The organism is Curtobacterium sp. 1544 (assembly GCF_040544915.1).
Lineage (GTDB): Bacteria > Actinomycetota > Actinomycetes > Actinomycetales > Microbacteriaceae > Curtobacterium > Curtobacterium pusillum_C.
In genome coordinates, this window is sequence record NZ_JBEPKX010000027.1 from 1 (window position 1) to 54,248 (window position 54,248).

The window sequence follows — 54,248 nt, forward strand, 5'->3', positions numbered from 1 at the left end:
GTCGCCGGTGTCGGGGTCGTTGACCTTCACCTGGTAGGTGATGGTTTCGGTGGCACCGATCGCGAGCGGCCCGGACCAGGTCAGCGTGTCCCCGTCGACGGTCGCACCGTTCGTGGCGCTCCCGGAAACATACGTAGCGTCATCGGTGACGTCCGAGAGGTCATCCCGGAAGGATGCCGGACGGTCGGTCGTGTACGCCCGCTGGCCGGTGTTCGTGACGGTCACCGTGTACGTGATCGTGTCACCCGGGTTCACCGCCTGGCTCGAAGCGGACTTCTGCACCGTGTACGACGCTGAAGGGATCTGCACCGAGCATGCCGGGTCCGTGTTCCCGGCGACACAGTTGTTGCCCGGCGTGACAGAGGTGACCGCGTTGTCGATCTGCGAGTCACCCGTGTCGGGATCCTTGACCGTCACCGAGTACTTCACCGTGACCGTGGCACCAGCGGCGACCGGGCCCGACCACGACAACGTCGGGGCGTCGTACGACACGGTGCCGGCGGAAGCGGTGGCGTCGTCGTTCCAGTTCGCGTCGTCGAGGACCTTCGACAGGTCGTCACTGAAGGAAGCTGCGTTGCTGCCGGTGGTGTAGTCCACCTTGCCGGTGTTCTTCACTGTCACCGTGTAGCTGATCGTGGAACCGGGAATGACGTCCGTCTGGTCCGCGGTCTTCGTGATCAGCAGCGACTGCACCGGCGTCGACGTGGTGCATTGTCCCGTTACACAGGTGCCGCCCGGCCCGGTCGGGGTGACCTGGTTGTTCAGCTCGAGGTTGCCGGTATCCGATGCGGAGGAAGGGTTCTTCGGTGTCACCGAATAGGTGATCGTCCTTGTCTGCCCGGCCGCGAGTGCCCCGGACCAGGACAGTGTGGTCCCGTTGACGGTGGCGCCGTCGGAAGCGTCGCCGTTATAGGTTGCGTCATCGAGGACGTCGGAGAGGTCGTCCGTGAACGATGCCGGGTTCGCTGCGGTGTAGGCGCGCTGCCCGGTGTTCTCCACCGTGACGGTGTACGTCAAGGGTGCACCCGGCGTTGCCGACGTGGCCGATGCTGACTTCCGAACGCTGTAAGACTGAGTCAACGCGGTGTTCGAGAACGTGCACACGATCGACCTGCCCACGCCCGGCGGATACGTCAACGCGAACGACGCAGCGGCTCCCGACGCAACGACCTCGTCATTGTTTGCCTCATCAACGCACTGATAAGTCGTGCCGTACGCAGCAAGATTCGCACCACCAGCACCGGCCTCGCTGAGCGTGTAGGTGGTGCCGGTGATACCGATCGTCGGACCAGCCTTCGCCGCCTGCACACCCGTCGCCGTGCCAGACGTCGTCGCACTGATGCCCGACGAGCCCGCCGAACCGATGTTGAGAGTGAACTGGTCAGCCGCGTTCACACGACTCTGAACGTTCTTCTGCAGCGTCAGCGTCGAAGGCGCCGCACAACTGGCGAGGTCGACCCCCGCCAGCGAGCTCGTCGTATTGACGCCCACAACGGCACCGGTCACCGGGTTCACCTTCTGCAGGACCGTCCCACCACCCGAACTGCCGTTCTCCACATAGAGCGAGCCCGCCGAGTCAAACGCAACGCCGTTGCTGACATTGAAAGCCCCGGAACTGATCAGCGTTCCCGGCAGCTGCGTCGTAGTGTTGCGCTGCGGAACCGACGCAGCAGCGACCGACACGAGGCTGGCGTTACTCACGATGAACAGGTCACCGGCAGAGCTGAAGGCGTAGTCACCGTTGGCGCTCGTCGGGCTACCAGGCACTGCCGCAGACGGCACAGTTCCAGCTTGGAAAACAGCGGACGTGTCGGGGTCATACGCCAAGATCGCCGACCCAGCAGCGGTGCCCCCGAAGTAAAACAGACCGTTGACCGGGTTCACCGCTCCAGCCACACGGCTCTGCAGCGCAGCAGGCGCCGCGGTGCGGATGATCGTTCCATCGACAGTGTTGTAGTCAAAGATCTGTACTGCACCGCCAACCAAGCCCGTGAAGTAGGCATGCGTACCGTCCGAGTTGATCCCCAACGAGTTCGGCGTCGAAACATCCGAGGGAAGCGCGAACCCCTGCGCCGCGGTAACGGTCGCCGTCGTCCCTACAGCGCTGAACGGGACGGAGCCGACACGCAGCTCCGTGCTACTGAGCTGGTACAGACTCGTCGTGCAGTTCAAGGCGGCAGCCACAGCCGCCGTCCCACCGCCAAGCACGGCAGCAACCGCGGCCGCGCAGATCAGGACCAGCGCAGTCAGGAAGCCGACAGGCCGCATCAGAATCGATCGTTGTATGAGTGAAGCGCGCATCGGCTCTCTTCCGGTGTGTGCGTGGTTGGCCGCAGTGCGGACCGACCTCCAGGGATGCTGTGATTATTGGCACAACCTCGTAGGAAGTTCAACTAACGCGGAAACGGGGTCACTCTCAAGACGTCGCCTAGAGCCGGTCGTAACGCAGGTTTGAGCAGTTCCCTGACGATCGGCTACCGCACGCCTCGGTGCCGGACCCGGCGCCCGCGGAAATCCGGGGATCTGGGGTGCGCTGATTCGATCTTCAGACCGGTGCCAGCCGATAGCCGAAAGACGTACGCTTGCCCAAGTCCGATTGAGCGCTCACGCGTTCTCGGGCGAAGCCCTGTCGGCAGTGATGTCGGGGGTTGGGCGGCGGCGCCTGAGTTCCAGGGATGTTAGGAGGGCGCCGCCGCTTCCCCGCACCAGCCCCTGACCGGCCGGCGCGTCTGGCTTCGACGATGGCATCATCGACCGAAGGACCCCTCTGGGGCGCTGTAGACAGACAATCACTATGCATTCGTCGCCACTGACCGTTCGGATGTCACTGTTTGGTAACGAGTCGTGACCGCTTCGCACCGAACGATGCAACAACGGAGGACCGCGGCGATGCTCGGTGCGAGGCCGGGTGAGGTGGCGATGAAGTCAGTCGGGGACGCTGTTCAGGCTTGAGTTGCGCTCGCGTCGAGCATCTCGTGAGTGACCACAGTGTCGTCGTGGAGGTGTCGAGCAACTTCGGCACGGTTGCTCAGTTCAGGCCGCTTCTTCACGACGCCTCACCCGACTTCCGGCGCCGCTTCACGAGGGGTTCGCTCTCTCGACGAAGCGCTCGATACACCGTGGTCCGACTGACGCCGAGGACGTCCCCGATCTGCGCCACGGTCATGTCTTGCTGCTCATACAGGCGACGCGCGGTGCGGACCTGATCCGGCGAGAGACGCGGAGGGCGACCACCAGTGCGCCCTCGAGCACAGGCCGCGGCGAGGCCGGCATGCGTGCGCTCGCGGATCAGGTCCCTTTCGAACTCGGCCAGTGCGGCCAATATGTGGAACACGAGCCGACCGCCAGGCGAAGTGGTGTCGATGGTCTCCTGCAGTGACCGGAAACCGACTCCCCGCTCCCCCAGCGCCTGGAGCTGGTCGATGAGGTGCCGAATCGAGCGCCCTAAGCGATCGAGACGCCAGACGACCAAAGTCGGCGACCCCGACAAGCTTGCCCAGGCCACCCTCGACCTCGTGGCCGCCGACGCACCGCCTCTGCGGTTCGCTGCCGGCGAGGACGCCGTGGGCGTCGTCGAGACGATCCTCGACCAGCGCCGCAGCGACCTCGACACCTGGCGCGCCACGTCGACGTCCCTCGGGCTCTAACCCAAGACGGCAGCACAACGGGCACGTGGGCACACGCCCGCGTGCCCGTTGTGCTGGATCGGGCGATGTTGGTGGGGTCGACTGGCGCGTCAGCCGGGTCAGACGCGCCGTCAAAGGCAACGCTGGCGTCTCGATAGACGATCGGCTAGCGAGACCGCCGGAGCTTCGGCGAACGGCGACAAGATGTTCGACCAACTCAAGTGACGCGCACCCTCGGGGAGCATTGCGAGCCCACGTCGGCGACAGGCCTCTGCACGGACCGCTAGCGCACAGCCCTAGCCGCTTACCCCGTCGTAGACCCCGATCAGCCGGTCGAGGAAGGTCTGGACCGTCGCACGCTCCGCGGGGTCCAGGTCGTCGACGATGCACTCGATGCCCTCGATTAGCGGCAGCACGAGGTCGTACGCACGGTCCGAAGAGCGCTCCGCCGCCGTGACGACGAGCTTGCGTCCGTCGCTCGGGTGCCGCTCTCGCCGGACGTGCCCGGCGCCCTCGAGCCGATTCAAGACGAGCGTCATCGCGGCGGTCGAGATCTCGAGCCGACGCGCGAGCTCGGTCGGGGTGGCCGGCCCGGTCGCGATGAGGTGGTCCATCGCCTCGAGCCCCGCAGCGTCGACCGACAGTGCCGCGGCGAGGTGCCGCTCGAAGCGCTGCTGCCGGACACTGACCTGCTGCACGCGGGACCGGATGTCGTCGTCGGGGAGTGATCGCCCGTCGCGTCGCGCCGTCGCCCGGTCGTGGCGGTCCTGCCGGTCGTCGGAGCGATCGGTCGCTGGGTGCTGGTCGTCGTTCGGCACGTCACCATGGTAGTCGTGTACATTGCCAATCTCATTGGTAATCAACGATGTGAGGGACAATGACCGATCACACCCGCGGCCGCGTGCTCATCTCCGGCGCGAGCATCGCCGGCCCGGCGCTCGCCCACTGGCTCCACCGCTTCTCGTTCGAGACGGTCGTCGTCGAGCGGGCGCCGTCCCTCCGCACCGGCGGGCAAAACGTCGACGTGCGCGGAGCCGGGCGTGAGGTCGCGCGCCGGATGGGCATCGAGGACGACATCCGCGCCGCCACGACGGGCGAGGTCGGCACCCGGTTCATCGGTCCGAGCGGCCGGACGATCGCGGCGTTCCCGGCGGGGACCTCGGACTCCGGCGGGGCCACCGCCGAGCTCGAGGTCCTCCGCGGTGACCTCGCGCGGCTCCTCGTCGACGGGACGTCCGACGCCACCGAGTACCGCTACGGTGACCGGATCACCCGCATCGACCAGGACGACAACGGCGTGACCGTGGGGTTCGAGCACGGCCCGGACGACCGGTTCGATCTGGTGGTCGCGGCGGACGGCATCGGCTCGAGCACCCGTCGGCTGGTGTTCGGCGACGAGCCGGAGATCCGTTCGCTCGGGCTCGAGACGACGTACGGCACGATCCCCCGGACCGCGGCGGACGACGACTGGTGGCGCTGGTACAACGCACCGGGTGGCCGGTCGATCACCCTCCGCCCCGACCAGCACGGGACCATCCGCGCGGCGATGTCGGTCGTGACGGACCGGCAGCGGGAGCGAGCCGGTTCCGAGCGCGGCGACCTCGATGCGGTGCGCAGCCGCCTGCACGCGGTGTTCGGCGACGCCGGGTGGGAGGCGGAGCGGGTCCTCGCGGGGTTCGACCACTCCGAGGACCTCTACTCCGAGGCGATCGGACAGGTCCACGCCCCGCGCTGGTCGGACGGCCGGGTGGTGCTCGTCGGGGACGCCGCGTACTGCGCGTCGCCGGTGAGCGGGATGGGCACGAGCCTCTCGCTCACCGGCGCCTACGTCCTCGCCGGGGAACTCGCCGCCCACGTCCACCACCGCGACGCCCTGCGCGCATACGAGCGCATCATGCGCCCGTACGTCGCGAAGGCGCAGCAGCTGCCGCCGGGCACACCGCGGATCGCGAACCCGAGGTCCCGGCTCGGGATCGCGGCCTTCGGCACCGCCGTCCGCGTGGCGTCGCTGCCCCTCGTCGGGCGCCTCGGCGCCCGCTTCGCCACCCCGCCGGCCGAGGCAATCGACCTGCCGGACTACGCGCACCTGGAGTGAACAGCCGTCCAGCACGACCAACGATGCTCAACGAAGAGTTCGTGGCCTATCCGGCGACGAGTGCGTTGAACGCGTTCGGAAGCGCTTCAGGGTGCTGCGCGATGCGCCTCGCGGAACCAGATCGTGCTCGCTAAATGCTCGCACGGCAGGTGACGTATTGGCCCGCGCCGTCGCAGTGCTGGGCCTACCGCAATGCATTCGGAGGGGCGTCGGGCGTCGCGGTATGCCCTGGTGGTGTCTTCTCTAGAACGTGCAGGTTGAGGTGAGTTCTAGGCCCCAAGCGCCGGTAATGCTCGCAGTCGGAGTCTCAATAGGCGATCCGCTACCGAACACCGTTGGGGGCCAGAGCTGGCCGGCTGTGGCGCGACGGAGTGACGGATTGACGGATTGTGGCGACAGCGACGGCCAGGGGAACGATGCCCCCGCCTCAGCGGCGTCCTCGAACACCGCTTGCGACCCGCAAGTGGCCTTCAACGCGTACCGCAAAGTCGGGACAACCGGCGTCAATGAGTGCTTGCTTCAGACTCTTCCGCTGCGGTTGTGAGTTCCAGTACTTGAGCTGCTTGAGCGCCACACTACGCACACGATCAGGGACTGCATCGTCGACGAGACAAAAGAAATCGTCGCAGGTGTACACCTCGTAAGGAGCGCGGTCGTCTTCCGTGAATCCTTGATCTTCCGTGAGTAGAACGTCCGCCTGACAGCCGACCGCGGCAGCGTGCACATGCCGATCGTCTGTGTCAGAGCCGGAGTAAGCAACGGAACCGTCGAAGTCTTGAAGCACCTCGTCGATGGACGCCAAGATCGCCTCACGAATGTGAACCGTGACCGCTCCGTCGGCGTCCTTCTTGTGCCGCCGCAGCGTGTACAGCGCTTCGGCAAGAACGTCCTCGGTCGTGTGCAGCTGGAACATCGCCGGGATCTCCGCGCGGAGCAGGCAAATCCAGTCGCGCAGCGTCCTGCTCACGAACACGTTCGCGTCGACGAAGACTCGTTGCACCACTCTCTAACCGTAGTGGCGAACGCCCAATAACTTCAGTCGAACGCCTCACCCGCGCGAAGGAGCTCATCAGCGGCGTCTCGGCGGCGGTCCTCGCGACGCTGCCGGAGGGCCAAGACGTCGTCTCGACGTAGACGGGTGTGCGTCTTCACCTTCGTCGCTGGGATCTCTCCAGCGGCGATCATCTTCATTAGAGTGGGGCGGGATACGCCGAGCTGCTCAGCCGCGGTCGTCGTCGTCAGCTCTTCAGGAAGCGACGAAGTGAAAATTACGGAGCCGCTCGCCGCGCTCCGGATCGCGCTCTCGAGGAAACGTGAGAGCTGCGCCGGGAGCTGAACCATCGCGCCATCTTCGAGAAGCAGGGCCATCCCACCAACGCGACGGTCGTGTGCTTCATCAACAGCTGTAGACGCTTCGGCTCTTACCGCATCGTCGATCGCCAGCTGCTCTGTGAGCACGGATCGTACGGGTGCCATGACGGCCTCCAAGTATGTCGAGTGTGGGGCTTGGCCCACACTAGGCAACTTACACTCTTAACTGCAAGTGGGGGTTCGGCTGCACGCCGGCCCTGACCCCACGTGATTGGGGTACCTCGAGGCAGCGCATCCGGCGAGTGTGCGCCTGCCCACTACCCGACAGCCGAGACCCGGGCTCATCTTGCATCGGGCTGCTGCAGTCGACGTCCACAACTTGATTCCGAGGCGTCTCGATAGCCGATCGTCTACCGGTCGCTGGAACGACGCTCGGCTCGAGCTCGACGTCGCTCGTCACGCCTCGCCCGCCACTCGGCGTCCTGCTGATCCTGCAGCGGGCTTCGACTCATGCTCCCGCGGGCCGCGAGGAAGATGAGCACGGCGACGACAACCAGGACTACCGGCACGAGCAACTGCAGAATCAACATTGCTACCCCTATCGATCGGTCGTGCCATTCCAGATGTGGGTGGAGCTTAGCGAGCCGTTGGCGACAGAGGTGCCGTCCGGTTGCCGGTCGCTCGCCGGACGGTCTGCAGGGGCCCGCTGGGCTGTGTGGACGGGCCGGAGGAGCTTCGTCTCAACTCCGGCCCGCGCAGGAGCTGGTGAGACCCCTGCGCGTGACCGTAACCCGGGGGCGCGACAGCATCAGCGAGAGTCCGCGATGCGTTGCGCCCGATGCCGAGCGCCGGCGGTCAGATCTTCGCGAGGGCGCCAGCCGTTGCAGCTGCCGCTTCCCAGTCGATGTTCGCGTCAGCAGCAGGGGCGTGGAACTTGACCCGTCCACGCACTGCGGCCTCGGTCGCCGTGTAGAGCGGGTTGTCGAACCCAGCGATGAGCGCCGCGACAGCGTCCTGGAGCCCTCGGTACGCGTCGACGTCGTGCGCGTCAACGCCAGCAGTTACCTTGCTCGCAGCAGCAGCCGCGGTCTTCCGCGCATCAGCGATCGCTTCGCCAGCGTGATCGATCGCCCACGCGTGCAGCGCAGCCACGAGCATGGCCGCCTGATCGTGCGCAGGACCCGAGAGGCTAGCGACCCGGGTGTACCGGTTCGCGGCCATCTCCACGAGCCCTTCGGACTCGAGCCGGGCGATCGCTTCCCGCACCGGAGTACGAGAGACACCGAGCCAGCTCGTGAGCTCCTCATCGTTCAGGCGCTCCCCCGCCTCGAGGGTGCCGTTCTCGATCGCCTCGAGCATCTGCTCGTAGACGACGTCACGGAGAAGACGGCGGGGACCCTGGCTGGTCGGAGACTTCGGAACAGGCATACCGGGACCGTATCCCGGATATCAGTTTCCGGGCGCAGTGCCACGCTAAATCAGGCGATGATGCCCCGTTTTGCCAGTCAGTTGTAGTCGTCGACGACGACGAGCGCCGCGCTGTCGCTGTCTTCGGGGAACTCGCCCGCATCGCATGCAAAGTCCCAGGAGTCGGTGGTGTCGACCAGAGACGGAACCCTTCGGAGGTCATCGGCCTCGCACGTCAGCTCAGTGCCGTCGTCAAATGTGATGGTCGAGATCGGGCTGAACTTGATGCCGTTGCTGTTGAGGATCGTGAAGCCGAGGGTCAACTCGGTACCGAGCGAGGTTGTGTTTAGCACCGCAGAGTCCACCGTATAGAAGCCGGTGTCGGTGTTGTCCGTGATGTCGGTGATCGTCGCGCTGTTGGTGACCTCGAGTGGGTCAACCTTCTCTTGCGCACAACCGGACAGGGAGACCCCGAGAACGATTACCACGGCGAGTGCGACGCCCCCACGCAGGCGGGTCGCACGAGGAATATTCATACCAAGAGCATCGCAGACAAGGACGGCACCGCGCGCAGGACGTGCCCCTCCCTCGAAGCGCCGTCTACACCCAGAGTCGAAGCGGATACCCGACGAGGAGTCAGTCAGCGATGTCCGGTAGCCGATCGGCTATCGAGACGCCGGCGACGTTCTCCTGTTCATCGCGTTTAACACGCGGCACCCCGGGCACCGCGGTCACCGCGACAGTGAGATGGAAGGCGATCGCGAGTGCGATCCCTCCGACGACCAACGGGGCACCTACGAGGAGCAGCAGCATGGGCACCACAGCCCTTTCGAGTACCCAGGTGGCGGCCGCGCTCACGATGAGCGCGGCGCCGAGGATGACGAGCGGGCGATGCAGCCCTGTCACCGTGCGGCACTGTCGGTTGAGGTGCTCAGGTACCAGGTGACGAGTTCCCGTGGATCCACGGGGCGTTCCAGCATCGATTCCGGATCCCAGAGACCTGCCGCCGCGGCGACGGGTTTCAGGGTGGGGACCAGATTCAGGAATGTGCTCGGGAGGATGGGGGTGAGAACGCTGCTGCGGTTCCGGACCGACCCTTCTGACACGCCCAGCATGGTTGCGAGATCGGCGAGAGTGAACCCGAGTACTCGAGCGGCGGCGATCAGCGACCGGGTCGTGCGGAACGCGTCGCGTCGACTCGATCCGAACGACGTGTGCTCGGTTTCGGTTGCCGCGAGCAGCAGGACTTGCAGCGCGGCGCGTTCCCGTGCACTGCGGATCAACGGCACCGTGTGTGCCGCGGTGCGCAGTACCGGGCGGGGTTCGCCTGGTGTGGTGGTGGTCATCGTGCGGGCGCGAGTCTGACGGTCAGGCCGCCGCTGATGTGAACGGCAAGGTTGTAGAGGACCGCGCACACGGCGCCGAGGACCGTTCCTACGAAGAAGGCCAGCGCCGCCACCGGGACGACGAACCGGAGCACAGTCGGCATCGCCAGTGCCGACGACTGCAGCGAGAAGGACTTGTCACCGGTGACGTCGTGCAGGAGCTCATCGATCGGCCGCAGCGCGCCCGTCATGAGGACGACGTTCCAGCCGAAGACCGTGAGCAGCAGGCCGGCGGCGGCGAGGACGAACGAGATCAGGGCGGCAAGCTTCACCCAGGACCAGGTGTCGGCGAACACCAGGCGGAGCTGGGCTTCGCGTCCGCGGTCCCGCGGATGCCGGGTTCCCCGTTGCAGCATGTGGTGGCTCTCCGTGTTGGTCGGTGGGTGGAATGAGGATCGGCGGGCCGCACAGGGGGCGGCCCGCCGATCGGGTGGAAACCAGTGCGAGCCGGTCCCGAACTCAGGACTGATCAGTCTTGAGCGGCACCGCTACCGGGGGTCAAGGCCCGGCAACGGTGATTCAAGGGGCCGGTCGGAGTAGATCGTTGTGTGGCGACAGCTCCGACCGGACCAGCGAATTCGTTAAGCGTTGTCCTGCACGTCGTTGCCGTCGTCGCGGCGGCGTCGACGGACGACCAGCAGGCCGCCACCAAGGGCGAGGAGCATCAGCGCCAGACCGATGCCGGGGCCGACGAGCTCAGTGCCGGTGAACGCCAGACCGCCCGGTGCCGGGGGAACGATCGCCTTCACGATCGCCGTCGACGAGTCCGACCGGGTCGGGTCACCGGACGGGCCGATCCCGGTCGCGGTGGCGGTGTTCGACAGGGTCCCGCTGGTGAGGTCTGCCGCGGTGACGTGGTAGGTCGCCGTGCAGGTCACCGAGGCTCCTGGTGCGAGGACTGCAGACGCTGCGGGGCAGGTCGGGTCGGAGAGCTTCCCGGAGCCGGTGAACTTTCCTTCCTTCGCGGTGACGTCCTTCTGCGTCACGTTGCCCGTGTTGGTGATCTTGAACGAGTACGTCACGACCTGACCAACCTTGGTGATCTTCGCCGTGTCGGAGGTCTTCACCAGCGCCAGCGCCGGGTGCGGCGTGTTCGGCACCGTCACGGTCGACGGCGGCGAGGGCGGCGTGTTGCGGCCGCTCGGCGTCTTGCCGCCGAGAAGGGGCTTCAGATGATCACGTAGGGCAACAACGTCCTCGAGCTCGTAGCGACACCCTACCCCGAGGTTGGTAACCAGGTCCGGATGCGCGTGAAGCAATTGACGGAATGAGAAAGTTTCCCATCCGTTTGGGCGTCTTCCCGGATAGGGAACCAGTGCTGTTTCGCCGCTTATCAAGGCTTGTGCGCGTCGAGGGAGTGTGGAGAGTTCTTCTTCGAGTCCTTCTTGCCTCGCAACATAAAGCGGGTACCAGACCGGGGCGAATTTTGCGGAGCGAAAGATCCAAGGAACGAGCGCGTGAAGCATATTTGCCGCGTTATGATCCAACCGCCCATTCAGCATGTCCAGGAAAAACTCTGTGCGAGTATAGACAGAGTAGCCTTTCAGGCCGAGGCGCTCCATGGTGCCCACTCCAACCACAACCTCGACCTCATCCTCTTGAGCATCGTCAAAAGGAAGCACGTACACGCGGCCGGTCGGCTCGCTAGAGAAAGCGAGCTGATACACGCTCTCCCGGAGTTGGCGCAGCATCCTTACCGGGAAGTGTTGCGGTAATCCGGCGAGCACCTCATACAGTTGCCCGAAGTCGTGAAGTGTCAACTCTCGCACTTGGAAGCTGTGCTCGTCGACTGTTATCGTCGAGTCGCGTAACCCGGGCCCAACAGCATCTGACGGGCGATTGACAAAAATCAATCTCTGATTGAGGGTGTCAAGTTGCTCGTCGGTGAGACACGTCACCAGATTGCCCAGCAGTCGCTGAATGTGCGCATCACCAAGGGAGTAACCGATGAGAATTACGGGATGTTCGACAAAAAGAGTGAGAATCTTTGCAATCAGATATGGGTTCTTATTCCAGTAGTCCTCGTAATCTTCATCAGTCAAAACCATAGACGTCGGGTCCCCCACGCTTCCATGGATCTTATAAATCTCTCCGACAGACTGGGTTGCCGCAAATAGAACGGATTGCTGCCCGATGTAAACCTCCATGTCAGGGAGGGCATCTTCGAGAATGGAATCATAGTTTGTTGTTATGACCGCATGGGTGTGTACCGCGGACAACTTCTCGAGTTCTTCAGCGGTAGCACCTTTATCGGTGAGGTTAAGCCCTTGAAGGTAGAGCGAAAGCTCGATTTTCAATGGGTCGCCTGTCGAGCGAACAAATTGTTCGAACCGCTGCCGATTCGCGGCATACTCCTCGGAGTCAAACCAAATTGGATAGAAGTCGGATGCGATGCGGGAGGCAATGCGCGGGAGGAGCCGATTCGGAGCACCATCCGCTGCGAGACCCTCGTAGTAGTTGAGCGACCGACCCGCGAGAGAAGCGGCGTGCTCGAGGAGGCCACGCCAGGTTGGTGATCCGAGGTAGCGCTGCGAGAGGCCCGAGCCGACGAAGAGCACGGGTAGCGTCCTCGAGGACGTAAGTAGTTCCAGGACTTGTTCGAGCGACTCTGCCACGTAGATCCTTCCCGAGACAAGATCATATTCGGTCTGGCGCACTCGGTCCGGCGCACTCGGTCTGGCGCAGTCGGTCTGGCGCAGTCGGTCTGGCGCAGTCGGCACCTTGGCGACCTCCGCCGCAAGACGCCCTGGCCAGTGATCGTCGTGCTGGATTGGGGTATACCCCAGTGCGACAGCCAGTCGGGGCCCGGTCCGCGTGGTTCTAGAGTCCGCTTGACCCCTTCTGCTACAGATCTGCGCGAAGGTCGAGACGTCACGCAACATAGGACGCAAACGGTCGCCTACGTGTGGGTCAGTTCGACCGATCAGAACCTCGGCCGCCGGCTCGAGGCGATCGGCTATCCGGCGCGCGTCTCGTCGGGGGTGCCGAGGATGCGCTGGACGGCGTCAAGGACGACGGCATCGTCTGCAGGCTCCGGGTCCAGGGCTCGGTGGATGGTGAGACCTTCGATGAGGGCGTCAAGGATTCGTGCGGTTACCGGGTCGACGTGTTCCTCGAGTGCTGCCCGGATGCGCGCCATCCACGTCTGAGTGACCACGCGGTACTCGGGTCGGCGGGCTGCGAGCGTGTAGAGCTCGTGCGTGAGAACGAGGTCTCGATGGACGCCGGGGATGCCGCGGAGGATGACGTCGACCACAGCCGCATGGGTGCCTCCATCTGTGCCGGCTTCGCGCAAGCGCCGTTCGGTCTGCTCGGCAACACCCTCGGCGAAGCGCGTGAATGCCTCCAAGAGCAGCGCATCCATGCCGGCAAAGTGATATGTCATCGAGCCAAGTGATACGTCGGCTACGGTGGCGACCCGTCGGTGGGTGGTCCCGTCGACGCCGGCATCGGCGATGACATCGAGACATGCGTCGATGATCCGACTCCGACGATCCGGGTCCGTCCGGCGGGGCTTCCGGGCCGGTGGGAGCACCGTCATGGCGTCGGTGCGATGTCTCGGATGACCTTGGCCGGGTTACCGACCGCGACGACCCCCGGCGGGATGTCATGGATGACGACGGAGCCTGCGCCGATGACGCTGTCGTCGCCGATGCTCACGCCGGGGCCGACGATGACACCGCCTCCAAGCCACACGTTGTTCCCGATGCTGATCGGGAGGGCTGCTTCGAGCTTGTCGCGGCGCGGCTGCGGATCAGTGGGGTGGGTCGGTGTCAGCAGCTGGACGTTCGGCCCGATCTGGCAGTCCTCCCCAATGGTGATCGCTGCGACATCGAGGGCCGTGAGGTGGTAGTTCACGAAGGTACGAGCGCCAATCCGAATGTTCTCGCCGTAGTCGACGTACAGAGGCGGCTTGACGAACGCGCCCGCTCCGAGCGACCCAAGCAGGTCCTCGAGCATGGGGCGAGCGGCTACCTCGTCGTCGACTGCGGCGCGATGGTATGCATCTGCGAGCTGAACTGCGCGCTGAGCCAGGCGTGCACTCTCAGGGTCATCGGCGATGTACAGATCACCCGCGAGCATCCGCTCGCGATTACTGCGATTGTCTCCAGCGAAGTAGTCAACGGCCATGTGTACGAGCGTACATTCGGTGGCATGAGCGATATGAACTGGAACGCGGGCACCTGGACGACCGCCCCCGCGCACGTGCAGGTGTCCGACGACGGGATGCGTGTCACGGCGGTCGAGGAGAGCGACGCCTGGCGGACTACCTCGTACGGCTTCGTGCACGACACCGAGCACGCCCTCCTCGCGCCGTTCGCCCAGGACACCGCGATGGAGGTGTCGTTCCACCTGGACTTCTCCACCCAGTTCGACCAGGCCGGCATCTTCGTCAAGGTCGACGACAGCACGTGGACCAAGGCCGGCGTCGAACGCAGCGACGACCAGGACAGCCTCGGCGCCGTCGTCACCCGCGGCGTCTCCGACTGGTCGCTCTCGCCCGTGGCGGAGTGGCACGGGCGCCTGGTCACGATCCGCGCCAGCCGCTCCGGCGATGCCCTGACCGTCCGAGCCCGGGTCGATGACGAGCCGTGGCGTCTGGTTCGCGTGGCGCCCCTGGACCCGGACGCCGAGGTCGGTGCCGGGCCAATGTGCTGCGCGCCCTCGCGGGACGACCTGACCGTGCACTTCACCGCCTGGCGGACCGGGCCGGCCGACGCCAGCCTGCACCCAGAAGACTGACCCGGTCAGACGCACTGATGGTTCCCGTTGTCAGGGTCACCGTCGCGCTCGACAGTCAGTCCCTGATCGCAGGGTATTCGCTTGTCTGGTCGGAAGGTCCCCTGCTTACCCGAAGCGGAGGTGGTCGTTCTTCAGTGCGCTGACCCCGTCACGGGCAAAGCTTGTCCAGGTGCTCTGGACTTCTTCTCGCAGACCGGAGGGGACGGCTTGGCCGTCCAGCATGGGAGCGTCGCTCCAGTCGCCGTCGAAGAGAAACGCCAGGTCGATGCAGTGTGTGGCGCCGAAGGGGCCACCACCTTCGGGGTGCCAGTCGAATCGATACGTGGCGACCGTTCCGCCCGCGTTTCGCCAGAGGTCCGCGATGGCGGTGACGTCGAAGATCATCTTGGTCTCGGCTTCGGTTGCCTCGCGGACGGCTGCAGGGCGCTCCGCCTCTGGTAGGCCCGTGATGGCGGGGTTGCCCAGGACGAAGGGAGCTGCCTCATCGTGGGTGCAGCCGATGAACAGTTCGACATCGGGCGCGACCTTCTTCCATTGCTCCTCAACGGAGTCCGGCAGCGGATCGGTGCCGACGTAGGGGGCGTAGGCGAGGTCAGCCGCCAGGCCGAACGGCTGCGCAGCAGCCTGGGCTGCTCGCTGGGCAGCGAGAACTTCGCTGACAGGTGCTGTGGCAGGGTCGGTGGAGAACGCTGCGGTGAACGCGGGCCGCATGGCTTCCACCATCGGAGCCCGCTGACCGACGAGGTCCGTGTTTCCGAAGCGAACACCGATGGGGGCACTCTGGGAGATGGCGCGGCGGAAAAGACCTCGAGCGGCCGGAGCGGCGAGAAGACACAGCACCGAATCGGCACCCGCGGACTGGCCGAAGATTGTGACCTGCTTCGCATCTCCGCCGAACCCAACGATGTTGGCTTGCACCCACCGGAGCGCTGTGAGCTGATCGAGCAGTCCGAGGTTTCCAACTCCGAGTCCTTCGGGGTGGAGGTAGCCCAGTGCCCCGAGCCGGTAGGAGACGTTCACGACGACCACTCCCCTGCGTGCAAGGCTGTCGGGGTCGTACTTCGGGGCTTCGCCGGTACCCGAAACGTAGGCGCCGCCGTGGAACCACACCATCACCGGCAGCCCGTCCGCATCCGTGGGCGCGACAACGGAGAGCACCAGGCAATCCTCCTGCTGAGCGATCCCGTCCAACAGTGGCCCGTTCACGTCGTCCAGGCGGGATGGGTCCTGCGGAGCGGCCGGCCCTCGGGCCGCTCCAGCACGTGCAACATCAGGAGTGTTGATCAGAGTTGGTTTCTGGAACCGCTCAGCGGTGGCATATGGGATTCCCCGCGAGTGTGTGAGTCCGTCCTGCTCGAACGTGTCTACGAGCCCGGAAGTGGTCTTGACCATCGGCAGATCCTTTCATGTCAAACGTTTTGACGTGGGTAGGATACGCCTGGAGGTTCACATTGCAAGACGTCATCGACACCGCCCTGACCGAGTGGCGAGCTCGGTTCCCGGGAGCAGACCTAGCGGTCCTTGAGCTGTCCGGTCGGCTCGCGCTCGCGCAGCGCATCATGTCCTCGAGGAGCGCCGAAGTACTCGCCGATCACGACCTGGAGCTGTGGGAATGGGATGTGTTGGCAGCGTTGTGGCGGTCGAGTGACCAGGAACTCACCATGGGTGAGATCGGCGCGCAAACGTTCATCACTGCTGGGTCAGTGACGCACCGAGTCGGCCGCCTCGAACGACGTGGGCTGGTTGAGCGTCGGCAGGACCCAGCTAGTCGGCGCCGTGTCCTCGTGCGTCTCACCCTGCGCGGTGAAGAGACGGCTGAAGTGATTGCGCCGAGCGTCGCGCAAGCCGCTTTGGGAGACGCGAAGCATCTCACCCGCCTGGATCTCACGCGCCTGAACCAGGACCTCACCATTCTGACGCAACTCATGGCAGGTAGGGCTTCAGGCGGAGACCGGTAGCCAGTCGCCCACCGGACTGGCTCCCGCTGCCTCGTCGCATGCGATGCGGGGCGCTCCGGTCAGTCGTCCCGTCCACGCCCCCTACGGTGACGCGGAGCGACTCCTATCCGGGTCGACCATGCTGCCGCGCGGTGCCGCACAATGCTGGCTCCTGCCTCGCGGACGACCAGCAGACCGCGGGATAGGACACGTTGCTGAACCCAGATACCGACTCCGCCCTCGCTGACGACACAGTCGGGGGCCCGAGTACACCTGCCCAGACGCGAGCCAAGGCACGTGCTGACATGAGGCGGGACACTCGCAGGACCGCCATGGTGTCCCCGGCTCGGCTCGGCTCGGCTCGGCTCAGAACGGATATGCGCTCGGTCGACGAGGTCCGCTGAGCCTCCTCCGACATCTTCTATCGGATCGACCGACCTGCTGCCCTCCTGCTCGGGCCTCTCCTCGTGCTCGGAGTGTTGATTACCTCACCGAACCTCGGTCTGCGGCCCTTTACGACGGATGGACGGCTGGCCTCTCTCAAGGAGCCCGGTCGATTCCCGTGGGACCACCATGGCAGTAGGTTCACGCAACGGGCTGAGCTCATCGGCGCGAAGAGCAGCCAAGGCAACCGAAGCCAAGTACTCACCGACGCGGGCATTGTCGACACGGACCGTGCTGAGCGAAGGGAGGGTCAGAGCCGCAAATGGATCATCATCATGGCCGACGATCGAGAGCTGCTCTGGAACGAGCATCCCCCGCATTCGAGCAGTCCGGACCACACCAGCTGCGACCTGGTCGTTGTAGGCCGCGATCGCCGTCACCCCGGACACACGCCAAACATCGAAGTCTTCCTCGGCACCAGGAATCACGAGGGGTGGGAGTTCGAGTTCATGTGCCGTTCGTTGCGCAAGCTCGATGCGTTCCTCGAGGAGCGAGCGCAGTCGCGGGTCAGCCGTCACCGCATACCCAAGGCGTCGATGCCCAAGCGATGCGAGGTAACGAACCTGCAGCGACGGCCCCTGACCGAACGAGGTGGACTCAGGCGCCGGAGCAGTCGATCCGGGTGACGGGACAATATGGCTAACTCCCGCACGTCGCATTGAAGCAATGTCCGCTGGAGCGAAGGGGCTTGTGGCGATGACGACGTCGGGTGAGAGCGTCTCCCAGAGGGGACGTGTTCGCCCGGAAGAGTGCGCGGTCCAAGTCACCAGCGTGTACCCGGCCGCGTCAAGTGCAGCCGAAGCAGCCTCAAGGTGCGCCCGCATGCTGTAATCCAACGGCCAGTCCGGGAGGACGTACAGCACGATCATCGTCTTGCCCCGCGCGAGCGCCCGGGCACCCGGATGTGGCTGATACCCAAGAGCAGTAGCTGCGTCATGGACCCGCCGCTGCGTCTCTGCGGAGATGGTCTGCCCCGGAGTGCGATTCAGGACGAACCCCACCGTCGCTCGGGAGACCCCCGCCTCCCGCGCGATATCGGCAGCCGTCACTCGCCGAGCAGTCATCGATCACCCCTCCCTCCAAAGCCTAACGGACAACTTGCGCGCGCTAGCCGTGACGGTTACGGTGATCGTCACTAGAGCGGTCTAGTTCCCAACGACGACGGAGTCGCCATGCAACGACGCATCAACCCCTCGAATCCCAAACCCACAGTCCCGGTTCCCCCGGTTCCTGGCGCCGACCCAACCTTGCCGTTGCGTGACGAGGCGGAGTCGCCAGTCACCGTCTCCACGGCAACCGTGCTCGAGGACGTCAGTGGACGCGTCAGTGCCAAATGGATCTGGCTCATGGTCGTCGCCCAGTTCGGCGTGTTCGTTGCGTTCATCACTCCGCTCGCGATCTCGCTCTCGATCCGCCTGCAGGCGATCGCACCGGGACATGCGGAGTACCTCGGCTACATCACGGGCGCGGGCGCTGCGTGGGTGGTGCTCACCGGTCCCTTCCTCGGCATCCTGAGCGACCGTACTCGAACGCGAATCGGTCGACGCAGGCCCTTCATGATCGCGGGCATGTTCGTCGGCATGGTCGCCTTGTTCGTCATGGCCACTGCCCCGACGACGCTCCTGCTTGGCGTCGGCTGGGTCCTTGCTCAAGCAGGATGGGGGTCGGTCCTTGCGGGCCTTCAGGTCCGAACGGCAGACCGCCTCCCGGAGGAACAGCGAGGCAAAGTCGCGGGGCTCACTGGTTTCGCCACGCAGATCGCTCCGGTTCTCGGAGTGTCCGTTGCCGGAGTGTTCGCTGGGGATGCGCTCCTGTTGTTTGTCGTTCCCGGTATCGTCGGCGCGATCCTGGTGCTGCTGTTCGTGATCTTCGTCCACGAGCCCGACAGCAGACGCATGAAGCTGCCGGCGCTGAACGTTGGCGCAGCACTACGCAAGCTTGTGTTCAATCCCCGCCGCTACCCGGACTACAGCTGGAACTGGCTCGGACGGTTCTTCTTCTACTTCGGGCTGTCCCTGAATACGACTTTCACATCGTTCTTTTTCGCCCAACGCCTCGACGTCACCGTGACCGCGGTGGCCGGCATCATCGCGACCGTTTCCCTCGGCGGTATCCTCACCACCACGCTCGGAGCACTCGGAGGTGGATTCCTGTCGGACAAGATCCGGCGTCGACGTCCGTTCGTCTTCGCGTCCGGGATACTGTTCGCCATCGGTGCGGTCATCATGGCGTTTTCCACGAGCCTGCCGCTGCTGATCGCAGGGTCACTCGTGAGCAGCATCGGTATCGGCATGTTCTCCGCGGTCGATCAAGCGCTTCTGCTTGACGTCCTCCCTGAGCGTGACACAGACGCTGGCCGATTCATGGGTATCACCGGATTCGCCACCAGTATCCCTCAGGCAGTGGCGCCCCTCGTCGCCCCGATCTTCCTCGCCATTGGGGCCACCAGCGGCGACAAGAACTACACCCTCGTCTACGTCCTCGCCGGTCTTTGCACCATCGCCGGTGGCGCTGTCGCCATGCGCATCCGCTCCGTTCGTTGACGCTCGCCTCACCGCCGAAAGGACAATCGTGACCCTCGACTGGCACGCCGCCTTCATCACTCCGCAGCTGAACTTTGCCGGCGAAACACGCTCCGCGGCGTCCTACTTCCGCCGTGACTTCACCGCACCACACAACCTGACGAAGGCGGTCCTTCGAATCACCGCCATCGGTGTCGTCGAGCCGTGGCTGAACGGCGAACGGGTGGGCGATGAAGTACTCGCGCCGGGTTGGACGTCCTATAAGCACCGACTTGTCGTGTCCACGTACGACGTGACGAATCACGTTCGGGTCGGGGCGAACACTCTCGGTGCAGTTGTCGCGGATGGCTGGGCGCTTGGGCGGCTCGGGTGGGAGGACAAGCGCAACCACTTCGCAGAACGACGGGCACTATCAGCACAGCTCGAGCTGCACACGACCACATCCGTCGAGTACGTCACCACCAACGGTGAGTGGCATGCCGGGACCGGTGGAACGCGCGCAGCGTCGATCTACGACGGCGAAACGTTTGACGCTCGCCTCGAGCCAGCCGGCTGGGCCGAACCGACGTTCGACGGAGCTGCTTGGCAGCGGGTTGAGAATTTCGACTGGCCAACAACCGCTCTCATCGAGCCAGAATCCGAACCCATCCGTCGTATTGAAGAACTTGCTCCCGTGGCCGTTCTCACCACGCCGAGCGGAAGAACCGTCGTCGACTTTGGGCAAGAGATCAGCGGTTGGGTCAGGTTCACCGCTTCAGTCCCTTCCGGAGCGACGGTCACGATCCGGCACGCGGAATGGCTTACCGACGGCGAGATCGACGTCGAAACACTCCGATCTGCCCGCGCCACCGACACATACATTGGAGACGGGAACGGTCCGGCGACCTGGGAGCCACGCTTCACCTTCCACGGCTTCCGGTACGCAGAGATCACCGGCTGGCCGGGTGCCATCACCGCGGACGCAGTACGCGCGATCGTCGTGCACACCGACATGCGCCGCACCGGATGGCTCACCACCTCCAACCCGCTACTTAATCGGCTGCACGACAATGTTGTCTGGTCAATGCGCGGCAACTTCGTCGGGGTGCCTACCGACTGCCCGCAGCGCGACGAACGGCTCGGTTGGACCGGCGACATCAACGCCTTCGCTCCGACCGCCGCATTCCTGCACGACGTCCGAGGGGTGCTGGGGTCCTGGCTTGCCGATCTCGCAGCGGAGCACACCGCGAAGGGCTTCGTTCCCTGGGTCGTACCGGACGTTCTCTCCACCCCATCCGCGCCAACCGCGCTGTGGTCCGACGTCGCTGTCAGCCTCCCTTGGACGCTCTACCGCGAGTACGGCGACGCCGCCATCCTCGAGCGCTCCTACCCGTCCGCAGCACGATTCGTCCGCGATGTCGCCGGCCGCCTCAACGACCATAGTGTCTGGGCTTCCGGCTACCAGTTCGGCGACTGGCTCGACCCGGACGCACCAGACGACAACCCCGCCGGTGGGAAAACCGACCGCTACCTCGTCGCGACCGCGTACTTCGCCAAGGTGGCACGCGAGATGTCGAGCACCGCCGCCGTGCTCGGGCGATCCGACGACGAGAGAGAATTCCGGGCGCTGGCAGCCCGTGTCAAGGATGCCTTCCAGCACGAATTCGTGACCCCAGCGGGCCGGCTCACGAACGAGACGGCAACCGCATACGCACTGGCGATCGTGTTCGATCTGCTCACCGCTGACCAGCGGGCACACGCCGGCGGCCGGCTGGCCGACGTTGTCGCCCGCTCCGGATACACCATCTCGACAGGATTCGCAGGCACGCCTCTGGTGACCGACGCGCTGAGCAGCACCGGTCACCTGCAGGAGGCGTATCTGCTGCTCATGCAGGAGCAGTGCCCATCCTTCTTGTACCCCGTGACGATGGGCGCCACAACGATTTGGGAGCGGTGGGACTCCGTCAGCCCAGACGGCACCATCAACCCCTCCGGTATGACCTCTCTGAACCACTACGCCCTCGGAGCAGTCGCCGACTGGATGCACCGCACCATCGGTGGGCTCACCGCTACTGAACCGGGCTACCGGCGAATGCGCATCGAACCGCAGCCCGGCGGCGGTCTCACGCACGCCACGTTGCGGCACGACACCGTCCATGGTCAGGTCGAAGTGAGTTGGAACGTCGAGGGTGGTCACGGCAAGGTCTCGGTCTCCGTTCCCCCTGGCGCACGTGCAGAAGTAGTCCTCCCGCTCCACGCGGACGGACTCGTCGAGGAAGTCGAAGCCGGCACGCACACATGGAGCTACGAACTCGACGCCACTAGGACCGCGCCCCGCGAGTACTCCATGGACACTTCCCTCGCCGATCTCGGCAAGGACCCGTCGGTGTGGGCTCCGTTGGCGGCAGTGTTCGCCACCTACCTCCCGGGTATCCCGATCGACCCGACGTCACCGGAAGCGTCCGGAATGTCGCTGAACACGATGCTCGAGTACATCCCCGGCGACCTACCAGAGCTGCGCGCCGCGCTCTTCGCCGCCGTCACCGCAACCAGCACGACCACAACCCAGGAGAACTCCGCATGAGCACCGACCTCCAATCTCTCACCCTCGAGGAGCAGGCCTCCCTCCTGTCAGGACGAGACTTCTGGACCACGAAGCCACTCCCCCAGCATGGCGTGCCCGCAATCGTCCTCACCGACGGACCCCACGGGGTCCGCCTCCAGGGCGGCAACGCCGATCACCTCGGCATCAACGACAGTGTGCACGCAACCTGCTTCCCGCCTGCCGTTGCAATCGGGTCGAGCTGGAATCCCGACGCATCATCGCGAATGGGCGCTGCGGTCGCAGCCGAAGCCCGGGCGCTCGGCGTGAACGTCGTGCTGGGCCCCGGTGTGAACATCAAGCGCTCACCCCTGTGCGGCCGCAACTTCGAGTACTACAGCGAAGACCCGTATCTCTCGGGCGTCCTCGGTGCCGACTTCGTGAAGGCCCTACAGTCCGTCGGCGTCGGCGCCTCCGTCAAACACTTCGCCGCGAACAACCAGGAAACCGACCGCATGCGAGTCAGTGCAGACGTCGACGAACGGACGCTGCGGGAGATCTACCTCCCGGCGTTCGAGCGTGTCGTTAAGGAGGCGGCGCCGGCAACGGTGATGTGCTCGTACAACAAGATCAACGGCGTTTACTCGTCCGAGAACCCCTGGCTGCTCACCGACCTTCTTCGCTCCGAATGGGGCTATCAGGGTGCCGTCGTGTCCGACTGGGGCGCTGTCAGCAACCGGGTTGCGGCGCTCCGAGCTGGGATGGATCTGGAGATGCCGGGAAGCGGCGGCGATACCGATCAGCAGATCATCGACGCCGTGCGCCGAGGGGAACTGGACCCTAACACCGTGGCTGAGGCAGCGCGTCGCGTGCTGCAGCTCACCGAGCTCCACACGGCACCAGCCGGAGAACTCAACATCGACGCAAGCCACGATCTCGCCAGAGAGCTCGCCGAGGAAAGCGCTGTGCTCCTCCGCAACGAGGACGACGCGCTTCCGCTGCAGACCAACGCGCGGGTCGCGGTCATCGGCGGGTTCGCCACCACGCCCCGCTTCCAGGGCGGCGGCAGCTCGCACATCAATCCGACCAAGATCGATGTGCCACTGGAAGCTCTACGCTCACACCCCGATGCGAGGCAGGTCGAGTTCGCTGAGGGGTTCCCTGTCTCCGGTGACGGCACTGTCGATGACGTGCTGCTCATGGAGGCAGTCTCCGTCGCTCGCGGCTCTGACGTTGCTGTCATCTTCGCCGGACTTGCAGAAGCGGACGAATCCGAAGGATTTGACCGGGAAAACCTGAACCTCCCCGCCGACCAGATTGCGGTCATTCAAGCGGTGTCCGCAGCCGCGCCTCAGACCGTCGTTGTGCTGTCCCACGGTGGCGTTGTATCGCTCGAGCCCTGGCACGACGGGGTGGACGCGATTCTGGACGGCTTCCTCCTCGGGCAGGCCGGCGGATCAGCGCTTGCGAACCTGCTCTACGGTTCCACGAATCCATCCGGTCACCTCGCGGAAACCATTCCGCTGCGCCTGGCAGACATCCCCAGCTATCTCAACTTCCCTGGAGAGCAGGGTCATGTGCGGTACGGCGAGGGCGTCATGGTCGGCTACCGACACCACACCACACTGAACAGCCCCGTCCGGTACCCGTTCGGGCACGGTCTGAGCTACACCACCTTCAGCACTGATCATGTCGAGGTCACGGTTCTTGACGATGTGACCGCCGAGGTCGCCGTGACGATCACAAACACTGGCACGCGTGCTGGAAAGCACGTCGTGCAGGTCTACGTCGCAACCGAGACCGGGCCAGTACGCCGACCTGCACGCGAACTCCGCGCGTTCGCAAAAATCGGCCTCGACAGCGGTGAATCAACGACCATCACCTTGCAGCTCGACCGTCGCTCGTTCGCGTACTGGGACATCACCGAACACGATTGGGTTGTTGCGCCCGGGGACTACACCGTTCAGATTGGCGCGAGCGCACACACGGTCGTAGCGGAGCAGACGATAACGCTCCTCGGCGAGGAGCGAATGCAGCCGCTGACACTCGACTCAACGGTCGGTGAGTGGTTCTCTCACCCGGCAGTTGGTCCCGCGATCATGCAGGGCATGGCCGCATCCATGACCGAGGAGCAGCAGGCTCAAGCTGCGCAGCAGCAGGACCAACTGCGGATGGTCGAGTCGATGCCGATGCGTCAATTCCTCTCCTTCACTGGCGACATGTTTCCCTCCAGTGCACTTGAGTCCCTCATGGAACTCAGCCGAGCGAATCTGTCGGTCCCCGCATGACGGGCAGCGTGGCGGTGCCGGATCCTGGCATCGTCTCGAGGGTCACGGTGGATGGCCGTCGATTCGTCGACGTCGCGGGCAGAGAAGTGATCCTGCATGGCATCAACGTGGTGTGCAAGGACCCGACGACCGGCCACATGTACCCGGATATGGACACGTTGCTCCCGCGCTTGGCCGGCCTGGGCTTCAATTTCCTCCGCCTGGGTGTCTTCTGGGCGAGCGTTGAACCTGCCCCGGGCAACTACGACAACGACTACATCGGCAGGGTCAGCGCCGTGATTGAGCAGGCCTGCGCTCTCGGACTGCATGTGCTCATTGACCTGCACCAAGACCTTTATGGTTCAGCGGTCGGCGGGGAGGGCGCTCCGCCCTGGGCGACCCTGCACGGTAACCTGCCTGTCCTCCCCGGCGACACCATGTGGTATCAGGCTTACATCACCAGCCCCGCGCTGATGCGCGCGGCCGACGCGTTCTGGGCAGACGAACCCGCCGCGGACGGCGTCGGGATTCAAACTCGGTACATCGCCATGCTGAGGCATCTCGCCAACCGGCTCACGCCCCAGCAGAATGTCATCGGCATCGAGCCGATGAACGAGCCCTACATGGGCAGCATCGCAGGCACCGCATTCCGTGATGCCACCGCCGCCGCGACAGCAGCCGACCCGATGTTCGACCTCAGCAAGCCGGACACCATCAGCCCTGCAGCCCGCTCGGCGATGAGCGACATCCTCAACGATCGTTTTACGGCGTTCGATCGGGACACCCTCACGCCATTCTTCGAGCGTGCCAGCGATGCCATCGCTGCCAGCGGCCCGGCCCTGTTCACCGGCGGAAACATCTACAGCAGCTCGTTCATCGACACCGCCATCGGCAGGCTTCCAGAGGGCGCTCAGGCGTACGCGCCACACGTGTACGACGCGGTCACCGACGCCGCCTCTTACGAGGGGTACGACCCAAACAACCTCGAAGCACTCGCCCACCAAAAGCACGGCACTCAGGACCTGCTGCGCCTTCCAACCGTCGTCGGCGAATGGGGCGCGTTCCCGTCCGAGCCATCAACTCCCGAGCGGCTCCGCCACATGTTCGGCCTCATTGAAGAGTACCGATGGGGCAGCGCCTATTGGTGCTACCAGCCCGGGATGCTCGACGACCCGGAGTTCACGCCGCTCGTTCGTGGGTACCCCCTCACTATCGGCGGAACCCTCCGTAGCTATCACTGGGATTACGACGCCCACACCCTCACCGTCGACTGGCATGCCGAGCACGACACCAGCACGGTGCTGTACGTACCCAGCCTAGGAGCGGTCACACATCTCCAGGTGGCCGGCGTGCCCGCAGACACCGTCGCCATCGACGCTGACTCGTTCGGCTCGGGCGCGCTCATCACGGTCACTCCCCACGCTGACGGCCCCCAGCAGATCAGCGTGCAGGCGCCGAGCCGCAGCTGAGCACGATCCGCGCAGACCACCGGTGCTGCGCACCGCAATACATGGACGAAAGGGAACCATGCTCACTCGATTCCATGGGCGCCGCGCGCTCATCAGCGGAGGAGGATCTGGCATTGGACAAGCGACGGTGCTACGTCTGCTGGAAGAAGGCGGCAGCGTTGTCGCCGCGGACATCAGCGAAGCAGGCCTCGCCGACACCCGCATGAAGGCTGGCGACGCCGCAAACCGCCTTCACGCGATTCACGTCAACATCGGCGATGAAGCCTCCGTCCGCAACGGAGTGACTGAGTCGATCGCTTTACTGGGTGGTCTCGACGTACTCGTCAACGCAGCGGGCATTCTTCGGTCATCGCACACGGACGCGACAAGCCTGACCGACTTCGAGCAGGTCATCCGTGTCAATCTCGTCGGCACCTTCCTCATGATCCGTGAAGCGATTCCTGCGCTGCTCGAAGGCAACGCTCCTGCCGTGGTGAACTTCAGCTCGACCTCCGCCGGCTTCGCACACCCGTACATGGCCGCGTACGCAGCCAGCAAGGGCGGAATCCAGTCCATGACTCATGCACTAGCGGCGGAGTACTCCCAGCAAGGTATCCGCTTCACTGCTGTACAGCCGGGTTCTATCTCCTCGGGTATGACGGACGGGTCAGGAGCGAGCAAACAGTCGGTCGGCCCCGGACTGCCTGACGATGCGAACCTGATGCTGATGCACAAGTTGCAGCCCGGGCTTGGCCAAGGTTTTGCTGGTCCAGAAACCGTTGCCGGTGTAGTGGCGATGCTCGCCAGTGACGACGGTCGATTCATAACGGGCACGGAGATCCGCATCGACGGCGGCACCCACTACTAGCTGTGCTACTGCCTGCGAACAGCCACGCCTAGTCAACAGTGCGGGGCTGTTCTTTCAGCGCTACTCACACCCGTAGGGAGACCAGAAAGCACCCTTCATCACGCAGTCGAGCGTGCGCGGGGCCCGAGACCAGCTTGCAATCTGCGACGCCTGGGCATCCCTGGCCTCCCAGCTTCTCGTGTCCGTCGGCGTCGACGTCGACGTCGACGTCGATGGGAGGTGATGCCTCATGAGGAATCATGACCGGCATCGCGGACGTCGAGTCGACTGGGTGGCAGTGATCACCATGGTGGGCACTGTCGTACTGGTCGTCCTCGAGGTTCTCCCCGGCTTGATCTAGATCATGCCGGACGCCCCGCTTGCTTCGGTCGGCGGGGCGTCATCTTTCACCAGCCATCGTCGTCGTCGGGCATCGGCACCAGCAGGTCGTCTATCGCCAGGCCGAGCCGGTGGGCTTCCGCGAGCACCTCTGCGGATCGTGCGAACGCTGCGGCCGCCCGCACCTCGAGCTCACCGGCCTCTTTGTAGGTCTCGGCAGCACTGAGATCGTCGAACCGGCTCGGCGTCCGGGTGCGCGGTCCGACGTCTTCGACGAACCCGTATGAACGGCGCCTGGCGGGGACGATGGACGTGATCGACCGCTTCGACAACGGCACGTCCGTCCTGGTCCAGCCGTAGGTGTCGAGCGAGAGCAGCATCTTGACCGCACGGCGCCACGGTTCGGTGACGGGGCGGCCGCAGTCGTGCTCAGAGAGATCGGTCTTCGTCGAGTCCAGGAGCGCCCGGGTCTCGTGCTGATGGCCGAGGTAGGCGTTCCCGACCACCCGGAGCCAGCGTGTGACGGCACACGCCAGGCACGTGACCGGGTCGTCGTTACTGGGGATGACGCGGCCGTGGATCTTCACGATGCTGCCGAGCTCAATCAGCCCGGGCGTGATACTCCGGGCCTCTTGGCGGCTCAGCTGCAGGAAGCCGACGAGGACCACGAGGAAGGCGTCGCGCCGACCCCGGAGGCCGACTGGGTGGCGGTACTTCGGGATCTCTGCCAGCGCCCGTTCGACGTCCGCGACCGACGCCTCTCCCTTCCAGACACGATCTGCCGGCGGCACGAGGATCGGGGACGGCTCCCCCGCAGCGAGGTGCTGGACGGCGATCGCCCGGCGTCGGATGCGCTGCTGCGTCTTCGACCCGGGGAACAGCACGAGGAACTCCTCGACTGTCTCAGGCGTCGCCGGAAGCGCGTCCCGCCCCGACGCCGTACACCAGGCCTCGAAGCGCGCCCAGTGCCGCTCGAGCTGCGGCGTCCCGGTCACAGCTTGATCCGGGTCGAGGCGTTGCGCACCAGCGGCGCGTACTCGCGGTCATAGATCCGCAGCGTCGCCGCCGAGGTGTGGCCGGTTTGGTTCATGATCTCGACGTCGGTCGCGCCCGCGTTGCGCGCCTCGGTGATGAAGCCGGCACGCATCGAGTGCCCGCTGAAGCCTTCGGTGTTGAGGCCGGCCTTCCGGATCCGGGACTGGACGACCTTGCCGACCGCAGTCGGGGTGAGCCGGGCATCGCGGAAGAAGCCCCACTTGCTCACCGCGGGGAAGAACGGAGCGGCGGGGTCGAGACGTTCCTCGTGCGGCGGGAGCCCCTCGTCGCAGATGTGGACGTCGGTTGCTGCGTCCTTGAGCGCAGCGAAGATCCCGGCCTCTCCGCGCTGGTGCTGCTCGACCTGCAGCCGGTACAGCCGCACGAACGCGCAGGGCCCGCAGGTGAGCGGGTTCGAGCCGAAGCGGATGACCTTCGGCGGTCCGTCGCCCTCCTGCTGGGTCTTCGATCGACGCATCCGGATGCGGACGCCCTCGTCGGAGACGAGGCGGTAGTCGCTGACGTCGGTCGCAACGAGCTCGCTCTCGCGGAACGCGCCGACGAAGCCGAACAGGATCAGGGCGTAGTCGCGGGTGTTGATGGCCCCGCGCTCGAAGGTGGTGAGGTCGATCGCGCGCAGGGTGCGCTGCAAGAGCTTCAGCGTCAGCGGAGCTGCACGCTCGACGGGTGGTGGGTCATCGCGACGGATGCCCCGCATGGTGTCGCGGACGCGCGGGTGCTTCCCGGGCGGATCGAAGTGGCGACGCTCGTGCTCCCAGTTGATCGCGGCGAGGTAGCGCGCGATCGTCGACGGGGCGTAGCGGCGGACCCCTGGTGCCACCTCCGAGGCAGCCTTGGCGGCCAGGAAGTCAGCAACCTCCTTGGGCGTCCGCGGCGCCGTGCGCACGCCGGCGATGTCGGCTGGATCGTGCACTTCGTCGTCCTCGAAGCCAGCAAGCCAGCGCGCGAACTGACGGAGATCACTGTTGTAGGCGCGCACGGTGCTCTCGGACTTGGCCTCGAGGGCGAGCTGCTCAGCAGTTTTCGCCACGACCGGCGGCCGCGGCCCCCGTGCTGCCGCGCGACGAACGGCCGCCGCGGTTCGACTACGCTCAGCAGCCGCTCGCTGCCCGGCGGTCATCTTCTTGCCCGACACCGCTCGCAGCGGCCGGCGCGTCATCCGGTCATCATCGACGAGCTCTGGGACGAGGTTGTCGCGTGCGTCGTCGGCGAGGACGAGCTCCTCCCCCGGCTCGTCACTCACCGGACACCTCGGCGGCGCGACGGGCCTTGGCCCGGTCGACGATGCGCAGCAGGATGTCGGCGAGATGGATGATGCTCGCGGCCTCGATGGGACTTTCGTACTCGACCGTGCGGTGACTCGTCGGGTTCTTGAACGCACCGATCGCGCCGGCGAAGAGATTCGAGATTGCCTGCTGCTCTGTTGCCCCGTCGCCGTCGTCCGTGAGGGGGCCATTCTCCTTGAAGGCGTCGCGCATCAGCGGGACACCGTACTTGTCCGCCCCGAAGCCTGCGGCATCCCGGACCGCGACCTCAACTTCGTGGGTTGCAGCGAAGACAGCGGTTGCGTAGTCGCCGCGCTCGAAGTTCGGTCGCGCGGATGCGTTCAGGAGTGGGTGCAGGTCCGCATGCAGGCGAAGCGACGCCTCGATGTGCGTGACGGAGCCGCGCTTCGCTGCGTCGAGGCCGTCGGAGGTCAGCATCCACGAGCTGCCTCCCACGGACTCCATCGACGGGCCTACGAGCCCTCGTGCGAGTAGCCAGCCGATTCCGTCGGCGACGTACTGCTCGACCACTCGCGTGTTCGCGACGGTGAGCGACTTCCGTGAGTGGCCACCGGGAAGCACAGCCATCTGTCGAGCGATGTTGACGACCCCCTGCGCGGTCCAGTCACTCTTTGACGCCCAGGCGAACGCATTCAGCAGGAACATCCCGGCGTCGGCCGAGCTCGCGTCGCTGATCTTGCCCAGGCTGATCTCTTGCTCGATCACGGGAACCGCGATCTCGCGGTCCTCGGGGGCGACGACAGTCTTCGTGAACACGGCGCTCCAGACGCTCCGGGGCGTCCGGGAAGGCGAAATCCGTCGGAAACGGGGCCCTGTGACCCCCGCCCACATCAGTTCCGATAATAGTCGTTCTCGGAACGTTTTGGCGGGGGTGGAAGCGACCCAGAGGCGTCGCGCGTACGGAAGAACACGCTCGCCCGAGATCTCTCCGGTGCCGGGCTGCATCCCGTTCCGCTCAGGAGCATGTAGCGAAACTCGCCTCCCCCGCCCGGCACGCGACGCTGATTACGGCACTGCCATCTGCAACACAAACAGCGAGCCCTCGCCCGTCACGGGGACGTCGGACGAACGACGTCTCAGAAACGGTCGTATTCGGCACGGCTACCGCGCACACCGCTTTGGGTAGCCAACGGACAGCCTCCAACCTTGGAGAGGGTTCTCCATCTCCAGATGGATGCGCGCCCTCCTGTGTGACTGCCAAGATCCGACTGGCGCAACGCGTCATGAACGATTTGGGGATTGAAATTGAAGATGAGAGCACACGCACTTTTGACCACCGTCACCGCCGGAGCACTGGTCCTCGCCGGTGCCGGCGTGGCCCATGCTGAAGGAACTTCGGCCGCAGACGCGGTCGCTCGCGACGTTGCGCAGGTCGCTCCCTCGGTTGACGTGCAGGACGGCGACTCGTCGGTCACGACGCTCCCCGGAGACACAGCCGGGGCCGTTGAGCTCGCAACGTCGAATGGCACACTCCACTTCGGCCTGCCGGGGGCAGCGCGCGGGGCAGCGGGGCAGTCTGCAGCAGACGGCACTGTCGTCTACGCCGATGCTGCCAAGTCAACGGACGTGGCAGCGCAGGCACTGACCGATGGTGTTCGGGTGCAGACCGTGCTGCAGGACAAGGCTGCGCCATCACGGTTTACGTACGCACTGCCCGACTCGGTCGTCCCGATTCTGAACGAGGACGGCTCGGTCGTGCTCCTCGACACCGCAGAGGCCGAAGACACCGTCCCGTCCGTTGCCGGTGTGATCGACGCCCCTTGGGCGAGGGATGCTGCAGGCGTCTCCGTCGCAACTCACTACGAGGTGAGCAACGGAGACCTCGTGCAGGTGGTTGAGCACAGTGCTACGCCCGTCACCTACCCGGTTGTCGCCGACCCGAAAATCACTGTAGGTATCACCGGCACGCCGTATGGCCCCGGTCCCTACATCAACCTGACCGGAGCAGAGATGAAGGCAATCGCTGTGGCCGCGACCGCGGTAGGGGGACTGTCCGTAGTGGCCGTCTGCTCCGGCGCGACCAAGCTCCCGTCTCCAGTGGCGAAGGCCGCCGCAGTTCTGTGCACCGCCGGCGGAGGCGTCACGGTGAAAGCCGTCTTCAAGAGCATCGCGAAGATCTACTCGAACAAGAAGTTCAAGAGTAACTCCTGCTACCAGACCATTTTCGGCCCTGGCCTCAACGGGAAGCCCTTCGTGAAGACCGCTCGGAACAACTGCAGTTAGGCTCGATTCGATGTTGACGAAGTTCATCGCGATCCCGATCATCGTCCTCGGCCTGATCGGGTTTCTCACCGACACCAGTTGGTGGCTGCTCGCCATCCTCGGAGCTGCCACGGCGCTCGTCCTCATCGCGGGCGACGCCCTGATCGCTCGCCGCAAACGGCGCACGTCACCACCCCAATAGGGCACCGACCGTGAACGAGAGCCTCAGCCCCCATCGGCGCTGGGGCTCTCGCTTGTCGAGTCGCCTAACTCACCAACGCGAGGGATCCGGACGGATTCGCCAGGCCATGAGTAGCCCATGTCGATCGGCTACCGCTCGTCTCGGCGCCGGATCCGGCGCCCGCGTCTCCACCGACGCGCAGGACCTCACCGCGCAACGTGAAGCGCTGATCGCCGCCGGCGTCGCACGCGAACGGGTCTACGTCGACCACGGCCGCTCCGGCACAACGCGAGCCCGCCCGGGGCTGGAGAAGGCGATCGCCGCGTGCTGGGCTGATGACACCCTCGTCGTGACCAAGCTCGACCGGCTCGCCCGCTCCGTCGTCGACGCCAGCACGATCGCGGCCGAGCTCGCAGCGAAGGACGTGCGTCTGAGCTTCAACGGATCCGTCTACGACCCCCTCGACCCGATGGGCCGGATGATCTTCGGCATGCTGTCGGTGTTCGCTGAGTTCCAAGCGAACCTCGTCAGGGCCCGCACCCGGGAAGGCATGGCCACCGTTCGAGCGAAAGGCCGGCTGAAGGGCCGGAAGCCCAAGCTCTCCGAGAGGCGAGAAACGCTCCTGGTGTCGATGCGCCGATCCGGCGACTACACCTCGGCCGAGCTCGCAGAACTGTTCGACGTCGCCCGCGCCACCGTGTACCGGCCATCGCTCGAGGCGAAGCAGCAGACCAGACCCTCGCACTCCCCCGCGTCGACGACTGACCGGGCGAACGACCTACGCGCCGCGTGTGACGCTGGCGACCTCGCCGTAGATGCGACCCCACTGCAGCTCGTACTCAACCGGGTCGAGGTCCTGGGCATCCAGGTCGTCCAGTAGCTGAGCGATGTGGTTGATCCGGCACCTGCCTGCCGCCCCCGCCGGACTCGCTGACATTCGGACGTGGCGGGTGTTACGGCGCAGCTTCACGGTCACGAGAGAGACGACTCCCCAGAGGGCGACGAGCACGCATGCGGCGGTGAGGCCAGCCCAACGGTCACCAAGCATCATCGCGACCACGACGACGAGGGCCGCGATGCCCCACCCGATCCAGGTCGCGCCGAGCCCCTGGATCCCGAGAAGGATCCACTCCCTACGCATCGTTCCCGGTGGGTAGATCGACAGCAGCGCCGTGAAGGCTCTCGTTTGCGACACGAGCGGATGGGGGCGTGGTGTCCAGTCGTCCCCAACGGCCGTTCCAGTCTGTGCCGTGGGCGATGAGCTCCGTGAGGGGCGGTCTCCTCAGCGTCATCAGCTGCCAAACGGCCGGCCGGTGCGGAACCCGCCCGCGTTCGGTTCGAATGGGACGCCGCCGTTGTGTTCGTTTGCAAGTCGTTCAAGCTCTCGCTCAAGGGCCGCGTCGACCAGCGCCGCGAACGACCGGTAGCCCCCGGGCAACGCGGCTGTGTGGAGAACTGCCGTCTGGGCACGACGCTTGAGACCTTCCCGCAGCGCCACGGTCGTGGGGATCGTCGCTTCCTTCACTGGCTCGACGGGCATGACCTCCCGCTTCGGTGCCTCAGGCGTCACCGGTGCCTCGACGCCTGTCCGAACGGGTTCGACGTTGGCGGTGAGTTTGATTGGGCTGTTCGCACCGGGTCGCCGGCGTTCTGGTGCACTCATACGGCGTTCTTCTCCTTCTCCAGGATGCGCTGTGCGTACATCTGACCGAGTGCGTCGTAGAGCGCGACCGCCTTCCGCCCGTCCACCCCGGGCCATGCGCCCAGGGATGTTGCGGCGGCATCAGCCTCCGCAAAGCGAGACCACTCGGGAAGGTATTTGGGGTTCAAAAGGTCGGTCCCATCGTCGAACTTAACCACTCCCCCAAGCTTCCAGACGAGCTCGCCGAAGGCGTCGACGAGGCCTTCGATCTGGAAATCATGTTCCTTGGTTCGCTTCCGCCGCGTGACGACAACGCCAGCCACACGCAGATCCGGGTTCATCAGGTCGGCGGCGTGAAGTGAGACGAAGTCTCGAACCCGGATGGCGGCTTCGACAGAGTCGTAGTTCGGGTCAGAGGGGATGAGTACGGTGTCTGCAGCGGCGAACGCCATTTGCACGAGGTGGCCGAGATCAGGCCGGGTGTCGATCAGGACGACGTCGTACACGTCCGTCCAACCGGACAGTGCCTTGGTGAGACGACGCACGGCGCCGACGACGCCAGCCTCGGATTCACGATTGATGAGATCAAAGCGAGCCGGCAGAACGTCGATCCGCTCCCCTTCTGGTGCCGCTTCTGTATCCCAGCCACAGGCAACTACAGCCGCCTCCCCTGCGCCGTCCTGAGCGGCCGCGATCACCTCGGACATGGTGGGGATCGGTGCGGAAGGATCCCACTCGATCCCTAGACGTCGAGTGGCGTTCGCCTGGGGATCCATGTCGACAACAAGAACGCGGCGTCCAGCTCGCGCAAGCGCAGCAGCCAGCTGGCAAGTCACCTGCGTCTTGGAGACACCACCCTTGTTGTTGGCAATCGCTGTGATGTGCGTCATCAGCCCTCCGATGCAATCGTTTCAAGGCTTGTTTGGGTTGTAAGCCATGCAATCCAATGTACCCAAGTCTTACAACAAACGCAAGGATTACAAGCCACGTAAGCCAATAAACGCTTGGGTTTGTTGGGTTCGCTGAGCCAGCCATACAAGTCTTACAATAAACGCAAGGATTACAAGCCACGCAAGCCAATAAACGCTTGCGTTACATGCTTCGACGAGAGCAGAGTGCCTCCCCACTCACGCTGCCAACTCAAAGTCCCGCAGCTCTTGTAGGAGCCCCCGGCGGACAAACCTCATGGCCTGTCGGTGGTCTGCTCGGCCGTCGCTCGAGCACGGGTATGCCGGGTAGGCCTCGGGTCCGCCGTGGTCGTCGACGGATCGGAACATGACGACCTGTGTGGTGGGGATGCGGTCGCGGCCGCGGCGGCCGGCCTTGCGGATGAGGTGGTTCTGCCACCAGGCCCAGAGGTCGCGTTCGTCGACGTACTGCTGTTCGCGTCGCAAGAGGATCCCATCGACGCCGAGCTGCTTGGCCACGTGTGTGCGGAAGTCTTGGAACCGTCGGCGCCAGCCGGTGGGTGTGGCGATGGCTAGGGTCCAACGTCGCATGCGTGCGAGGGCTGCTCGTGCCCGGCCGCGGGGGAGTCCTGCACGGTCAGCGACGACCTCCGGTGCGTGCTCGTCAGTGGTCAGGCTCTCGTAGACGCGGCGTGCCGTGGGTCCCAGTCCTGCGCGGGTGAAGACGTCGTGGCGTCCGGCGTCGAGCCGGTCTTCTAGAGCGTCCAGGAGGGTGACTCTCACGTCGAAGAGCTCGGCCGGGGGGCGGGCGGTCACATCGTGAGGTGGCCCGACGTGTTCGGAGGGTGTGGAAAACCGGTCTGTGAGCCGCCAAACGGCTGCGTTGGGGCCATCGGCATGGCGCCGGCGGGTGATCCATCCGGCAGCGTGGAGGCGGCGGAGTGAGCGGTCGACGGTGCTCGAGGGGATCCCGGTGGCGATCGCCACAGACCGGAGTGCGGCGCCGACGTCGCGGGAGCCGGAGCGCAGGGAGACCCAGGCGAGGTATGTCAGGACGGTGCTGTCGTGCAGGTCCGCCTCGGTGCGGGTCCAGCGGCCGGGGGAGGCGGTGAACGCCTGCAGCATGGCCTCGACGACGTCGACGATGCCGGTCAGCTGGGTCAGGTCTCGTTGTTGGCGTTCCTCGGGCGCGTACCGGTACAGCACGGCCCGCTCCTGCGCCTTCGCCCACTGCCGCTCGAGGCGCGCAGCCGCCTCGGCCGCAGCGCGGGGCGCACGGCCGCCGGTGGGACGGTTGCGGGTGCGGTAGTGCTCCATGCCGGGTGCGGTCTTCGCGGCGTGCTCGACGTCGGCGAGGGTCCACCCGGACACCGCGGCCGCGAGCAGGCACAGGTAGCCGGTGCGGGACGGGTCACGGCCGCCGGCAACGGTTCCCATGTGCGCCTCACCCCACGCCGGCAGGGACCGGTGCACTCGGTGGTGGGCGTCGACGGGGCCGGTGGGGGAGGAGTCTGCGGGATCCACGGCTGGGCGGAGCTCACGGAACGCGGCCGTGACGCGGAGGAGATCGCCGGCGGTGACGGTCGGGGTGCGGAGCACGTCGACGTCGTCGGCGCCGGCCATCACCTCGGACGCGCCACCGCGCGCGTGCGGGGTCAGCGGCGGGCGGACGGCGCCCGTGCGGTCGTTGCAGAGCAGCCCATGGTCAAGAGACGGCAGCACAGCGCGTGCGGCGCCGGCGAGCTGCACCATCGTGGCCTTATCGACGCCGGCAAGGGGCACCCACACGTGGAACCCGCCTGTGGGGCTCGAGCGGCACACCACGTGCGGCACCTGCGCGTCGCGGAGGATCCGGACCAGCACGCCGAGGTCCTCGGCCGCCTGGTCGAAGTCCTCGGGTGTCTTCGCGTCGAGGTCGAACGCGGCGAACCAGAACCGTCCGTCAAGGTCGGTGAGGTCGATCGTCCACGGCGTCGCCGGGGGAGTGTGCCCTGCAGTCGGGAACTTCGACGGATAGCTGTTCGACCGAATCGTCCCGTCGGCCTCCGCGATCATGCGGTTCACGTACCGACGAGGCGCGATCGAGCGCGTCAACGCCCAGGCGGTATCCGAAGAGGACACGCGGGCAGATTGATCTATACCGGGCGCAGCAACGTGCGTTACGATGGCGACACCTCCTCCTCTCGGGGTGGCGGTACGACGAAGGCTCCCGGCTCCAACCGGGCTTCTTCTATCGGAAGCTCACGACCTGATCTGTTTGGCGACGTAGCAGGTAGTGAGAAACATGACTTGGGGCCTAGCCCCGAACCCCCGCCTCTGGCGGGGGTTTTGTCGTTAAGCGGCTGGGATCGGCAACTCCACTCGGTTAAGCCGACGGGGGTCCTCGACGAGCGGCATCGCGCCGTTTTCGGCGACGAGCGAGCGCGCTAGCGCGTCAAGGTAGTAGGCGACTGAGACGCCGCTCTCTTCAGCGGCGTCCTTGAACGCCTGGCGGGTCTCAGGAAGCACACGGCCCTGCAGAAGGACCGTAGGGGCGTTCTGCGCTCGGCTGGCGCGTCGTCCAAAGTCGCTCATAGACACACCTTGGCGGGAACATGCATGCGCGTGGTCGCCTGGGACGGCGTGTCGCGAGACTGCATGGATGTTCCTTCTCCTTGCGGGGTAGACGACTCGAGCGACTGGCGAGCACGACTCCATGGTGCTGAATGTCGCAGTCTGTCCAAAGCGCTAAGTGCCACCAAGGTACCCTATTCGTGCACCGCAGATGCCGTGGATAGAGCCGCGCCCCGGGAAAGGAAGCGTGCGATCGAGCCGTGGAACAGCTGAGGCTCGCGGTTAAGTTCCATGCCGTGCGGGCAGGGCGCGATCTCCACGAGGGTGGCTCCCGCGCCAGGCGTGGCCGCGAATCGCTTGGAGACACTGAGGGGGACATCGCGGTCGCCAGAGCTGTGGACGAGGAGGATTGGCAGCCCAGCGGGCGGCGTGGGACGCATCCAGCGCATGGGGATGGCTTTCTGGAGGCCGGCGAAGCGAGCGAGACCCGGGATCGTGAGCGTGACGGCACCCATTGACCCGAGGAACCCCGGGAAGCCTGCCTTGGACGCGCCTGCACGCAGGGCAGCGAACCAGTCGAGTGCTGGACAGACCAGGATCATGGCGTCGATCCGCTTGCGGAGGGTGGAGCGCGCGGCCGCGTGAAGAGCAATCGTCGCGCCCATCGACCACCCGACGAGCACCAGGCGCTCTGCTCCGTGGTCGACAGCGTGACGCATCGCCGCGTCCAGGTCCTGCCACTCGTCTGTGCCGAACGTCGCGGGCAGGCCGCGGCCGTCTTCGACGTCGCCGCGGTATCCGATGACGAGGGAGCTCATTCCGGCAGAGAGGGTGTCGGGTACGGCGCGGAGGATGGCTTGCCGGCCCGAGTGGATGCCGTGCACATGGATGGCCCAGGTGGTGGCGCCGTCGACGGGGAAGTACCACGCCTTCCGGGTGTCGCCGTCAGCGGTGATCGCAACCTCTTCGAAGGAGGGCGACACAGATGCTGGAGTGTCGAGGAGGTATCCGCTCCAGACAAGCTTGTCGTCCGCTGCCGGGAGGATCTCGGGTTCACCCAGGATCGTCCGGCGGACGTGACGGCCGTCGTCGTCGAGCACGTCGCCGACGAGGATGCTGTCCTGACCGTCGTGGAAGTACACGCGGTACTCACCAGGGCACCGAGTCTGCTCGTCCGATGGGACGGTGATGCTGGCGGAGTCGACGTCGACGACGGTGACGGTTCGTTTCGGCCGCGGGTGAATCGCCTTCTTCGCGACCACCACGCCCGCGGCAGTCGCCGCCGCGATGACTGTCAGGGCCGCCCCTGCTGCTACACCGATAACGCCCATGCCGTAACTCCCTTCGCGAGCCGTTCGTCTACTCGCTGCAAGTAACGCTGCTCTTGTTCTGTGACCTCGAGGCGACCGGCGACGATTTTGTCGCGGAGCTCGATGTACCGCTGCGCTGCGACAACTTCAGCGCTGCCCCGGAGGCGCAACGACAGCCTGCCGGCGCTCTGGTCGCGGGCTGACATGACGAGCAGGCGGAGCGAGATCACACGCCACCCGAGGACGGTGATGAGCCGGCGCAGGGTCCGCCATCCGTGTGCGACACCAATGGCGACGATGCCGGGGTAGAAGAGGCTGTTGAACACGACGAGCATCGCCCGCGAGAAGGGGGTTTGCTGTCCGTCGATGAACACTCTGGTGACGTCGACGAGCTCGGCGATGATCGCGAGTACCACGAGCGCAAAGCCGATGATGAACAGGATGTTCGCACCGCGGGGCTGGGGCAGGAGCACGCCGATGGAGTCGGCGGCGAACCACCCCATCGCAACCATGTAGATGACGATGTGCACCCACGTGGCCGGGTACTGCAGGTGCTCGTGGATGTAGGTGGTCGGCTCCCCGTTGTGATCGGGGATCGCGACGAAGGTGGCCGTCTCCGCGACGAGCACGGCGATCAGGATGGGCAGGCGCGATCGGGCTTCCGAGCCAGCGTGAGCGCGTGTGGCGTCGCGCAGGAACCAGAACGCTGCAGTCGCTGCGAGTACCTGAATCAGATCGATCGCGTTGACGTCACCCAAGAGCGCATCGATGTGCTCGACGGGCCAGACGACGCCCACCGTGGCGATGCCGACGACGGCCAGCGCTGCGGCGAGGAACGCCGGACGTCGCGCTGCGTTACCGATCGCATTGACGCGGAGGAGCAGGAGTCCAACGGCAGCCCAGAACGCAGCTGGGATCACGCGAAGGCTGCCTCGCTTGCAGACAGCGTGGACTTCTGGAGGCGTTCGAGCAGGAGCATCGCCCCGCGCTCCGCCACGAGCTCCTCGACGTCAACAGCGTCAGCGTCCTCGAGCGAGGTCCGCACCGGAACGCGTGCCCGCGCCGCGGTGATCTCTGCGGTCACGCCGGCATAGCCCCGCTCCATCACCTCGACGGGCACGTGGCACCCTCCATGTCCCGCGGCGATGTGCATGAACTCGTGCAGGATCACGAACAGCTGGTAGAGGCGGGGGTCGTCAGGGTGGAAGTACACCCGTCCGGCGTCTGCAGTGTCGAGGTACAAGCCCGTCACGCTCGCGGGGTGGTCACGCGGAGGAAGTGAGTTCAGCGGATCGATGATGAGTGGCTTACCGAGCCAGGTGGCCATGGCCGTTCGCAGCGCCTCAAAGGTGAGCGGGCCGGCGGGCAGGGACAGCCTGGCGATGGCGTCCTCAGCAAGCTGAGTGGTGAGTCGTTGCGTTCGGATCTTCTTCATTCGGTACCTCCCCGCTCGTTCGGCGCCGCGGCGCGGATCGCTTCGGCGATCGCCAGGAGCTCGGCCGGGGACGCTGCGTTGACCGAGCGAGCTGCGATCCCCACACCAGTCTCTGCCAAGGCGATTTCCACTTCCAGCCGTGCGTCGACGAGATCGACGACACCAGGGAGTGCGATGCGCAGCAGGTACTCCGGCGGCACATCGAAGAAGTCCGCGATCGCGCGGAGGTCATCGCTGGTGACGTCCGTCGGTTCGCCAGCGAGGAGGCGTTCCCAGTCGGCACCGGCGAGGAGCCGTCCGCGCTTCGCCAATGCTGCGCGAATCGCGCGGTCGAGCGGGGGTGCGGGGGTGCGAGCGACGTGCAGGGCGACAAGCTTCCGCAGCCGGTAGCCGAGGAGTGCCGGTTCGAGGCGTTCGTCCCGAGGAGCGTGCAGCCGCTCCATCTCGGTGATGGCCGGTTCCAGGAGCTCGCCGACTGAGACACCGAGCGCTTCCGCGATCGTCTGCACGTCATTCGTGTTGAAGGAGGTCTCGCCGCGGGTGCGCTTGTAGTAGTAGCCGCGGCTGAATCCAGCCTGCGCGATGAGGGCAGGCGTCGTGATGCCTCGGCGGATGCGGAGGTCGTCGACCGCGTCGACGAACGCCCTCGAGAACTCGTTTGGTTCGCCGCTGCCCTGTCTACCCACGCGACGACCCTATTGGCGCACTGCGGAAACTCCAGACGCCTCATTTGGAGCACATCGCAACACGCCTCGCCCTAAATAGGGCATACTGGCGGAACGGTACTTCTACCCCAGCAGAAGGGACACGATGGATATGGGGTCTAGCCCGATTCGTGCTTCCCGTCCATGCTCGCGGACCGGGCTTTCTGACGGCTCTGGTTCCGCGTCCGTCGTCGGCAACGGCGACGACGGTCAGGTGCAGACGCGTCGACCCCTCGCGCGCCTGCACCTGGCCCACCACCCACGCGCAACCATCGTGCGGAAGGTTCTCGTGGCTGCAGTGGCCGCGGTCGTCGTTGGTACCTGCATCACGGTCGCCGTGGCGGCTCGTCCGACCGAGCAGTTTTCTGCACCGACCGCGTCGCCGAGCACGGCGGTGTCGATCCCGGTGCGTCCCGGTCCGTTCCGCGCTCTGACCGCCGACCAGGTGGCCTCCCTGCCGGAGGCCCGGTACGACGCGGTGATCCCGGGCCTGATCCGGTACGCCAGCACGAACACCACGGCGCTGACTCGTTCGGCGACGCTCACGAAGGACGTCGCCCTCTACGGCGCCGCGCAGAAAAGTGCAGTGGCGCACCTTTCTGCCACGAACTTCCTCGGCGACCCGACGACCGTCGTCCCGGTCCGGACGGACGGCGCGTGGACCTTGGTCCTGACACCGGCACGTCAGCAGCTGCCCTCGAGCACGAACGGTGACGCTGCAGCGCAGACCGCCGCGTGGGTCCGCACGGACGCCCTCACCGCAGGGGAGGCCCTGCCGTCCCGGGTGGTCGTGTCCGTCAGCGAGCAGACGCTCAGCATCGTCACCGGCAAGGACGTCGCCACCTACCAGGTGGGTGTCGGCACGAAGACAACCCCGACGCCGACCGGTGTCACCGGGTACCTGCAGGCCCGCTACCTCGACCCGAAGCAGGGGCAGAGCGTCCACCCGATCGAGCTGACGTCGCTGCACTCCGCAGCGAAGGACGAGCCGTTCGGCGGCTCGGACGGCGGGCTGATCGGGGTGCACTTCAACACCACCAGCTCCGGTGCGGTCTCGCACGGATGCATCCGGCTCACCGCCGAAGCGATCACGGCAGTCAACCGACTGCCGCTGGGTACTCCGATCACGATCACGAAGTGAGAGCACGATGACGGACACCACACACGACTCCGCTGACGTCGACGAGCGTCCCGCCGTCACCTGCCCGTTCTGCACCGAGGCAGTGCCGCAGGCCACGTTCTGCATGCGCTGCGGCCGTCAGATCGGCCAGCTCGACCTGACGAAGATCTTCACCTCATCCGAGCGGGCCGCCGGTTACGCCGAGGTCGACCAGCGCACACCGCTGGCCCGCACCGGGGACATCGACAGCGCTGTGCTCGACGAGCCCGAGGTGGAGCACGAAGAGCCCGTGGGTGAGACGGATGCGCGCCCGACGCTCCGCGTGCTGTTCGGTGGCCTGTTCGGCCGCGGCGCCCGCCCGACCGACGCCGCCGCCGATGCGCCAGCCGTCGAGGGGGAGGCTGCCTCTAGCGCAGAGGACGAGAACCCGAGCCTGCGGACCTTGTTCGCCAGCTGGTTCCACCGCGCACCGGTGGACCCCTCGGCCGAGAAGGACGAGCAAGGCGGCGTGAACGTTGCCCCGCTTCTCGACGAGAGTCACCGCCGGTGGGTCTGGGTTGCGGCTTTCGTCGTCGTCGTGGTGGGCACAGCAGCCTTGTTCGTGGCCGGCAGCGGACACGAGGATCAGCAGAGCTCGACGGCGCAAGTCGCCTCGACTCCCGCGACGACGCTGCCTGGGTGGGCGAAGAAGCCCACGTGGGCGAAGAGCGGCGCGGTTGGCGCGGTCGGCGTGACCAGCGACGGGAACTACGTCGGCTACGCCCACGGGCGCACGGTCACCGTCCTGCACGCCGGTTCCGGCCGCACCGCGGCCACGCTGACCCTGCCCGGGAAGGCCGTCGGCGGCGTGTCCGCCGTGACCGTCGACGGCAAGCCTGCACTCGCGGCCGCGTCCAAGACGGCCGTGACCGTCTGGGGCGCTGGGAAGCTGCAGCTCGAGGCGGGGATCCCGACTGGCGGCGAGTTCCAGGTGCGCGCCGGCGTGCCGTTCGTGACCACCGACACCACCGCGGCGATGCTCACCGGCCACGGCGCCGTCCCGGTCACGTTCCCGCGACCGGGAGCGCTCATCATGGGCGGCACCGCGAACGGACAGGTGCTGTGGGCCTCCGCTCGAGGTGAAGTCCTCACCGCGGTCACGAACGGCACCGTCACCCGCACCGCGAAGCTCGCTGCCCCGAAGAACGCGACGGAGATCTCCTCGTGGGTCGTCGCCACCAACAGCACGGTGTGGGTGCGGTGGAAGACCCGCGAGCAGGGTTCCGTGCTCGCCGCCCACGACGTCCGCGACGGTAAGGCCATCAGCAGCACCGGCACCAGTTCCGATGAGCCGGTCGCGGCCAGCCAGGACGGGAAGACGCTCCTGGTGCAGGGGACCGCGTTCACGGCCGCCGGAAAGACCGTCGCCGTGCCGAAGGGGTTCGTCGCTGACGGGTTCGTGGGCAACCACCTCTACGGCGCCGACCAGGACGGCACGACCGCGTACGTCGCCGGCGACGCCGTCCGCACCGGTCCTGCACCGACCGTCGTCCCGGTCGCCGAGACCGGATCCGGCGACCTCATCGCCGTCACCGACGGCCGCATCAGCACCTACGCCACCGCCGACCAGACCACGAAGCAGTAAGGACTCCCATGCACACCCGCACCCGCATCGCGCTCACCACCGCCGCGATCGCCACCATGACGCTCGGCCCCGCCGCCGTCAGCCACGCCGACACCGCTGCACCGGACGCCTCGAACGCCGTCGACGTCCCGGTCGACCCCACCCAGCCGGTCGACCCCACACTGCCCGGAGACCCGACCGTGCCGGTGGACCCGATCCCGGTTCCGACCGACCCGACGGACCCGATCCCGGACCCGTCGGAGCCCGCCCCGGTGGACCCGGCGCCAGTCGACCCGGATCCTGCACCGGCGGATCCCGGCACGGACCCCACGCAGCCCACCGACCCGGGCACGCCGGCACCCGAACAGCCGAGCGACCCCGCACCCGCACCCGAACCCGCGCAGCCAACGCCGACTCCGGCCCCGGCCCCCGCGCCGACGTCGACGCCGTCTGCTGGCGCAAGTTCGCCGGCCCCGGCGCCTCGCTCCACCGGAGCATCCCAGACCCGTGGCACCAGCAACAGCGCCACAACTCCCCGGCACACCACTGACCCCGGAACGACCCTCCCGGTCGTCGCCGGCTAACCGAAAGGCCAACTCATGAGCGCACTCCTCGCCCCGGTCATCAACATGACCACCAGCGCCGTCATCGCCACCCACACCCCGTCGCACGTGGTCGCCGGCAACGCCGACATCAACCCGTTCGACGGCGTCAAGCCGAACTCGTCCTGGCTCGGCGACAACTTCACCACTCAGTGGAAGCTCTTTCTCGGCGGGCTCTGGTTCCTGCTGATCCTGTTCTGCGCCTTCCACCTCCTCAAGGCCGTCGCCTCACTGCGCCACTTCAAGAACGCGAAGATGCCGCAGAAGGCCGAGGCCGCCAAGGGCGCCGTGATCGGCACGTCCGTGATGACTGGTGCCGCGGTGATCGTGCCGGCAATCTTCGGGTTCTTCCTCACCGCCGTCAACGGCTGATCTGTTCACACCAGCGAGGGGAATCGCACATGAGCAAGCAGACCGCATCCCAGCCCCGGCGTCGCCGCCGGTGGTGGCTGATCCCAGTGGGAATCATCGCGGCGATCGCACTCGTCGCGGCCGGCGTCACCATCGCGAACCTCGCCTCGCCGAACACCACCCGCACCCCGGCCGGGGCAGCCTCCGAGGCCCCCACCGGCACCGGGAGCGCCGCCCCGGTCCAGGGCGTCGACTACGCCTCTGGCTGTGTCACCGGCCCGGACATCACATCGAAGGACCTACTCGAGCTCCGCGAGAAGAAGCAGTTCACCCCGGCCGGGGCGGCGGAGTTCCTCGGCGCATTCATGCAGCTCTACAGCGCCGCGGATCCCGACCGACGCCCCAACCTGCGGGAGACCGTCAACGACGTCACGGACGGCACCGCGCACTCGATGCTCGCCGCGTCTGATCTGTCGAAGTCGGGCTACGACGACGGGCAGACGCACGGCGTCGACCTGTCTGGGTCGGCGTACCTCGTCCGTGACAGCACGGACACCACCGTCACCATCGCGTTCGCCGGCCTCACTACGACGAACGGCAAACCTGACCCCGCCGAGGACAGCGCCTCCCAGTACCAGTACACGGGCGGCACCTTCACCCTCACCACCAGCGCGCAGGGCTGGGTCATCTCCGACGCCGACCCCTCTCCTGGCTGGGACGAGGGTCTGACGTCCGGCACCAAGTACAAGGAGGGCTGCTGATGGCATGCCAAGCAGGAGCGATCGTCTGCGGGGGCGGTGACGCAATCGCCACGGGCTTGTCGTGGATCTCTGGCGTCTTCGCCAAGGGCAAGGGCGCCGTCGAGGGCGTGAAGAAGGGCATCGAGTTCGCCCAGGACCCGCTCGGGTTCATCACGCAGCAGATGCAGGACGCCGTGCACGCCGTCGCCGGCGTGCTGATCCCATGGCTGCTCAGCGCCCTGCACCCGAACTACGACGCGCAGTGGTGGCTGAAGTCCTATGCCATGTCGTTCTCGGTGTCGATGTTCGTGCTCGCCGTGCAGCTGCTCATCATCATCGGGCGCCGTCGGAAGGGATCGCTGGGTCCGAAGGAGATGCTCGAGTCGATCTTCATCGCCGCACCCGCGTTCCTCATCGGCGCCGCGTTCGGTCCGGTGGTCGGCATCGCGCTGACGAAGCTCTTCACCGCAGCCGGTGACGCGATCGCCGCCTGGGCGGTGAACTCCACCACCCAAGAGTTCTTCACCAAGATCGCCGAACTCGCCGCAGCCGACGACGCCGGAGCGCTTCTGAACTCGGCGATCGTGTCGATAGTCGTCCTCGGGACCCTGTTCCTGAGCCTGCTCGGCGTGGCGTTCATCTTCATCATCCAGCTCGCCACCCAGTACCTCGTCGGCGCGGTACTGCCGCTCGGGTTCGTGTGGATCGTGAACCCGGACACCCGGAAGCTCGGCAAAGCAGTCCCCATTATCTGGGTCGTCATCGGACTCACCCAGGTCGCCCTGATCCTCCTCGTCGGCCTGGCGTTCCGCGCCATCAACGGCATCTCGATCACCGCTGACCCGGGCACCCTCGGCAAGCTCGTCAACCCGATCCAGACGTTCGTGAACCTCGCGGTGCCGGCGGTCATCTCCTTCATCGTCGTGTTCGCGCCGCTATCGATGCTGAAGTTCATCCCTCGCCCTGGCGGCGGAGCGGGCACGTCCCGCACAAGCGGGTTCACCCCGCCACAAGTGGCCCCACAGATCCCGAACACCCCATCCCACGCCCCGCAGACGGCACACCAGACCGCGGCCTCACAGCCGACCGGCCAGGGCGGCGGCTACCAGTGGAACCTCCCGACCGCTCCGGCTCAGGTCGGGTACGGCGGCCAGGCATCCCAGGTGGGTGCGGCCGGGAACGCCGCAGCAGGCGGTGGCGGCGGTGGCGCGGCCAACGTGACCGCGTCCGCGGCGAGCACGGCTGGCAAGCACGCCGCCGGCGCAGCCGGTGCTGCAGGGAAGGCCGGAGCCGCCGGCGCTGGTGCCGGCGCTGGGGCTGGTGCCGCTGCCGGCGCTGGCGCTGCTGGTGGAGCGGGAGCCGCGGGCACGGCGGGCACAGCGTCGACCGGTGTCGGCGCGCCTCTGGCCGTCGGGATGCTGCTGGCCAACTCGGCGCTCAAGGTCGCGCAGCAGGCCTCCCAGGCCGCGTCGACGGCCGCTGAGCAGGCCGTCGAGCACGGCACCCACCAGGAGGCATGAGCATGCGCACCTCGATCATTGGCGGGGACAGCGCTCACCGTGGCCTGTTCGGCGGACGGATCTCCAAGCCTCGGCTCTGGGCGCTCGGATCGAGCGTCGTCCTGACGCTCGTGCTCGTGTTCGTGATCGGGCTCTGGGCGCTGCTGATCGGCGTGGTCCTCATCGGGGCCGCGTGGTTCGCGACGATCGACACCGCGAACAACACCATCCTGCGGCGCCGGATGAAGGATGCCCGGTGGAAGGAGCGCCTCCGGCGCGGGACGACGAAGTTCGTCCCGTACGACCAGGACGGTTGGGACATGCTCACCGACCGGTGGGCAGAGGCGAGCACCCGCGAGGAGAAGCGGGAGTCCATGCAGGAGCTCCACGCGATGCGGGACACCCCGGACGGCGTCAGCGGGATGGTGTGGCTGCAGGACGGTGTCGGCGAACCGGGCATCCAGTGGCACCAGACCCCGGAAGGGGAGGAGTACCTCGCGGTCACATTCACCACGACCGGGCAGGTCACCGGCATCGAGACCGACCAGGTGTTCGACGTCGCCTCCGCCGGCTTCTCCGCCGTCGTTGCGTCGCTCGGCGACCCACTCGGGTTCGCCAAGCGCATCCAGACCATCAGCCGCAACATGCCCACGGACTCCGCGCAGCACGAAGCGTGGATGGCGGAGAACGGCGACAACAGCGTCCCCGCGGTGCTGCTGCACTCCTACAAGGACGTCGTCGACGGCGTCGCCGCCGCTGCAGTCGACGTCGACGCCGCCCGCTCCGAGCCAACCACGGCCCCTCCGATGGCCTGCGCAGCGCAGCGGAGACAGGGCGCACGCGCGCAGCGCGCATCTCCCCCCCACCCGCACCCTGTGGTCCGCGCTGTCGGAGCGATCGGTGAGGATGGATCCATGACCACCGTCCGCGGCACGATCCGCTCCACGGACACCATCACCGCTGACGGCCACGCAGACGACCAGAGCACCGCCCGTGCCCGCGCCGTCGACGGCCTGGAGCTCGCCGGGTACGTCGTCATGCAGACGAACACGGTGAGCTCCACCGCGGCCGGGAACATCACCGTCCGTGCCGTCGCCCGATCGACCGAGATCCAGCCGTCGGGGGCCGAACTACGACGCCGCCCTGAAGGCCTACCTGCAGTCGGTCCCCGACGGCTGGATCAGCCTCGGCACCACCGTCGACGCCTGACGCCGACGAGAGACGAGACGGCATGGCAATCCACCCAGCGATCGTGCTCACCTGCGATGGGCACCAGTGCAGCGCAAGAATCGCCCTGATCGGCCCCAACGCGGTGAGCTACCACGGTGCGCGAGGCTACGCGGAATCGTACGGGTGGGACTGCTCAGCAGACGACGTCGACTGGTGCCCCGCCTGTCGCGCAGCGCAGGCAGCGCTCGGCTCCTAGCCAGCCGCAGCGATCAACGGTGACGTCGCTCGTCCTGCACCAGACCGATCAGCACGAGCGTGCACTGCAGCGCAGCCTCCGTCTCCCAGAACCCAGCTCCGGAGTAATCGAGGACGTTCAACTGCTTGATCGCACGGCGTCGCTCGGCGGAGAGCTCGTCGACGGTGAGCCACTGGGCCTCCCCCCCCCCCCCCGTTGCCAGAGTCTTGAATCACGACCCAGAGTGGCCCCGGTGGAATCACCGGGGCCACTCTGGGTCGAGTCAGCTCGCGCTCGTCGAGCCGACCTGCTGCGCCGCTCGGGTACGCCTTGTCGCGAGTCGGATGCCGCCAAGCACCGCAAGTGTGACCAGCGACAGCGCGAAGAGATACGGCGCGGAGAAGCCGACGACCGCGGGCCACACGGGCTCCGGCCCGTCCAAGCTGCTCCATTCCTGTCCGAGAGCACGGCCGAGCGTCGCCCAGCCAACAGCCACCAGGAACGCGACCACGCTGACCGCGAGCATGATCCACGCGATACGAGTTGCGAGCTTCATTCGAGCCTCCTACTTAGTGCGGTTGCATCGATCGATGGGATTGGCGATGGCCCCCCACGCCAGCGCTGGCTGCCACGACTCCATGTTGTAGACACCGCTCGGGAAGTATGCGCCGACAACATGGCAGACGAACTGCTGCTCGATGTTCCAGTTCCAATACTTCTTCGTCTTGGTAGAGCCGAGCAGGTTCTTCACGTGCTGCACATGGTACTTGTGCGTGGTCCAGGCGATCTGCTGACGGCCGAGCGAGGTCGGGTCTGCGTTGACGATGTAGCCCTTCTTCGCGGTTCCCACCCAAGCACGCTTGTACCAAACGGTGCTCGCAGCAGCGCGCACCTGCACGGGGAACGCCACAGCTCCCGGCTCGGCGTCGAGTTGCTGGACCACCTCAGTTCCTTCGACGTGCACACTGGTCGCCACGCTCTTGCCGTTCGCGTCGACGGCGTCGACCGAAGCGACGCCGCCCGCGAGCTCTCCCTCCGGCGTGGTGAAGATGACCGACGCCACTCCGTCGTCATTCGGCACAGTGGTCGCCGACACTCCGGCGGGGAGCTCTACCGAGTACGAGACTCGAGAGTCCTCTTCCGAGGTGATCGTGTTGGTGATTGAGACACCGGCGCCGTCGTCTACAACAGCGACAGACGGCGCTCCCCCGGAGTCCGACGTGTCGATCCCGAGCGACTGCGCGTCATTCGAAAGCTCAATGTGTCCGGCTGAAACCAGCACCGACGGCTGGCTCTCCGCGTCCATCGGTGCTGCTTGCGCCCCGACTGACCCCCCGATGACCAACATCAGGCAAGTTGCGCCTGCAGCAGCGGATGTGATGAAACGAGCATGCTTGTGCATGGCCCCCCCTATATCTGTGTTTTCACACAGAGTAGTAGGTGCCGAGTCCAGGTCAATAGTGACCTTGGTCGCAGGGCGGTAGCTCGCCAGCCGACAAGCCGGTGAGATCGATACCTCAGCGAGGCTGGTCGCTACGGAACTTCTCCGCGTCGGCGTAGTGCCCGCCGACGATGCGGTCAGCCATCCGCCTGGCCTCCGCTTCGTTTTCGTACCCCTGCCCACCGTCAGTTGCGATCACTCTGTCGTCAACGGTGAGACGCCATGCCCACTTGCCGTCGGCCCGCTTGTACACCAGTCGCTTTACCACAGCTGCCTCCCCACATCGAGTGGGCCTCACCTTATCGAAATCCGCGCGATCTCTACCTGGTCCGCTGTCTCGATAGACGAGCGTCTATCGAGACGCGTTCTTGCTGGAGTGATCGCGTACAGTCCCGAGGGAGCTGGCACCCGCCCCAACACGGGCGGGCACCAGCGCGACAATGCCGACCCGAAACGGCTGTCAGCGCAACGCCCGGCGACAGGGATTGCCGAGCGCTCCTCCATGAGGGGGACCGCGGTAAACGGTGCCGCTAACGCAACTCCGGCACTAGATTTCCGCTTCAGCTGAGGTCAGGTGCTGCGTGTGGCGGTGATGACGATGTTGTCGATCGAGGGGCCCCCCTGAGGCCGTTGCAGACACGTGATGACGACGAGCTGGTTGCGGCCGGCGGACCAGATCTTGCTTGACGGCAGCTGCGTCTTCGTGACCGCTTCCGTCCCAGTGACGGTGTAGGTGACGTCGTCGACAGTGATTGTGGCGCCCTTGCGGATCTTCGCTCGCTCCTTGTCGACGTCGATGAGCGCGTTCCCGGGCCCGATGGCGCCGTTTCGGAGTGAGTGCATCACAACGTACACCGCACCGAGGCCCGCCCGGGATGGGTCGACACCGTAGTTGCGGATCAGATACGCAGACGTGAACCCCGGCGGGGTAACGACGCCGTCGGTGGCGTCCAACGCGCCCAGCGGCACGTTCAGGTTCACGCTCTTCGCCACGAACCGGCCGTGTCCTGATGGGACGGCGGATGCTCTCGGGTTTGGGGTGGCGTCCGGGTCGTACTGCACCGGGTTGCCACGCAAATCCTTTGGCGCATCCGTTCGGGTGAAGGCGCCAGTCGCGCCCAGGACCCCGAGGACGATCGCTGCCACCGCGGCCACGCCGATAACGAGGAACCACCACCGACGCCGTTTCGGCTTGGATGCAATCACCGCGTCAATGTCGGCCATGCGCTGGCTCCTTCGTATCGGTCAGTGTTGTGACGCACGTGTTGGCAGGGATCATGATTGCGCTGCAATTTGGACAGTCGTTGCCGGCCCAACACGGCTGCCGGTGGACGCGTGGACGGTGGCCGTGTGCGGGTCGTCTGGGGCCGTGTTCTGCAGGGTAACGGTGGTACGGCCGTCCGTGTCGGTGCGGACGGTGCCGGCCGTAGCACCGTCCCGTTCCACCGCGTACCGCGTGTCGGCTGCACCGACGACCGTGATCCTGACCGTTGTGCGGTCCACCGAGGCGAACACCTGCGGCGACTCCACGTGCACGGTTTTTGGCGCACTAGAGCCGTCATCCCCGGACGCAGTGATCGACGCGCTCCCGGCCCCAATCCGGAGCTCGGGCACACGCCACGTGCCGCCTGCATCGGCCTTGACCGTCACCGGGTTGCCGGTTCCGCAGGAAACGGTGACCGATGTTCCCGGCCGTGCCGTGCCGGTTACTAGGGGATAGAGCACACCGGCTGCGGTGTCAGCTGACGTGATCGTGGGCAGTATTGCCAGCGCTGCCGGCGATGCCGCGTCGGAGGGCGCTGCCGCGTCGGAGGGCGTTGCCGCAGAATCAGATGGCGTCGTCACCGGCAGGGTCCGCTTCGTTTCGGTGCCCGGGGTTGCTGTCGGCGGGGCGGCTGATGTTGACGACTCGGGCCCTGGAATGGCAGTGGGGGCGTTGCTCGGTGCTGCGGTCGCCGACGAAGCGCTCGGCCGCGGCTCACTCGTTGCGCCTGTCGGTGCGAGTGCGGATGGTGAGGTGGCAGGGGTTCGGATGGCAGCGTTGCCGATCGCGGCGCCGGTGACCGCGACAAGTGCGACGGCACTGGCGATCAGGAACACTCTCGCCCGCCTGCCGACAGCTGCTCGGGAGCGCTCTGACGTGTCGTTGTGATTGTGTGCAGGAGCCGCTGCCGTGGCCGCGACTGCGGGGGGCGTGTTGTGCAGGAACGCGCCGAGGCTGATGGCGCCGAGGATCCCGACAGCAAGTGGGACCAGGGTCGGGGTGAAGTGGTTGCTCGTCTCAACTGCTTCCGCAGCGATCGCCGTGCACGCAGCGCACCCCGCGAGGTGTGCGTCGAATTTTGTTTTCGCTCGGGTGCGGAGTTTCCCGCGGGCGTTCTGCCCGATCTGCTGCAGCACCCATTGATGCTCCGACCCCAATGCGGAGGTGTCGATGTGGGCCTGGATCCAGGCTTGCCGGAGGCCTTCCCGGGCGCGGAGGGCAAGCATGCCGACGCCACTGACCGTCATCCCCAATCGTTCAGCGACGTCAGCGGAGGGGAGCCCGTCAACTTCGGTGAACCAGAGCACTTCCTGCCATCGTTCTGGCAATGTGCGGAATGCTCGGACGGTGAGGTTCGCGTCGACCTCGGCGAGGACGGCCATGTCTGTGGCTCGGGGGTCAGGGATGTCGTCGGCGTCCTCGAGACGGCCGTCGCGGCGTTGCTTCGCCCAGCTGATCGCGAGGTTCCTAATCGTGACCAGCAAGTACGGACGGAACGGCCCAGTCGGGCCCTTCCCGGCGAGGACCGCGGTGTAGATCTTCACGTACGCTTCCGCGACGAGATCGTCAGCGTCGAAGGATCGCGTCGTCGCGGCCGCGAACCGGCGCCCCGCCGCAGCGTGCCGCTCCCACAACGTCCCGAACGCGTCCCGATCCCCGGTTCGGGCCGCTGCGACTAGCGCCTGATCCGGCAGCTCAGCAATCCCCGACGGCTCGGCGGGTTTGGGAGTTGACGATGCGTCGGCCAACGCGTGAGCTCCTTTCCGTGCTGCCCACTAGGCAGTGAATGATCATGACTTTTCAGGAGTGACAGTGGTGCGATGTCGCCGTTCTGGTCGTTGGAAGCGGTCCACCCATTGTTCGTAACTGTGCGTCTGACCGATCGGGCAATCGCACCACAACTGGATTAGGTCCCCCGTCGCGACCGCGTAGAACACTTCCACGTGCCGCACCACTGCTGGCGCCGTCACGAACCGGCTCCGGTGAAGAGGCCGGCGATGAACCGATCGATACCGACCACGAGCAGCATCATCAGCCCAGTCGCGAAACCCGTCCCGGCCAGCAGGAACAGGATTGCTGCGCCACCGCGGCTGCGGCTGCGGCTGCGGCTGCGGCTGCGGCTGCGGCTGCGGACGGTCATGATGTCGCTCCCAGAAGCCAGCAGGTGCCGCCGACGCACAGCACCGCCCCGAGCACCATGAGCACCGGCGCCCATGCCACCATGTCATCGGCAAGCTCCGGCCCGTCTCCGTCCCACCACGCATCTCGCATCCCGCATCAGTTCCTTCCCACGCCGTCCCAAGTGATGAAGGAAGGTGCCACCCGACCCAGGGGTGGCACCTGCAGCGCAGCGTCTCTTCACCTGCTGCACCGCCGCACGTTCCCGAAACCCTCGCGCGCCTTCATAGGGAGGACCTCAGCCACGGTCGGTCCTAACGCAGGTCGGACCGCGATCATCGGGTCGGTTCGTCGAGCACTCGGAACGCGGCGAGGCCGCTGCCGGATGTACACCCGGCAACGGCCTCACGTTTTTCATTTCTCCGGAGCCGGACCTAAACCCGAGCGGTCCGTCGGCGAAGCCAGATCACGGCGCTGCCGAGGAGCGCAGCGATTCCGAGCCCGCTCAGCGCCATCCACCCGCCGCCCCAGACAGGGGTTGCTGTGGCGGTGCCGCCGGTGTGGACGGCGAACCCGGGCGGCACGTCCGTGGTCGTCGTGCACGACCCTGCGGTGGCGCACTCGCCGCCGGGGCCGGTCGGGACGACCGCGTTGATGACCTTCCGGTCACCGGTGTCGGGGGTGTTCACAGTCGCGGAGTACGTCACCGTCACCACGCCGCCGACCGCGAGCGGCCCGGACCAGGTCAGGTTCGGCCGCTCGTACGCGGTCGTACCTGCGGTGGCCTTGACGTCACCGTTGTAGGTGGCGTCGTCCAGGACCTGAATCAGGTTGTCCTGGAACGATGCCGGACGTGCCGTCGTGTAGGCGGTCTTGCCAGTGTTCGTCACGGTCACCGTGTAGGTGATCGTGGATCCCTGGGTTGCGGTGTCGGTCGAGGCCTTCTTCGTCACCGTGTACGAACCAGCCGGCACAACGCTTCGGCAGTTCGGGTCAGCACTGTCGGCCGGGCACGTGGACCCGGGGACGGTGGAGACCACGGCGTTGTCGAGGACCTTGTCACCGGTGTCCGGGTTGTTGACCGTCACCGAGTACGTGACCGTCACCGTCCCGCCCACCGCGACCGGACCCGACCAGGACAGCGTCGGAGCGTCGTAGGAGGTGGTGCCGGCCGTGGCGGAGGCGTTGCGGTTGTAGGTGGCGTCGTCGAGGACCTCGGTCAGGTCATCGGTGAACGTCGCCGGCGATGCGTTCGTGTACGCGACCTTGCCGGTGTTCTTGACGGTGATCGTGTACTTGACCTCGTCGCCGGGGATCACCTTGTTGGTGTCCGCGACCTTCGTGAACGTGATCGACTGCACCGGAGTGGTCGTTGTGCATCCATCAGCAGTCGCACAATCACCGCCGGGCCCTGTCGGGTCAACTGCGTTCGTGAGGACGTGGTCCCCCGTGTCCGGGTCATTCACCGTCACCGTGTAGGTCACCGTCACCGTCCCACCGATAGCGAGCGGTCCCGTCCACGTCAGCGCCGGCCGGTCGTAGCTCACCACGCCCGGATCAGCTCCGCCGCTGGCGCTGACGGTCGCGCTGTTGAACGTCGCGTCATCGACCACCTTCGACAGATCATCGGCGAACGATGCCGGCGCGTCCATCGTGTAGGCGGCGGTTCCGGTGTTCTTCACCGTCACCGTGTAGGTCAGCGTTGCGCCAGGCGTGACGGTTGCAGCAGAAGCTTCCTTCTGCGTCGTGTACGACAGCACCGTTGTCGTCGTCGTGCACCCGCCAGCGGTCACACAGCCGCCGCCCGGACTCGTCGGGGCGACTGCATTGGTGAGGACCTTGTCGCCGGTGTCGGGGTCGTTGACCTTCACCTGGTAGGTGATGGTTTCGGTGGCACCGATCGCGAGCGGCCCGGACCAGGTCAGCGTGTCCCCGT

At 66.2% G+C, this 54,248-nt stretch carries 51 protein-coding genes and 1 pseudogene; 19 read left to right on the plus strand and 33 right to left on the minus strand.

The features are described from left to right. A partial coding sequence (locus tag ABIC61_RS14270) for a DUF7927 domain-containing protein (RefSeq protein ID WP_502908816.1) occupies positions 1-2,301 on the minus strand: 2,301 nt, incomplete at its 3' end. Positions 2,302-3,046: 745 nt separating this feature from the next. After that, positions 3,047-3,505, minus strand: a complete 459-nt coding sequence (locus ABIC61_RS14275; protein WP_502908817.1) for a recombinase family protein — start codon at positions 3,503-3,505, stop codon at positions 3,047-3,049. Between the two features lie 10 nt (positions 3,506-3,515). Here ABIC61_RS14275 and ABIC61_RS18640 point away from each other — a divergent pair, with 10 nt between their 5' ends. Next, positions 3,516-3,647 (plus strand): hypothetical protein, encoded by a 132-nt coding sequence (locus ABIC61_RS18640; RefSeq protein WP_502908818.1) that lies wholly within the window; start codon positions 3,516-3,518, stop codon positions 3,645-3,647. A gap of 275 nt (positions 3,648-3,922) precedes the next feature. On the opposite strand, the gene ABIC61_RS14280 is transcribed toward ABIC61_RS18640, so the two are convergent. Then, positions 3,923-4,444, minus strand: coding sequence for a MarR family winged helix-turn-helix transcriptional regulator (locus tag ABIC61_RS14280; RefSeq protein ID WP_268097060.1), 522 nt, complete (start codon positions 4,442-4,444; stop codon positions 3,923-3,925). Between the two features lie 59 nt (positions 4,445-4,503). Here ABIC61_RS14280 and ABIC61_RS14285 point away from each other — a divergent pair, with 59 nt between their 5' ends. Next, complete coding sequence (locus tag ABIC61_RS14285) at positions 4,504-5,721, plus strand: FAD-dependent monooxygenase (RefSeq protein WP_071278456.1); 1,218 nt, start codon at positions 4,504-4,506, stop codon at positions 5,719-5,721. Between the two features lie 427 nt (positions 5,722-6,148). Here ABIC61_RS14285 and ABIC61_RS14290 read toward each other — a convergent pair whose 3' ends face one another. The 10 genes from ABIC61_RS14290 to ABIC61_RS14335 all read right to left on the minus strand — a co-directional run bounded on the left by ABIC61_RS14290 (position 6,149) and on the right by ABIC61_RS14335 (position 13,955). Then, complete coding sequence (locus tag ABIC61_RS14290; protein WP_354030446.1) at positions 6,149-6,724, minus strand: PIN domain-containing protein; 576 nt, start codon at positions 6,722-6,724, stop codon at positions 6,149-6,151. 32 nt (positions 6,725-6,756) lie between these two features. Continuing rightward, the gene (locus tag ABIC61_RS14295) at positions 6,757-7,179 is read right to left on the minus strand and encodes a helix-turn-helix domain-containing protein (RefSeq protein ID WP_354030447.1); all 423 of its coding nucleotides are present in this window, start codon (positions 7,177-7,179) and stop codon (positions 6,757-6,759) included. 708 nt (positions 7,180-7,887) lie between these two features. Next, positions 7,888-8,460 (minus strand): GntR family transcriptional regulator, encoded by a 573-nt coding sequence (locus tag ABIC61_RS14300; protein WP_354030448.1) that lies wholly within the window; start codon positions 8,458-8,460, stop codon positions 7,888-7,890. Positions 8,461-8,537: 77 nt separating this feature from the next. Continuing rightward, positions 8,538-8,975, minus strand: coding sequence for a hypothetical protein (locus ABIC61_RS14305; RefSeq protein WP_354030449.1), 438 nt, complete (start codon positions 8,973-8,975; stop codon positions 8,538-8,540). Positions 8,976-9,075: 100 nt separating this feature from the next. Further along, on the minus strand, positions 9,076-9,345 hold the full coding sequence (locus tag ABIC61_RS14310; protein ID WP_354030450.1) for a hypothetical protein: 270 nt from the start codon (positions 9,343-9,345) through the stop codon (positions 9,076-9,078). After that, positions 9,342-9,785, minus strand: coding sequence for a hypothetical protein (locus tag ABIC61_RS14315; RefSeq protein WP_354030451.1), 444 nt, complete (start codon positions 9,783-9,785; stop codon positions 9,342-9,344). The genes ABIC61_RS14310 and ABIC61_RS14315 overlap by 4 nt, the downstream gene beginning before the upstream one ends. Beyond that, positions 9,782-10,180 (minus strand): DUF3566 domain-containing protein, encoded by a 399-nt coding sequence (locus ABIC61_RS14320; protein WP_354030452.1) that lies wholly within the window; start codon positions 10,178-10,180, stop codon positions 9,782-9,784. The genes ABIC61_RS14315 and ABIC61_RS14320 overlap by 4 nt, the downstream gene beginning before the upstream one ends. A 225-nt stretch (positions 10,181-10,405) precedes the next feature. Continuing rightward, the gene (locus ABIC61_RS14325; protein WP_354030453.1) at positions 10,406-12,382 is read right to left on the minus strand and encodes a CLIPPER-2 domain-containing protein; all 1,977 of its coding nucleotides are present in this window, start codon (positions 12,380-12,382) and stop codon (positions 10,406-10,408) included. Between the two features lie 398 nt (positions 12,383-12,780). Then, positions 12,781-13,365, minus strand: a complete 585-nt coding sequence (locus tag ABIC61_RS14330) for a TetR/AcrR family transcriptional regulator (protein WP_354030454.1) — start codon at positions 13,363-13,365, stop codon at positions 12,781-12,783. Continuing rightward, positions 13,362-13,955: a sugar O-acetyltransferase gene (locus tag ABIC61_RS14335; RefSeq protein WP_354030455.1), complete on the minus strand. Its 594-nt coding sequence runs from the start codon at positions 13,953-13,955 to the stop codon at positions 13,362-13,364. Before ABIC61_RS14335 ends, ABIC61_RS14330 begins: the two co-directional genes overlap by 4 nt. Before the next feature lie 24 nt (positions 13,956-13,979). Here ABIC61_RS14335 and ABIC61_RS14340 point away from each other — a divergent pair, with 24 nt between their 5' ends. Beyond that, on the plus strand, positions 13,980-14,567 hold the full coding sequence (locus tag ABIC61_RS14340; RefSeq protein WP_027467126.1) for a DUF1349 domain-containing protein: 588 nt from the start codon (positions 13,980-13,982) through the stop codon (positions 14,565-14,567). Between the two features lie 105 nt (positions 14,568-14,672). On the opposite strand, the gene ABIC61_RS14345 is transcribed toward ABIC61_RS14340, so the two are convergent. Then, positions 14,673-15,959 (minus strand): carboxylesterase family protein, encoded by a 1,287-nt coding sequence (locus tag ABIC61_RS14345; protein WP_354030456.1) that lies wholly within the window; start codon positions 15,957-15,959, stop codon positions 14,673-14,675. 59 nt (positions 15,960-16,018) lie between these two features. Between ABIC61_RS14345 and ABIC61_RS14350 the strand changes: the two genes are divergently transcribed. Next, positions 16,019-16,525 (plus strand): MarR family winged helix-turn-helix transcriptional regulator, encoded by a 507-nt coding sequence (locus ABIC61_RS14350; protein ID WP_051597078.1) that lies wholly within the window; start codon positions 16,019-16,021, stop codon positions 16,523-16,525. A 467-nt stretch (positions 16,526-16,992) separates the two neighbouring features. Here the strand turns inward: ABIC61_RS14350 and ABIC61_RS14355 are convergent, their stop codons facing one another. Both ABIC61_RS14355 and ABIC61_RS14360 read right to left on the minus strand, forming a co-directional pair. Then, positions 16,993-17,817, minus strand: coding sequence for a substrate-binding domain-containing protein (locus tag ABIC61_RS14355; RefSeq protein ID WP_231495736.1), 825 nt, complete (start codon positions 17,815-17,817; stop codon positions 16,993-16,995). A 48-nt stretch (positions 17,818-17,865) separates the two neighbouring features. After that, positions 17,866-18,012, minus strand: a pseudogene (locus ABIC61_RS14360) (LacI family DNA-binding transcriptional regulator); the annotation flags it as partial. A 108-nt stretch (positions 18,013-18,120) separates the two neighbouring features. Here ABIC61_RS14360 and ABIC61_RS14365 point away from each other — a divergent pair. Genes ABIC61_RS14365 through ABIC61_RS14385 form a run of 5 tightly spaced genes read left to right on the plus strand, consistent with a single transcriptional unit; the run spans position 18,121 to position 26,574 of the window. Further along, positions 18,121-19,491, plus strand: coding sequence for an MFS transporter (locus ABIC61_RS14365; protein ID WP_354030457.1), 1,371 nt, complete (start codon positions 18,121-18,123; stop codon positions 19,489-19,491). Between the two features lie 28 nt (positions 19,492-19,519). Further along, on the plus strand, positions 19,520-22,033 hold the full coding sequence (locus ABIC61_RS14370) for a glycoside hydrolase family 78 protein (protein WP_354030458.1): 2,514 nt from the start codon (positions 19,520-19,522) through the stop codon (positions 22,031-22,033). After that, on the plus strand, positions 22,030-24,279 hold the full coding sequence (locus tag ABIC61_RS14375; protein ID WP_354030459.1) for a glycoside hydrolase family 3 C-terminal domain-containing protein: 2,250 nt from the start codon (positions 22,030-22,032) through the stop codon (positions 24,277-24,279). Before ABIC61_RS14370 ends, ABIC61_RS14375 begins: the two co-directional genes overlap by 4 nt. Beyond that, positions 24,276-25,727, plus strand: a complete 1,452-nt coding sequence (locus tag ABIC61_RS14380) for a glycoside hydrolase family 5 protein (RefSeq protein ID WP_354030460.1) — start codon at positions 24,276-24,278, stop codon at positions 25,725-25,727. The genes ABIC61_RS14375 and ABIC61_RS14380 overlap by 4 nt, the downstream gene beginning before the upstream one ends. 58 nt (positions 25,728-25,785) lie before the next feature. Next, the gene (locus tag ABIC61_RS14385) at positions 25,786-26,574 is read left to right on the plus strand and encodes an SDR family NAD(P)-dependent oxidoreductase (RefSeq protein WP_354030461.1); all 789 of its coding nucleotides are present in this window, start codon (positions 25,786-25,788) and stop codon (positions 26,572-26,574) included. 386 nt (positions 26,575-26,960) lie between these two features. Here ABIC61_RS14385 and ABIC61_RS14390 read toward each other — a convergent pair whose 3' ends face one another. The 3 genes from ABIC61_RS14390 to ABIC61_RS14400 are packed head-to-tail and all read right to left on the minus strand — an operon-like array spanning position 26,961 to position 29,990. Continuing rightward, positions 26,961-27,887, minus strand: a complete 927-nt coding sequence (locus ABIC61_RS14390; protein WP_354030462.1) for a hypothetical protein — start codon at positions 27,885-27,887, stop codon at positions 26,961-26,963. Then, positions 27,884-29,191, minus strand: a complete 1,308-nt coding sequence (locus ABIC61_RS14395; protein ID WP_354030463.1) for a site-specific integrase — start codon at positions 29,189-29,191, stop codon at positions 27,884-27,886. Before ABIC61_RS14395 ends, ABIC61_RS14390 begins: the two co-directional genes overlap by 4 nt. Further along, entirely contained in the window at positions 29,184-29,990 is an 807-nt protein-coding gene (locus ABIC61_RS14400; protein ID WP_354030464.1) for a TIGR02391 family protein, read from the minus strand. Before ABIC61_RS14400 ends, ABIC61_RS14395 begins: the two co-directional genes overlap by 8 nt. Positions 29,991-30,473: 483 nt before the next feature. On the opposite strand from ABIC61_RS14400, the gene ABIC61_RS14405 reads away from it, so the two are divergent. From ABIC61_RS14405 to ABIC61_RS14415, 3 genes are read left to right on the plus strand one after another with little or no spacing between them, the layout of a single operon-like run. Continuing rightward, on the plus strand, positions 30,474-31,457 hold the full coding sequence (locus ABIC61_RS14405; protein ID WP_354030465.1) for a hypothetical protein: 984 nt from the start codon (positions 30,474-30,476) through the stop codon (positions 31,455-31,457). A gap of 10 nt (positions 31,458-31,467) precedes the next feature. Continuing rightward, on the plus strand, positions 31,468-31,638 hold the full coding sequence (locus ABIC61_RS14410) for a hypothetical protein (protein WP_354030466.1): 171 nt from the start codon (positions 31,468-31,470) through the stop codon (positions 31,636-31,638). Positions 31,639-31,648: 10 nt separating this feature from the next. Beyond that, a complete protein-coding gene (locus ABIC61_RS14415; protein ID WP_354030467.1) occupies positions 31,649-32,497 on the plus strand; it encodes a recombinase family protein in 849 nt (282 codons plus the stop codon). On the opposite strand, the gene ABIC61_RS14420 is transcribed toward ABIC61_RS14415, so the two are convergent. The 8 genes from ABIC61_RS14420 to ABIC61_RS14455 form a co-directional block, all read right to left on the minus strand. Further along, positions 32,396-32,758, minus strand: a complete 363-nt coding sequence (locus ABIC61_RS14420; RefSeq protein WP_354030487.1) for a DUF6611 family protein — start codon at positions 32,756-32,758, stop codon at positions 32,396-32,398. The two genes, ABIC61_RS14415 and ABIC61_RS14420, sit on opposite strands and share 102 nt — an antisense overlap. Positions 32,759-32,908: 150 nt before the next feature. Then, positions 32,909-33,280, minus strand: a complete 372-nt coding sequence (locus ABIC61_RS14425; protein WP_354030468.1) for a ParB family protein — start codon at positions 33,278-33,280, stop codon at positions 32,909-32,911. Then, on the minus strand, positions 33,277-34,149 hold the full coding sequence (locus ABIC61_RS14430; RefSeq protein WP_354030469.1) for a ParA family protein: 873 nt from the start codon (positions 34,147-34,149) through the stop codon (positions 33,277-33,279). The genes ABIC61_RS14425 and ABIC61_RS14430 overlap by 4 nt, the downstream gene beginning before the upstream one ends. Before the next feature lie 237 nt (positions 34,150-34,386). Further along, positions 34,387-36,288, minus strand: a complete 1,902-nt coding sequence (locus ABIC61_RS14435; RefSeq protein ID WP_354030470.1) for a hypothetical protein — start codon at positions 36,286-36,288, stop codon at positions 34,387-34,389. A 626-nt stretch (positions 36,289-36,914) separates the two neighbouring features. Beyond that, positions 36,915-38,051: an alpha/beta hydrolase gene (locus ABIC61_RS14440; RefSeq protein ID WP_354030471.1), complete on the minus strand. Its 1,137-nt coding sequence runs from the start codon at positions 38,049-38,051 to the stop codon at positions 36,915-36,917. After that, positions 38,033-38,950, minus strand: coding sequence for a hypothetical protein (locus tag ABIC61_RS14445; RefSeq protein WP_354030472.1), 918 nt, complete (start codon positions 38,948-38,950; stop codon positions 38,033-38,035). Before ABIC61_RS14445 ends, ABIC61_RS14440 begins: the two co-directional genes overlap by 19 nt. Next, complete coding sequence (locus ABIC61_RS14450) at positions 38,947-39,465, minus strand: hypothetical protein (protein ID WP_354030473.1); 519 nt, start codon at positions 39,463-39,465, stop codon at positions 38,947-38,949. Before ABIC61_RS14450 ends, ABIC61_RS14445 begins: the two co-directional genes overlap by 4 nt. Next, positions 39,462-40,151, minus strand: coding sequence for a helix-turn-helix domain-containing protein (locus ABIC61_RS14455; protein WP_132100844.1), 690 nt, complete (start codon positions 40,149-40,151; stop codon positions 39,462-39,464). Before ABIC61_RS14455 ends, ABIC61_RS14450 begins: the two co-directional genes overlap by 4 nt. Before the next feature lie 307 nt (positions 40,152-40,458). Here ABIC61_RS14455 and ABIC61_RS14460 point away from each other — a divergent pair, with 307 nt between their 5' ends. From ABIC61_RS14460 to ABIC61_RS14490, 7 genes are read left to right on the plus strand one after another with little or no spacing between them, the layout of a single operon-like run. Beyond that, entirely contained in the window at positions 40,459-41,310 is an 852-nt protein-coding gene (locus ABIC61_RS14460) for a L,D-transpeptidase (protein WP_354030474.1), read from the plus strand. 7 nt (positions 41,311-41,317) lie between these two features. After that, on the plus strand, positions 41,318-42,913 hold the full coding sequence (locus tag ABIC61_RS14465; protein WP_354030475.1) for a hypothetical protein: 1,596 nt from the start codon (positions 41,318-41,320) through the stop codon (positions 42,911-42,913). Between the two features lie 8 nt (positions 42,914-42,921). Continuing rightward, positions 42,922-43,476 carry a hypothetical protein gene (locus ABIC61_RS14470; protein ID WP_354030476.1) on the plus strand — a complete coding sequence of 185 codons (555 nt, stop codon included), beginning with the start codon at positions 42,922-42,924 and terminating at the stop codon, positions 43,474-43,476. Positions 43,477-43,491: 15 nt separating this feature from the next. Beyond that, positions 43,492-43,866, plus strand: a complete 375-nt coding sequence (locus tag ABIC61_RS14475; RefSeq protein WP_354030477.1) for a hypothetical protein — start codon at positions 43,492-43,494, stop codon at positions 43,864-43,866. Positions 43,867-43,895: 29 nt separating this feature from the next. Then, positions 43,896-44,606: a hypothetical protein gene (locus ABIC61_RS14480; RefSeq protein ID WP_354030478.1), complete on the plus strand. Its 711-nt coding sequence runs from the start codon at positions 43,896-43,898 to the stop codon at positions 44,604-44,606. Then, a complete protein-coding gene (locus ABIC61_RS14485) occupies positions 44,606-46,105 on the plus strand; it encodes a hypothetical protein (RefSeq protein WP_354030479.1) in 1,500 nt (499 codons plus the stop codon). The genes ABIC61_RS14480 and ABIC61_RS14485 overlap by 1 nt, the downstream gene beginning before the upstream one ends. Further along, positions 46,102-47,382: a hypothetical protein gene (locus ABIC61_RS14490; protein WP_354030480.1), complete on the plus strand. Its 1,281-nt coding sequence runs from the start codon at positions 46,102-46,104 to the stop codon at positions 47,380-47,382. The genes ABIC61_RS14485 and ABIC61_RS14490 overlap by 4 nt, the downstream gene beginning before the upstream one ends. Before the next feature lie 390 nt (positions 47,383-47,772). On the opposite strand, the gene ABIC61_RS14495 is transcribed toward ABIC61_RS14490, so the two are convergent. The 6 genes from ABIC61_RS14495 to ABIC61_RS14520 form a co-directional block, all read right to left on the minus strand. Beyond that, positions 47,773-48,045: a hypothetical protein gene (locus tag ABIC61_RS14495; RefSeq protein ID WP_354030481.1), complete on the minus strand. Its 273-nt coding sequence runs from the start codon at positions 48,043-48,045 to the stop codon at positions 47,773-47,775. A gap of 9 nt (positions 48,046-48,054) precedes the next feature. After that, on the minus strand, positions 48,055-48,795 hold the full coding sequence (locus ABIC61_RS14500) for a hypothetical protein (RefSeq protein ID WP_354030482.1): 741 nt from the start codon (positions 48,793-48,795) through the stop codon (positions 48,055-48,057). A gap of 705 nt (positions 48,796-49,500) precedes the next feature. After that, positions 49,501-50,154 (minus strand): class F sortase, encoded by a 654-nt coding sequence (locus tag ABIC61_RS14505; protein WP_354030483.1) that lies wholly within the window; start codon positions 50,152-50,154, stop codon positions 49,501-49,503. A gap of 51 nt (positions 50,155-50,205) precedes the next feature. Further along, a complete protein-coding gene (locus ABIC61_RS14510; RefSeq protein ID WP_354030484.1) occupies positions 50,206-51,942 on the minus strand; it encodes an RNA polymerase sigma factor in 1,737 nt (578 codons plus the stop codon). 218 nt (positions 51,943-52,160) lie between these two features. Continuing rightward, on the minus strand, positions 52,161-52,334 hold the full coding sequence (locus ABIC61_RS14515) for a hypothetical protein (protein WP_354030485.1): 174 nt from the start codon (positions 52,332-52,334) through the stop codon (positions 52,161-52,163). A 412-nt stretch (positions 52,335-52,746) separates the two neighbouring features. After that, positions 52,747-54,248 (minus strand): DUF7927 domain-containing protein (locus ABIC61_RS14520; RefSeq protein ID WP_354030486.1); only part of this gene is annotated, 1,502 nt, incomplete at its 5' end.

Excerpts from the sequence above, each read along its gene's own strand:
- ABIC61_RS14305 (WP_354030449.1), bottom strand. The coding sequence starts at position 8,975 with ATGAATATTCCTCGTGCGACCCGCCTGCGTGGGGGCGTCGCACTCGCC.
- ABIC61_RS14515 (WP_354030485.1), bottom strand. The coding sequence starts at position 52,334 with ATGACCGTCCGCAGCCGCAGCCGCAGCCGCAGCCGCAGCCGCAGCCGC.
- ABIC61_RS14440 (WP_354030471.1), bottom strand. The coding sequence starts at position 38,051 with ATGGGCGTTATCGGTGTAGCAGCAGGGGCGGCCCTGACAGTCATCGCG.
- ABIC61_RS14430 (WP_354030469.1), bottom strand. The coding sequence starts at position 34,149 with ATGACGCACATCACAGCGATTGCCAACAACAAGGGTGGTGTCTCCAAG.
- ABIC61_RS14365 (WP_354030457.1), top strand. The coding sequence starts at position 18,121 with ATGCAACGACGCATCAACCCCTCGAATCCCAAACCCACAGTCCCGGTT.
- ABIC61_RS14470 (WP_354030476.1), top strand. The coding sequence starts at position 42,922 with ATGCACACCCGCACCCGCATCGCGCTCACCACCGCCGCGATCGCCACC.
- ABIC61_RS14420 (WP_354030487.1), bottom strand. The coding sequence starts at position 32,758 with ATGCGTAGGGAGTGGATCCTTCTCGGGATCCAGGGGCTCGGCGCGACC.
- ABIC61_RS14380 (WP_354030460.1), top strand. The coding sequence starts at position 24,276 with ATGACGGGCAGCGTGGCGGTGCCGGATCCTGGCATCGTCTCGAGGGTC.
- ABIC61_RS14315 (WP_354030451.1), bottom strand. The coding sequence starts at position 9,785 with ATGACCACCACCACACCAGGCGAACCCCGCCCGGTACTGCGCACCGCG.
- ABIC61_RS14505 (WP_354030483.1), bottom strand. The coding sequence starts at position 50,154 with ATGGCCGACATTGACGCGGTGATTGCATCCAAGCCGAAACGGCGTCGG.
- ABIC61_RS14355 (WP_231495736.1), bottom strand. The coding sequence starts at position 17,817 with ATGATCGTGCTGTACGTCCTCCCGGACTGGCCGTTGGATTACAGCATG.
- ABIC61_RS14300 (WP_354030448.1), bottom strand. The coding sequence starts at position 8,460 with ATGCCTGTTCCGAAGTCTCCGACCAGCCAGGGTCCCCGCCGTCTTCTC.
- ABIC61_RS14340 (WP_027467126.1), top strand. The coding sequence starts at position 13,980 with ATGAGCGATATGAACTGGAACGCGGGCACCTGGACGACCGCCCCCGCG.
- ABIC61_RS14345 (WP_354030456.1), bottom strand. The coding sequence starts at position 15,959 with ATGGTCAAGACCACTTCCGGGCTCGTAGACACGTTCGAGCAGGACGGA.
- ABIC61_RS14375 (WP_354030459.1), top strand. The coding sequence starts at position 22,030 with ATGAGCACCGACCTCCAATCTCTCACCCTCGAGGAGCAGGCCTCCCTC.
- ABIC61_RS14485 (WP_354030479.1), top strand. The coding sequence starts at position 44,606 with ATGGCATGCCAAGCAGGAGCGATCGTCTGCGGGGGCGGTGACGCAATC.
- ABIC61_RS14385 (WP_354030461.1), top strand. The coding sequence starts at position 25,786 with ATGCTCACTCGATTCCATGGGCGCCGCGCGCTCATCAGCGGAGGAGGA.
- ABIC61_RS14330 (WP_354030454.1), bottom strand. The coding sequence starts at position 13,365 with ATGACGGTGCTCCCACCGGCCCGGAAGCCCCGCCGGACGGACCCGGAT.
- ABIC61_RS14335 (WP_354030455.1), bottom strand. The coding sequence starts at position 13,955 with ATGGCCGTTGACTACTTCGCTGGAGACAATCGCAGTAATCGCGAGCGG.
- ABIC61_RS14500 (WP_354030482.1), bottom strand. The coding sequence starts at position 48,795 with ATGGACGCGGAGAGCCAGCCGTCGGTGCTGGTTTCAGCCGGACACATT.
- ABIC61_RS14450 (WP_354030473.1), bottom strand. The coding sequence starts at position 39,465 with ATGAAGAAGATCCGAACGCAACGACTCACCACTCAGCTTGCTGAGGAC.
- ABIC61_RS14490 (WP_354030480.1), top strand. The coding sequence starts at position 46,102 with ATGAGCATGCGCACCTCGATCATTGGCGGGGACAGCGCTCACCGTGGC.
- ABIC61_RS14425 (WP_354030468.1), bottom strand. The coding sequence starts at position 33,280 with ATGAGTGCACCAGAACGCCGGCGACCCGGTGCGAACAGCCCAATCAAA.
- ABIC61_RS14465 (WP_354030475.1), top strand. The coding sequence starts at position 41,318 with ATGACGGACACCACACACGACTCCGCTGACGTCGACGAGCGTCCCGCC.
- ABIC61_RS14480 (WP_354030478.1), top strand. The coding sequence starts at position 43,896 with ATGAGCAAGCAGACCGCATCCCAGCCCCGGCGTCGCCGCCGGTGGTGG.
- ABIC61_RS14285 (WP_071278456.1), top strand. The coding sequence starts at position 4,504 with ATGACCGATCACACCCGCGGCCGCGTGCTCATCTCCGGCGCGAGCATC.
- ABIC61_RS14410 (WP_354030466.1), top strand. The coding sequence starts at position 31,468 with ATGTTGACGAAGTTCATCGCGATCCCGATCATCGTCCTCGGCCTGATC.
- ABIC61_RS14475 (WP_354030477.1), top strand. The coding sequence starts at position 43,492 with ATGAGCGCACTCCTCGCCCCGGTCATCAACATGACCACCAGCGCCGTC.
- ABIC61_RS14495 (WP_354030481.1), bottom strand. The coding sequence starts at position 48,045 with ATGAAGCTCGCAACTCGTATCGCGTGGATCATGCTCGCGGTCAGCGTG.
- ABIC61_RS14320 (WP_354030452.1), bottom strand. The coding sequence starts at position 10,180 with ATGCTGCAACGGGGAACCCGGCATCCGCGGGACCGCGGACGCGAAGCC.